Genomic DNA, 57,671 nt, shown 5'->3' on the forward strand with positions numbered 1-57,671 from the left:
CCTCGCCGATGCCTCCGGGCACTGCGGCCAGGTAGTCCTTATCCCCGGGACGGCCCTGGGCGGGTGTGGGCTCAACCAGCGGATCTGCACCCAGTACACGTTCGTTGGTGGTGATGGTCTCGGTGGCTGACATGGCCACATTGGCGCTGTTGACGCCTGCGGCAGCCCAGAGCCCCTGATTGTGCAAAGCATCGGGCACCGAGGTATAGCGCATGGGATCGTCGGGCAGATCTATCTCCAGGTGGCTGATCACACTGTGGTAGTGCCGCGGCTGCTGGTCAGGAGCGACTAATACGAAGCGCTTGGGACGAAACTCTCCGTTGGACGAATCCTCATCCCGTGCGATGATGGTGGATCCGTCGTAACTGGCATTCTTGCCTATCAGAAGCGTGGTGCAGGGCATATAAGCGTCTTCCTTTGTCTGGTCGTGGTCAACTGTCATCACCAGTCCGGAAGTCGGGGGATGCCTTTACACCCGACTGCGTGGGCAGGCAGGGATGACGGCTGTCTGCGCACTTGGGGCATGGCCTCACTCTAGTGCTTGACCGTCCCAACCGGGTCAGGCATCAGCTGGCAGCCAGGCCTGAGCTGCTGCAACCACCGGCTGAGCGGAATGGATGGCATGGGCCAGGGCATTGAGCCAGAACCCCTCCTCCAGGCCGGGCAAGACCTCTTGTGTGGCCCAGACCGACAGCACATAGTCATGAACCCTGTCCGGAGGCGTGGGGCCGTTGTAACGCATAAGCACGGCGGAGTCGTCGGCAATCTCCTCCTCCATAACCAGGGGCGAGGCTGCCGAGGTGCGCCCTTGGGGCACACCGGGAATCAGATCAGACAGATTTCTGGAGAAGTCCTCAGGAATCGCCAGTACGGAGCTTCCGGTCCCCTCAGGCTGCAAGGAACGCAAAGCCTCGATGGGCAGGTTGGCCAGGGACCAGTGAATCCAGGGGAAGCCACACACGGGCACGGAATCAGGATCCACCAGCATCCAGTGCAGGTAGCGGGCCTCCTGGGGCACATCCTCGAGCCGGAAGGGGAAGGAGACTACAGGACGTCCCTTGCGGGTAAGGGACTGAGGGGCGCGCTTGGCGTACCGATCGGGAATAGTGCCGAAATCAGTGATAATCCTCATGATTCGATTCTCGCCCGCCCAGTCGACGAGGTCAAGTTCTTCCGTGAAACCGGCCGCAAACAGCACCCCGCACGATAAATTCCACTACCCTGCGCAAAAAGCGCAAGAGCCGCCCGGATCCTTCCACATGGAAACGATCCGGGCGACTCTAAATCGGACTAGGAGAAAGGAATCAGCAAGACCTTTCTCCCGGCGCTTATACGGCGAGATTGTGCATGCCTATTCGGCCTTTGCGGCCTTGGCCTGTGCACGAGCGGCCTTGGCGGCTGCACGAGCCTGAGCCTTGGCCTCCTTCTCTTCAGCCTCGACGCTGGCGATGAACTCAGCATGCTTGGCGGCAGGCAGCCATCCGGTGTTGACCACCTTGACCTGCCAGACCCAGGCCAGGGCGAAGATCACCACTGCCAGAATCACCAGGACCACGGCCCCAACAGGGATGCCCAGCTGGGACAGCTTGCCAACCACAGTGCCGTACCAGGCGAAGTCGGCATCGCCGAAGGTGGCGTTGGACAGGCCGAAGCTGCCCAGAACCGTCATCAGGATGGCCGGCAGGAAGGTGATCAACAGACCATTGATGAAGCCGCCGACCACAGCCCCGATGCGGCCGCCGGTCGCGTTGCCGAAGACACCGGCACCGCCGCCATCGAAGAAGTGGGGCACCATGCCCGGCAGAATCAGGGCCAGACCCCAGACGGGCCCGAGCCAGACGGCGATGATGACCAGGGCCACCAGACCACCGGCAAAGGAGGCCAGGAAGCCAATCAGGGATGCGTTGGCACCGTAGGGGAAGACGATGGGGATGTCCAGAGCGGGACGGGCGCCGGGGACTACCTTGTTGGCGATGCCCTGGAAGGCAGGCACCAGCTCACCCAGGATGATACGGACGCCGTAGAGGATGATGCTCACGCCGATACCGAACTGCAGGGCCTGGGCGAAGGCGGCCATGAAGAAGGATCCCCAGTTGGCCGGATGGGAGGGGAAGACGGCGAAGGCGGCCTTGGCCGGCACCACAAAGGCGGTCCAGACGGCGAAGACCAGGTAGAGGACGACCATGAGCAGGGTGGTGGAGACCATGGAATCACGCAGGAAACTCAGCCCCTTGGGGAAGTCGATATCCTCGGTGGAACGCGACTTCTTGCCCACGGCGCTGCCGACCGCGCCCGAAACCACGTAGCCCAAGGTGTTGAAGTGGCCGATGGACAGCTTGTCGCTGCCCGTCACCCGGTTCATGTACGGCTGGGCGAAAGCGGGCATGGCCACCATGATCACGCCCATGAGCAGGGAGCCAATCAGCACGATGAGCAGGTTGTTGCCCTTGCCGAACCCGATCGAAAGAACCAGGGCCAGCAGGGTTGACATGAAGACCATATGGTGGCCGGTCAGGAAGACGTACTTGAGCGGGGTGAACCGTGCCAGCAGGATCATGACGATGAAGCTGAGCACGATGATGTAGGCGGAGGCTGCGCCGAACTGGCTGGAGGCCTGGGCCACAATCACCTCGTTGGTGGGGACGACTCCGTGGGCGCCAGTGGCCTTGAAGACCAGTTTGCCGAAGGGATCCAAGGCGTTGGTCACCACGGTGGCGCCGGCGCCCAGAATCAGATAGCCCATGGCCGCCTTGAGGGCGCCCGAAATGACCTGGCCCGCGCTCCGTTTCAGGGCGATCAGGCCGATGGCCGCCACAATGCCAATCAGATAGGCGGGCACATTCAGAATCTCCTGGCTGATGAAGTTCAGCACCGCAAGGAAGACATTCATTGTTTGTCCTTACTATTTCTCTCTTGTTGTCAAGTTAAAGAGCGGGTATTCCATCGGCCTGGCGATGATGAATGTCCGCCGGACACATCAGTCGGCGTACTGCTCCAGGATGCCCTTGATCTCGTCCTTGTCCATGAAGTTCTGGACGGTCTCGACCGGAGTGGTGGTCCCCTCCAGCTCGGGCGCCAGCTGAGGCGAAGTCAGCACCAGGTCGTTCATGTTGGCCGTGCCCTTGGCGCTGCCCGCGTCGGAGGTGGTCACAGTCACATCCATGCCCAGCTCCGATGCCACCTGCTCGACGTTGACCTTGAGCAGAACCGAAGTGCCGATGCCGTTGCCACATACACAGAGAATATCCATGAGTTGCTCCTTTGTTCCTTGTTTGCTTCTACTGCTTCTTGTATTTGCCATGCTGGGATCCGCAAAAGCGGGTCCTCCTCACGATTCGAGAATGGCGCGAACCTCGTCAGGTGTGCCTGCCTTGGCCAGCTGCTCGGTCTTCTTCGCGTCGGTCAGAGCACCGGCGATGGCGGACATCACCTGCAGGTGCTCCTGCTCATCCCGTCCGGCCAGGCCGATTACCAGGGAGACCGGATCGTTGGCCTTGTTGCCAAACTCAACAGGTGTGGACAGCCTTACCCAGCTCAGGCCAGTTCCCAGGACCGCTTCGCTGGGCCGGGAATGAGCCAGAGCCAAACCGGGGGCGATGACGATGTAGGGACCCATCTTCTCGACGGTCTCGATCATCTGGTCCGTGTAGGCATCTGTGGTGAACCCGGATGCCACCAGCCTGTCGCCTGCCTTGCGGATGGCATCCCGCCAGTCAGATGCCGGTACATCCAGGGCGAAGGATGTGTCGGGAAGGAAGGCTTGGAAATCCGTCATGTCTGCTCCTTGCTCGTGCTGTTTGACTTGATCGACTGCACCGGATCCGATGGATTTGCACAAATCCGGCCGGCTGCTCACCACCCCTGGGGATGGTAGAACTCTCCGTCCAGAGCCTTGGCGGCGAGCGCCTTGGCTTCCTCCATGGTGTGCTTGGCCAGTTCGGCGCGAACGTCATCCAGGGCGACCGGGGTCATGGACAGGCTGGTCACGCCGATGCCTGCCAAAACCACGGCCAGGTCAGGATCGGCAGCCGCCTCGCCGCAGACTCCGACAGGCATGTTATTGGCCTGACCGGCATCAGCGATGAGCTTGATGGCCCTGAGGACGGCAGGATGCCAGGCGGTCTGGTAGGAGGCGACCGAACCCAAGGTGCGATCGGCGGCCAGCGTGTACTGGGTCAGATCGTTGGTGCCGATGCTGACGAAATCGGCCACCTTGGCCACCTTGTCGGCCATCAGTGCAATCGAAGGAACCTCGGCCATGACACCCACGCGCTTGAGCCCCTTGCTCTTGCCCAAACGGACGAAATAGTCAGCCTCATGTTCGTCGGCGACCATTGGCGCCATGACCCATAGGTCGGCATTGGTCTCGGCATCGGCCCGGGCAAGGGCCTCCAGCTGATCCTCCAGAACCTGGCTGTGGACCTTGAGCGTGCGCAGACCACGCAACCCCAAGGCAGGATTAGGCTCGTCGGCCTGCGTCAGGAAGGGCAGCGGCTTGTCAGCACCGGCATCCAACAGGCGGATGACCACCTTGCGACCAGGGAAGCGTTCAAGAAGAGCGCGATAGGCCTCGGCCTGCTCCTCGACGCCGGGCGCCTGCTCGTTGCCCAGGAAGAGAAACTCCGAGCGGAAGAGTCCAACCCCTTCGGCTCCATACTCCAGGGCAGGATCGGCATCCGCAGGCTTGCCGACATTGGCCAGGAGGGGAATCCATGTTCCGTCCTTGAGCTGGCCTGGGCGGCCCCGCAAAGCCTTGGCCTGATCCGCTTCGCGACGGGCCTGCTCAGCTTTCTCAATCTGTTCTTGGGTAGGATCAGCCGTCACCTTGCCGGCAGCGGCATCAACGATGACCGTTTGTCCGTCGGACAGCCCGGCTGCGTCCTGAGCGCCCACGACGGCGACGATTCCCCTGGACCGGGCCAGAATGGCGGTATGACTGGTCGGACCGCCCTCAATGGTGACAATGGCCAGAACCTTGGTCATATCCAAGCTGGAGGTGTCGGCCGGAGACAGGTCAGGGGCGACCAGGACGAATGGCTTGTCGCTTTCTGGCACGCCCGGTGCCGGGACACCGAGCAGATGGGCGATGACACGCTGGCCAACATCATGCAGATCGTTGGCCCGCTCCCCCATGTAGCCGCCGATTGCCTGGAGTTTTTCCTCGAAGTCGGCAAAGGCTTCATAGACGGAACGCTCGGCGGTCTTGCCACCGTCAAGCAAAGATCGAATCGAGGTCTTCAGAGCCGGGTCCTGGGCCATCTGGGCCAGGGCTGTCAGAATCGGAGCAGCGTCCTTGGCCCCCTGCCCATCTTGGGCGGCCTTGGCGCGCGCGAGCAGGTCCTTGTTGACCGATGCCAGAGCGGATTCGACCCTGCCGAATTCAGCATCCGCCGTCAGGTTCTCAGGTCTCGCCTCATCGCCGGGCACGTCCAGTCCGGCCGCCATATGGATAACCGGGCCAACGGCGACGCCGCGGCCAATGCCCACGCCTTGGATCTCCATGTCGCACTCCTTAGTGCCTGGCCACTGCACGCGAGCCGCCCCTGAGGCGGACTGAACATCGGCAGTGGAAACGTTCTTCATGCAACGATGTTCAGTATACACATATTCATTCGTTTTTCAACGGTAATCGTTTTCTGCAATTTCCCTTCTGCAGTGGTAGGATATCCAGCGTATCCACCACTAGACATGCCGGTTCGACAAGATCGGCCATATATTCAGGAGAGATGATCACCATGGCAACAGCGCAACGTTCCACTGTCATCACCGACCCGGTCGGCATTCATGCCAGGCCTGCTTCGGAATTCTCGCAGGCCGCCGCATCCAGCGGTTGCAAGGTCACCATAGCCAAGGGCGAGGGCAATCCCGTAGACGCCGGCAGCATTCTGATGGTCATGAGCCTGGGCATCGCTAAGGGCGACAAGGTCACTGTGACTGTCGAGGGCGACGAAGCCGAGTCCGTAGCCGACTCCCTGGTCACTAAGCTGACCCAGGCCGAGTGACCCGCCGCTAGCTGTAGTCGACATCGACGGAAAGAGCCTTCGAGGGAAACGATGGGACACACGGCGGACAATAAGCCTTCCATTGCCAACGTCGCAGCCCTGGCCGGAGTTTCGACGGCGACCGTGTCCCGCGTCCTTTCCGGTCATAGACGCAAGAACGACGACATCAGCCGCAGGGTCAGAGCTGCTGCCGAAAAGCTCAACTACTCGGCCAACTTCGCTGCCAGCACCCTCCGATCAGACCGCAGCAGAACCATAGGGCTGATCCTGTGCGGCACTTCCACGGGCATAGACGGGTCCATCCTGGATCTGCTCAGCAGGAGGCTGACAGAACAGGGCCGCTATTTGCTGGTCATATCCGTCAGGAGCGATCAGGAACGAGAGGCGGCCATCAGGTCCATGGCAGCCCGACAAGTCGAAGGAATCATCATCGTTCCTTCGCTGGACGACGATCCGGTCGGTATGCCCGTCGACCTGCCGTCCGGACTGCCCATCGTCCAGGTCGGTGGCAGACCGCTCTCCTACCACACCAGCTGGGTCGGCATGGACCAGGCGGCCTCCATGCGGCTGATCATCGCCCACCTGGCCGAGCAGAACGCGCATTCGGTGGCCTATCTAAGCCGAGAACTGAACACCAGTGCGGCCACTGAGCTCTTCACGACCTTCTCCACTCTGACCAACACCCTAGGGATGACGCCTCAGCCGGACTGGATCCAGTTCGGCCCCTGCAGCATGCGCCGCGGCCATGATGCCGTCATGACCATGCTCGCTGAGGGAAACGACCGTCCCGATGCCATCATCTGCGGGGACGACTCGCTGGCCCTGGGCGCTCTGGTGGCCTGTGACCAACTGGGGTTCCAGGTTCCCGACCAAGTCAAGGTGGCCACCTTCGTGGACAGCCCAGCCTGTCTGATCAGCAGTCCGACCTTGACCGCAGTCAAGGCTCCCCTGAACGACATTGTCCAGGAGGCACTGCGGCTGGTTGACGTCAAGGGACAGTCCATTCTGCCCTCCCACGTGGCTCTGCCGCCAGCGCTTGAATGCAGGGAATCGACCTGGTCGCCAAGAATTGGCAGCAGCGACATGACCTCGCCGGGCACTTTCGCCTGATAAACAGTTAGGTTCGTACTCAGACCAGCAGGGTGCAGAAGAGCGCCTCGAAGACCAGGAGCGGCGAACCGTTGGCAGCCAGCCTCCTGCGAGCTCGGGCAATCAGCTGAATACGGTCAATGGCCCCCTGTCTGGAGAGTCTGACGGACAGATCAGCAATAGCCGCCCGATTCTCCAAATTGACCAAGCCAGCCTTCTCTTCGGCACCGTTCTGCAGGACACCCACATCCCGGTAAACGCTGGCCAGGGTACTCAGGTTGCGGTCCAGCACGTCCCGGGTCAGTCTGGTAACCCGTCGGCGGACCTGATCCTTGCCCCCCAATGCATGGTAGGCTCCACGCAACTGCCGGGGAATGCGTTCCTTGTCTCTGAGACCGTTGATCTGCCGAAACTCCCGCTCGTCCTTGGCCACCTCATCGTCCACGGTGGCGGTGGCTTGATCCCGGGCCGCATCAACCACCCGACCAGCCAGAATCACAGCATCCGAAGCGCGCCGCAGCCCCAGCAGGCCCACCACCAGCTCATCACGGTCAGCCAGGACCTGATCCCTGGTGGCATAGAGACGAGCGATGCCGATGTGTCCCTGAGCCAGACGAGCGGCCTTGGCGGCCAGAGGCCGGTCCACCCCCACCTGATCAGTCAGGAAATCCGCCACTGCGGTGTTGGATGGCACCGCTAGGTTGAGCACCCTCGTCCGTGAGCGGATGGTGGGCAGCACATCCTGGGCGCTGGGTGCGCACAGAAGCCAGATGGTATGCTCGGCCGGCTCCTCGATCTCCTTGAGCAACACATTGGTAGTTCGCTCCAGCATCCGGTCCACATCTTCAATGATGATGACCCGCCAGCGTGAGGTTGAGGGCATCTGCTCCGAGGTCATGATCAGATCCCTGACCTCGTTGATACCGATGGTGACTTTATTGGTTGATAGTACGGTCACATCCGGATGGGTTCCGGCCAAGACCTGCTGAGTGACGCGGGTGGGCTGGTCACTCAATCCCTGGTCAGGACTGATCAGGGCCGCCGCGAAAGCTCGGGCCAGATTGGATCGCCCTGATCCTGGAGGACCACAAATCAGCCAGGATTGCGCAACCTCGTCATGCCCCTGCGCCTGAGCGGCCACCGTCCGCTTGAGCAAATCGACCGTGGGCTGCTGACCCACAATGGCATCCCAGACGCTCATCGGGTCTTCCGCAAGAGCCGGGGCCGGAGCAACCAGCGAGCGCGGGAGCCCACAGGGGCCGAATCGTCGTCAGCATCCCCGCCGGCTGTTCCTGCCTCCATGGACTGGTCATCCTGATCAGACGTATCCGCAGACTCAGTCCAATCCGTCTCGGTAGCCTGCTCATCGTCCTCATATCCTGCAGCCGATTCATCCTTGTCGGCATCGTCCTGAGCACCAGTGTCATCATTCTCATCATCGACATCTGGAAGATCATCGTCGACCTGCGGCAGATCTGGCTCGCGCCCTTCGACTAACTTGTCCAAATCGTCTTGGATGATCTGCCAGACCTGCTCGATGGACTGGGTGGCGTCGATAACCAGGAACCGGTCGGGTTCCCTCTGCGCCAATTGCAGGAATGCCTGACGCACATGCTGTTGAAAGTCGTCGCCAGCCGATTCCAACCGATCGGGCTCATGATCCAGACGCGACTTGGACTGTGACGGATCCGCGTCCAGCAGGTAGGTGCGCTTGGGCAGAAGGTCCTGACTGGCCCACAGGCTCAACCGACGAATCACATCCACTGACAGATCACGGCCTCCGGCCTGATAAGCCAATGAGGAATCCAAGTAACGGTCGCAGAGCACAATGTCTCCGCGTTCCAGAGCCGGACGCACCACCTGGGCTACATGCTCAGCCCGGTCCGCCGCATAGAGCAGGGCCTCGGTCCTGGGGGCAAGATCGTCGGAGGCGTCAACCACATCGGTACCTCCGGTCACGGCAACCGAGGGGAAGGCGGCCAATCCATGCAGAACGAGTTCCCGTATGGTCAATCCGACGGGGGTGCCGCCTGGCTCGCGGGTGACCAGAGATCGCAAGCCACGCTCCTGCAGATAGTTGTGTGCTTGTTGGACCTGGGTGGTTTTGCCTACACCATCCACGCCCTCGAAGGAAATGAACAAACCATCGCTCATGCCTGACGCTCCGTAGTTTTGGAAGTCTTGGAAGTCTTTGTCTTCTTTGTGGTTTTGCGAGCGCGGGTAGCCGACTTGCCAGCCGTAGTTTTGCTGGACGCCGACTTTCGTGCAGTCGACTTGCGGGTGGTCCTGCCACGCCTCTTGGTGGGTCCGGCCGCGCGCTTCTCTGCCAGTAGACGGAAGGCCACCTCCGGCTCGATGGACTGGGCCGTGTACTGCTTGGGCAGGGTCCTGTTGGTCTGCCCGTCGGTAATGTAGACACCGTAGAACCCATCCTTGATGGTGACGGGTTTGCCGCTGTCAGGGTCCGTACCCAGCTCACGGAGAGGAGGCTTGGCAGCGCTCCGGGAACGTCGTCCGTACTTAGGCTGGTCGAAGAGGACCTTGGCCCCGGCCTGGTCGATAGTAAAAATCTGCCCCTCGTCGGTCAGCGAACGCGTCTCGGTGCCACCGTCGGCCTTAGTGGCCGTCAGATAGGGGCCGTAACGGCCGTTGCTGGCCGTGACGGTGGCTTGGCTGGTTTCTCCCGTCTTGGCATCGGTCAGTTCGATGCTGCCCACCGTCCTAGGCAGGCTGAGCAGCTTCAGAGCATCCTCCAGGGTGACCGTGTCTGGATCCATGGTCTTGAATAGCGAGGCCATCTTGGGCTTAGGACCAGTCTGCTTGGCCGTCCGTGCAGTCTTGCCAGTCGGCTTTTTCTGCTCTGCTGCTTCCTCTTCAGGGCTGATCAGAGCCACATAGGGACCGAATCTACCTTTGCGCACCTCGACCCGACCGCCGGTCTGCGGATCCTTTCCCAGCTGACGGGGACCGCCGGCATTTGCGGCAATCAGCTCATGACCCGCCGCCACTGTCAGCTCATCCGGAGCCATGGTGGGCGGCAACGAGGCTCGCTTGGGGTTTCCGTCGGCATCCAGGTCGGCCGTATCCTCAAGATAGGGACCGTAGCGACCGACCCTCACCTGCAGGCCATCACCGATCTCGATGGTATTGATTTTGCGGGCGTCGATGTCCCCTAGCTGGGCCACCTGCTCCTGTAGGCCCTGATGGGCCTGGTCAGCGTTTTGGGCAGCGCCCGGGCCCGAACCGAAGTAGAACCGGGTCAGCCAGTCCTTGCCTCGTTCCTTGCCATGGGCGATCATATCCAGGCCGTTCTCCATCTGCGCCGTGAACTGGTAATCCACGTACTTGGGGAAATTGGTCTCCAACAATCTGACTACCGAAAAGGCCAACCAGGAGGGAATCAGTGCACGGCCACGCTCGTAGACGTATCCGCGGTCGATGATGGTCGAAATGATGCTGGCATAGGTGGAAGGCCTGCCAATCTCCTTGGCCTCCAGGGTCTTGACCAGAGAGGCCTCAGTGTAACGCGCAGGTGGTTGGGTCTCATGGCCCTCGGGATCGACAGAGGCAGCACGAAGCACGTCACCCTGCTGGACCGGAGGCAGGGAAGAGTCCTCATCGTTCTGCTCAGAGCCTGCACCGCCACCCATGGCCTTGAGGAACCCGGGGAACTTGATGACAGTACCTGAAGCCTGGAAGAGGGCCATACCCTCCTTGCCAGCCTGCGCCGACAGGTGGATAGTGGCTGTGGACCCGGTGGCGTCGGCCATCTGCGAAGCCAGGGTGCGCCGCCAGATCAGGGTGTAGAGCTTGAGCTGGTCAGGGGCCAGACGGTCGGCAAGATCCTGAGGCCTGTGGAAGGTGGAACCGGCGGGCCGAATGCACTCGTGGGCCTCCTGGGCGCCAGCAGTCTTGGTCACATACTGTTTGGACTCGTCCGAAAGGTATTCGGCCCCATACTCACGCTCGACTCCCTTGCGGGCAGCAGCGATGGCCTCCTGGGAGAGAGTGACCGAATCGGTACGCATGTAGGTGATGAACCCGTTCTCATAGAGCCCCTGGGCAGCCCGCATGGTGGCTCGTGAACTCATACCTAACCGATTGCCGGCCGTCTGCTGCAGGGTAGACGTGGTGAAGGGGGGCTGAGGACGCCGACGGTAAGGCTTGGTCTCCATACCCGTCACTGTGAAGTCCTGATCCTTCAGCGTTTCAGCCAGGCTTCGAGCATGCTGCTCATCCAGCTGCAGGACCTGCTCCTTGGCGGCCGCTTCCGTCAGTCGACCCTTGGAGGTGAAATCCTTGGAAACCGCCAGCCGCTGCTCCCCGAGGCTGATCATTCGGGCGTGAAAACCACCTGGCGACGCCGATTCCCCGGCATCCTCCTGCACCAGACGCGCCAGCAGATCCCAGTAGGAGGCCTTGACGAAGGCCATGCGCTCACGCTCGCGCTCCACAATCAGCCGAGTCGCCACAGACTGCACACGCCCTGCACTCAGTCCCGGACCCACCTTGCGCCAGAGCACCGGTGAAAGCTCGTAGCCATAGAGGCGATCCAGCACCCTGCGGGTCTCCTGGGCATCGACCATGTGGGCATCCACGTCCCTGGTGTGCTTGAGCGAATTCTTGATGGCCTCTGGGGTGATCTCGTGAAAGACCATGCGCTTTACCGGAACCTTGGGTTTAAGGGTCTGGACCAGATGCCAGGCGATGGCCTCCCCCTCCCGATCCTCATCAGTGGCCAGATAAAGCTCGTCGGCGTTCTTCAGCGCCTTCTTGAGCTCGGAGACCGTGTGTTTCTTTTTATCGTCCACGATGTAGTAGGGCTTGAAGCCATCATTCACGTCTACGCCGAACTTGCCGTAGGCCTTCTTCTGGGAGGCCGGGATCTGCGATGGTTGGGCCAGGTCGCGGATATGGCCCACCGAGGCCATGACCGTGTAGCCCTTGCCCAGGTACCCGCCGATCTTCTTTGCCTTGGTTGGCGACTCAACAATGACGAGCTTATTGCCGGATGCCATGGCCTCTCCTTATATTGTTGTCTTTCGCACGCCATCTTACTCACGGGGTTCCGTAACCATGCAAATCAAGGGGTCATGTGCACGGGCGTGGATCCCTAGGCCCGATGGTGGATGAATCAGAGACGTTCAGTACGCCCAGAGTTCGACCTCAGTCATTTTTAGGCGGAGCCGGGGGCCGACCGACAAGGCCCATCCTGGTCAGAGGCGAGGCCGTAATCTGCCTCATCGCTAGAACCAGACCCAGGGTCAGAGACAGAACCGAGGCCATCAGTATGACCGCTGAGCAGTGAACCCCATAGGCCGTCCACCGGACACCGATCTCCAGACCAGGGCTGACCTGCCAGATGACATAGCAGGCGTAAATAATCCCTAGGAACCCAGCTACCAGCATCATCGTGGAGACGATCTGAATCGAAGCCGAGGACATTCTGGTCCCAGGAACATCCATACCGGTCCCCCGAGTGGCAGCCAGTGCAATAAGGCAGAGACCGGTAGGAATGAGAATACCCATGACCACGTCTGAGGGACGGTGCCAGCCACCCTGCACCAGCGAGCAGCCCACGGACAGGTCAAAGGCGAATCCCACCAAGGCAACAAAGGCCCTCCAAACCCGGGGCACCACACAGAGCAGGGCCAGGACCACCGCCAGAGCGAGGATGGTGTGTCCCGAGGGGGCTGAATTGGCAACGGAAGCCTGAGCATGGATCAGCACAGGGCGAGGCAGGTAACGTTTGAGAATGCGTGCCGCCCCGTAGACCACCAGTGCATAAACAGCAACCTGGCCAAGCAGCCACCACCGGCGTCGCACTAGAACCACCACCAGGGCGACAAGGCCCAGCACTACGCAGATCGCCACAGTCACAAAAGGAATGGTGAACAGTCCCAGATAAGCCTTGACAAGTGGTGCCTGGTCAAGGAAGCCACGAAAGTTGGTCAGGGCCATGTCGTCATAGGTCTGCCCGGGAACAGTCCAGACAGCCGCCCACCAGACCAAAGCCGCCAGACCCAGGCAGGCCAGGCCGGCGACCAGGCACAAAACCAAGGCTGAGATCCTGGGGCGAGACATCAAGGGATCCTGGTCAACATGACTGCTGGCCGCTTCGGTCTGCTCATTCGGGTCCCGGTACCAGGCTTGCTGTACTTCGCCCTGCTTGCGCTTGTTGGTCATACCTCTAGACTCTATCCAACCCCTGGGTCGACATCCGACACTCCGTCCGACGAATGCGCTCCCTTCACGACTCCAACCGGTTCAGTCAGGACGAATATGGAAAACTCCCACGCACCCGCCAGAGGCCACTTACCCTTGCTGCATTCCTGCCCTGGGGGGATTGGGTGACATAACGCCACGTGAGAGCAAGTCACCATGATAGCAGACAGGCTCCACTTGTCCACTGACAAGCGCCGACCCATCGACACCAGGTGCGTATTCAGTCGATATTGCTGCCCGCCGCTTCCCTGACCAGATCTGTCCGCTAGCATGTAGGCAACAGGATCACCGTACTCCAGCGGTTGATCACGGATCGTGCCGGACCCTGGCGGTAGACAGTAGAGAGCCCGGCATCACAGCGACAAGGGATGGATGGCTGAAGACGAATGGCTGACATGGATGCTGATTTGGTGATTGTGGGCGCTGGCTTGTTCGGTCTGACTGTGGCCCAGCAGGCGGTCGAGCACAGCGGGGCCCGGGTACGGATCATCGACGTGCGCGACCACATCGGGGGCAATGCTTACTCCTATATGGACGAGGAGACCGGGGCCGAAATCCACAAGTATGGGGCCCACCTCTTCCACACCTCCAATCGCAAGGTCTGGGAGTACGTCAATCGCTTCACCGAATTCACCGACTACACCCACCGGGTCTACACCACCCACAAGGGTGAGGTCTACCCCCTGCCCATCAACCTGGGCACCATCAACCAGTTCTTCCACGCCCACTACACGCCCCAGCAGGCCCGTGAACTGATCCGCGAACAGGCTGGTGAACTGGCCGGGACCGACCCGGGCAACCTGAACGACCAAGGCATCTCCCTGATTGGCCGACCCCTGTACGAGGCCTTCATCAAGAACTACACGGCCAAGCAGTGGCAGACCGACCCCTCCCAGCTGCCCGCCTCGATCATCAAGCGGCTGCCGGTGCGATTCAACTACGACAACCACTACTTCAAGGACACCTGGGAGGGTCTACCCAAGGACGGCTACACGGCCTGGTTCGAGCGGATGATCGACGACCCGCGCATCCAGGTGAGCCTGAAGACCGACTTCTTCGACAACTCCCAGCCCTGGAACCGGGATGCTTTGGTGGGCCAGGTCCCCGTGGTCTACACCGGCCCGGTCGACCGCTACTTCGACTACCGTCTGGGCGAGCTCAAGTGGCGGACCGTGGACTTCAAGGAGCGCCGCTACGACGAGGACGACCACTTCGGCTGCCCGGTCATGAACTTCTCCGATCCTGACGTCCCCTACACCCGTGCCATCGAGTTCAAGAACTTCAACCCTGAGCGTTACGACCAGCAGAACCATGAGCGCACCGTGGTCTGGGAGGAGTACAGCCGCTTCGCCGGCAAGGGCGACGAACCCTACTACCCCATCAATACAGGCGACGACCGGGCCCTCTATACCCAGTACAAGCAGCTGGCAGTCCAACAGCCGAAGGTCGTCTTCGGCGGTCGCCTGGGCACCTATGCCTACTACGACATGCACCAGGTCATCAACTCGGCCCTGGACGCCTGGGACAGGCGAATCGCCCCCCTGGTAGGCCACGCCAAGGACTGAAACCGGAACCTGATTCCTAACGCCCTTCCAAGGTAATCCTTAAAGGGGGGCATGAGACTGAAGTTCCCAGCATCAGGCGAAGTTAGCTAATCCGAACTGCTATTTCAATCCGAATACGAGAAGGCCGGCCACTCACGAAAGCGGCCGGCCTTTTTAGACCAAGCATCTGCCATTCATACCTCCGGGACACCCTTCGAAGAGGCGCCTCAGAAATCAAACAGGCAGGATCTGCAGGCTCAGGCGTGCCAGACGTCCTTGCCGTTCTCCTTGGCAGCCTTGACATCGGCATCCAGGGCGCTCTCGTCGCCCTCCACCTTGCCGGCGATATAATCCTCGACCAGCTGGCGGGCCTCGTTGTCCTCATGCTGGACAGCAGGGGACTTCATGAAGTAGGAGCTGGGTGCCAGCACCGGGCCGGCCAGGTGGCGGTCCAGGGCAATCTTGGCGGCACGCAGGGCGTCGATGACGATGCCGGCCGAGTTGGGCGAATCCCAGACCTCCAGCTTGTACTCCAGGTTCAGCGGGACATCACCGAAGGTGGTGCCTTCCAGACGCACGAAGGCGAACTTGCGGTCATCCAGCCAGGCCACATAGTCGGAGGGACCGATGTGGACGTTGTGGGGATCCATGTCGTGAGGAACGATGGAGGTGACTGCACGGGTCTTGGAAACCTTCTTGGACTCCAGACGAGTGCGCTGCAGCATGTTCATGAAGTCCATGTTGCCGCCCACGTTCAGCTGGTAGGTGCGGTCCAGACGCACGCCGCGATCCTCGAAGAGGCGGGCCATGACCCTGTGGGTAATGGTGGCGCCCACCTGGCTCTTGATGTCGTCACCCACGATGGGCAGGCCGGCATCGCGGAACTTCTGGGCCCACTCGGGGTCGGAGGCGATGAAGACGGGAAGGCAGTTGACGAAGGCGCAACCGGCCTCGATGGCGGCGGTGGCGTAGGCCTTGTCGGCCTGCTCAGAGCCGACGGGCAGGTAGGAGACCAGCACATCGACCTTCTTGTCGCGCAGGACCTGGGCCACATCCACAGGCTCGGCATCCGACTCGGTGATCATCTTCTTGTAGTACTCGCCCAGCCCGTCACCAGTCGGCCCGCGCAGGACTTCCACGCCCTTGTTGGGGACATCGCAGAACTTGTAGGTGTTGTTTTGCGAGGCAAAGATGGCCTCGCTCAGGTCCTTGCCGACCTTAAGTGAATCCACATCGAAGGCGGTCACGAACTCCACGTCACGAATGCGGTAGCCGCCGAAGTTGGCGTGCATGATGCCAGGGATCTTGTCATCATCCTTGGCGTCCTTGTAATACTCGACTCCCTGTACCAGCGAGGAAGCGCAGTTGCCCACGCCCGCTATAGCTACACGGATGCTCATACAAACTCCTCTGATTTACTGAGTTATTCCAACCTAAGCATACCTTCTCCCGGTAGATAGCATGATGGAATGGGCCTCATATGCGCGCCCGCCGACAGTACAGACCTCCAAGGATGGCGCAAACGTACGAAAATGATGAACGTTCAGCCTTAGGTCGAACAGTTTTCAGCCCTGCCGGATAGCGTGGTTGGCATGGCCAATCAGACTCGTTCAGTCAGTTCGACCTCGCCCACCCGCAGGGTCCGGTCCGGGTCACGCGGTGGCAGCAATCGCGCCGACAGACTCACCTCGCGACATGCCGACCGCAATCCCCGGGGCGGCGGACCTCGTCGCAGGCGGCGCCGCAAGTCGCATCGTCTGCTCAAGTGGACCCTGGGTCTGCTGGGACTGGTGCTTGTTGTCGGGGCAGCAGCTTTCGCCTACCTATACCTGACTACTGAGATCATCCCGCCGGAGAAGCAGGCCCTGGCACAAAAGACCACGGTCTACTATGCTGACGGCTCCACCCCTATCGGCACTTACGCCGACCAGAACCGGGAGATCATCGACTGCGCAGTCCTGCCCAAGTATGTAGGAAACGCGGTCATCTCCTCAGAGAACCGCTCCTTCTATAAGGATAACGGCATCGACCTCAAGGGCATCGGCCGGGCCCTGCTCAACAACGTGACCAAGGGCACCCGGCAGGGCGGATCAACCATCACCCAGCAGTACGCCGAGCGCTACTATCTGGGTGAGACCACCACCTACAAAGGCAAGCTGCGCGAGGCCATCCTCTCTTTGAAGATCTCCAGGACCGAGAGCAAGGAAACAGTCCTGTGCAACTATATGAACACCATCTACTTCGGCCGCGGAGCCTACGGGATCCAGGCCGCCGCGCAGAACTACTTTGGCAAGGACGCCAAGGATCTGACCATGCCCGAGTCGGCCATGCTGGCCGGCATCATCCCCGCCCCGGCCTCCTGGGATCCGGCTATTAACCCCAAGCAGGCCGAGTCGCGCTTCCACCGGGTGCTGGGCATCATGGAGGAGGACCACTACATCAGCCACAAGGACCGGGTCGGCGCCCAGATGCCCCAGACCATCAAATACTCGCCGCAGAACGTCTATCAGGGGCCCAACGGCTACCTGCTGCGCATGGTCCGCAACGAGCTGTCCACCGGCAAAAAGGCCCCCTTTACCGCGGACGACCTGGATACTGGCGGATACCGAATCATCACCACCATCCAAAAGGACAAGCAGGATCTGATGTTCCAGGTGGCGAGCCCTTCTACAGGCAACAAGCGTCAGCCACCCACCCTGCAGACCGGTGGGCTCTCGGTCGATCCCAAGACCGGGGCCATCATCTCCCTGTATGCCGGTGACGACTACCTGACCCACCCGCTCAACAACGTGGATCAGGCGACCTACCAGGTGGGTTCGACCATGAAGGCCTACACGCTTCTGGCCGCCATCCAGGATGGAGTCAACCTGAACACAGTCTTCAACGGCAATTCGCCGCGCACCTTCTCCAGCGTGGGCAAGTCCGTCGCCAACGACGGAAACGTCAGCTACGGATACATCAATCTCTATTCGGCCTTCGCCAGATCGGTCAACACGGTCTTCATGGACCTGGGCGAACACGTGACCTCACAAAAAATCGCCCAGGTGGCCCACACTGCTGGCATCACCGGCAAAATCGACGACACGACCACCTTCGACACCCTGGGCCTGGATGCCCTCTCGGTCTATGACGTGACACAGGGGTATGCCACGCTGGCCAATGGCGGCAAGCGGCCCAAGCTGCATCTGGTGGCACAGGTCAAGGATGCCAAGGATCAGGAGCTCTACACGGCCGCGATCCAGTCGGATCAGGTCTTCAATGCCGACCAGGTGGCCCTGCTACAGAAAGCCATGAGCACCACAGTTCAATACGGCACCGCCACCTATGCGCGTTCCCTAGGCAGGCCCATCGCCAGCAAGACAGGCACGGCCAACGACCAGACAGCCATCTCCTTCATCGGATTCACCCCCTCGGTTCTGACCACCTTCGCTGTCTGGAACCAAGGACAGGACGGCAGTGCACTCAAGGTGCCCGAGGTCTATCAGAATGAGTTTTTACCGGTCCCGCTGTTCACCCAGTACATGAAGTCCGCCTTGGGCGACAGCCCAGTGGAGCGCTTCCCTGCGGCCGAAGACCATGGCAAGATCGGCGGCCCGGATGGCAGCTGGGGCACCGGATATAGACGGAGCTACTCCTATACGCCCAGGCGCAGCTACAACTATGAATATGTGCCTCAGCGACGCACCCAACAGCAGACAACTCCTCAGGAGGAGTCAGGAGCCAGCAGTGGTTCGGGTTCAGGCAACGGAGACGAGGCCGAGAGCAGCAACAGCACAACCACTGAGGGCAACTCCGAGTCAGAGCAATCCCAGTAGTAAACCAGCGTGGACAACCTGGCCCGATCCGAACCAATCAGCTGCGTTCGGATTGGGCCGTGAGGCTGACGACAGTTGCTGCCTCTCTATGACTTCTAGCCGCGCTGGAAGCGGTTGAGCGCCGAAATAATGGCCTTGAGGGAGCTGGTGGAGATGGACGAATCGATGCCCACGCCCCAAATCACGCGGGACCTGGCCGGTTCGCCCACCTGGCATTCCACGTAGGAAGCCGCCAGAGCATCCGTGCCGGCGGTCATGGCATGCTCGGCGTAATCCAGAACCGAGACGGTCTGATCCAGGGACTTGAGCGCGTCCAGGAAGGCTGCGATTGGGCCATTTCCATGTCCCTGAACACGCCGCCTCACCTCAGGATCGCCCGGGGCAAGCCCCCGGTCCAGCAGGGTGGCATCCAGGACGGTGTCGGATCCGTCCTCGCCGGAGGTGACTGCAACATTCAGCAGCTTGAAGCGTCCCCACTGGCGCAGGGTCTCATCGCGCTGATCAGCCATGGACTCTCCGCCGACCACGCTCCCGCCAGCCTCCACGGGCAGATACTCGTCCTTGAAGAGCCGCCAGATGTCGGCATCCTTGACCTCGCGCTTGGTCCTGTCGGCATAGCTCTGGACCAGCCGTTCGAACTCCACCTGGAGGCGCTTGGGCAGGTCCAGATGATGGTTGGCCTTGAGCAGGTAAGCCATGCCACCCTTGCCCGACTGGGAGTTGACCCGGATGATGGCCTCGTAGTTGCCACCCACATCCTTGGGATCGATGGGCAGATAGGGAACCAGCCAAAGGAAGTCGTCAGGGTTGGCATTGGCGCGCAGTGCCGCCTGCTGCCGAGCGTCCAGACCCTTCTTGATGGCATCCTGATGGGAGCCGGAGAAGGCCGTAAAGACGAAGTTGCCGACGTAGGGGTGCCGCTCGGAGACGGCGATCTGGTTGCAGTACTCCACCGTCCGACGGATGCCGGGCATGTCGGAGAAGTCCAGCTGGGGATCGATCCCCTGGACCAGCAGGTTCAGCCCCACCGTGCAAATGTCGACGTTGCCGGTGCGCTCACCATTGCCCAGCAGACAACCCTCCACCCGGTCAGCCCCGGCCAGCAGACTGAGCTCGGTGGCAGCCACGGCCATACCCTCGTCGTTGTGGGGGTGCAGGGAGAGCACCACCGCATCCCGGTCCTTGAGGTTGGTGGATATGTACTCCACCTCGTCGGCGAAGACGTTGGGGGTGGTCATCTCCACGGTGTTGGGCAGGTTGATGATCATGGGATGCTCAGGCGTAGGCCGGATCACGTCGATGACCGCATTGCAGACCTCCAGCGAATACTCAGGCTCGGCACCGGAGAAGGACTCAGGCGAGTATTCATAGGAGAGATCAGTACCCCCGGCATCGGCCTCCAGAGAGCGGCAGAGTTCAGCTGCGTCGGTGGCCAGCTTCTTGATCCCGGCCTTGTCCTTATGGAAGACGACCTCCCTCTGCAGAACTGAGACCGAGTTATAGAAGTGGACCACGGCCCTCTTGGCTCCACGCAGGGCCTCGTAGGTGCGACGGATCAGATGTTCGCGAGCCTGGGTCAGGACCACGATAGTCACATCGTCGGGAATCAGCTCGCGCTCTATCAGGAGGCGGATGAAGTCGTAATCAGTCTCGGAGGCCGAGGGGAAGCCCACCTCAATCTCCTTGAATCCCATGGATATCAGCAGATTCCAGAATCTCAGCTTGCGCTCGGAATCCATAGGGTCGACCAGGGCCTGGTTGCCGTCGCGAAGATCCACCGAACACCAACGAGGCGCCCGCTTCAGGGTCTTGCCCGGCCAGGTGCGCTGCGGATAGTCGAAAGGCACCTGCTTGTTATAGGCCACATACTTGTTGTAGGGCATGGCACTGGGCTTCTGCGGCGAACCCACAAACCTGGGGGGAGGCAGCAGCAGGTCGTTGTTCCCTCCATTGGACGCCGCGGCCTGGGCCGCAAGATCAAACACGGATGCACGATCCTGATCCATCTCTCCTCCTTCTTTCGTTCGTCGGAAACCGCAATATCACCCGGCCATGGGTGTTCGGACAGGCCGAAACCGTGTCGGGGGTGCCATTATTTTACCGGAGGAGAGCCAGGACATGCGGTCCGGGTCCGCATTACGACGCAGAGGAAGGCGAGGGCACAAAGTCTTGCGTAATTCGCAAGGTTATCCAAGCTGCAAACTCCAGACTAGGCAAGCACTTACAGAGTGCTCGCTGCATAAGATTCAGTTGAAGAGCCTCACTGGAAGAGTGAGACACCACGACGGCCCTCGCAGTAGGCGTTGCCCAGCCAGGTGTGGCGCGAGTTAGGCCAGACGGAACCCAGACGGGGGGCGTTCTGGCTCATCCAGATGCTGGGCACGCGTCCATCGGCGCTGTGAGAACCCAGCAGGTTGAAACCGTTCTTGACCGCCAGCCAGTCGGGATGCTGGGTGGCGATGGCCAGACCCTCCTCCAAGGTCAGAGGGAGACGGTCGTCTGAGTCGATCAGCTTGCGGGCCACGTCCGGCTCGCGGTTGGTGTAGCAGGTCCCGGTGTGCGGTTCCAGGACGATGTAAAAGGGCCCCTCGGGGGGCTCGAACCCGTTCTGCGGTAGGAAGCTGGCAATGTCGCGCGGAGGCATAGTGGTAAAGCCAGCCATGCGATTGATGCTGGTCCGGGCGATCAGCGACTCAGGCGAAACCAGCTCCCTGGTGGGGATGAGCAGGATCTGCTCGCCCAGCTCAGTGGACTCCAGTGCAGAGATCAGGGGCTGGGCCAAGGCTCTGAAAGCGGCGGCGCTGATGTCCGCCACATCCGGATAACCCAAGGCCACGATCCGATCCAGTTGCCGCTTCACTTCTTGGGAAGATCTGGTCATGGCCTCCAGTCTAATCGGTGCCCCGCAGGCGGACCGATCATCTCAAATCCTGTCAGCAAAGTGCTTGCGGGCGATCAGCTCGGCGATCTGCACGGCGTTGAGGGCGGCTCCCTTGCGCAGGTTGTCATTGGCCACGAACATGGACAATCCCCTCTTGCCTTCCACGGCCTGGTCCTGGCGGATGCGGCCCACGAAGCTGGGGTCCTTGCCAGCTGCGTCCAGAGGAGTGGGTATTTCCGCCAGACTTACCCCGGGGGCCTTGGACAGCAGGTCGCGGGCCTGATCAGGAGTGACATCGCGATCAAACTCAGCATTGATGCTCATGCCGTGGGCAGTGAAGACTCCTACCCGCACGCAGGTGCAGGAGGCGGCCAGATTAGGCAGGTGGAGAATCTTGCGACTCTCATTGCGCAGCTTCTGCTCCTCGTCGGTCTCCCCGCTGCCGTCATCGACCAAGTCGCCTATAAAAGGAACGGCGTTGAAGGCTATAGTGCGCACCACCTTGGTGGGCGGGGGAAACTCAATGGCCGATCCGTCGAAGACCAAACGATCAGCACCCTGCTCCACGGCTGTTTTGGCCTCGTCGCGCAGCTGGAGGACACCGGCACGACCAGCCCCCGACACAGCCTGGTAGGAGGAGACGATCAGGCGGCGCAGACCGTATGTCTTGGCCAAGGGACTCAGCACGGGCATGCAGGCCATGGTGGTGCAATTGGGATTGGCCACGATCCTCCGGGGGATAAGATCCAGGTCTTCGGGGTTGACCTCAGACACCACCAGGGGAACCTCGGGATCCATCCGCCAATGGGAGGAGTTGTCGACCACGTAGGCTCCGGCCTCGGCAAAGCGTGGGGCCCAAGTTCCTGAGGTCGAACCGCCGGCGGAGAAGATGGCCAGATCGATTCCGCTCAGGTCGGCCTGCTCCACATCCTCGACCGTGATAGTCCTGTCACGCCAGCGCAACTGTTCGCCGGCAGACCGGGATGAGGCCATGAAGCGCAGGTCAGCTACAGGGAAGTCCCGTTCGTCCAGCATGCGGCGCATGACCATGCCTACCTGGCCGGTGGCGCCCAGAACGGCTACATTGATGCCACGGCGACCATTGTTCGCCAAATCAGCCTTATCAGTCATTGCTCTTTCCTCTCCGCTCAGCGACCTGTGCCGCCATAAACGACCGCCTCGACCTGATCGGCATCCAAATGGAAGGCCGTATGGATGGCCCGTACCGCCTCGTCCAAGTTCTGAATGGGCACCAGGGCGGAGATACGAATCTCGGAGGTCGAAATCATGAGCACGTTGATATGCCGGTCGCTCAAGGCCCGGAAGAAGGTGGCGGTAATGCCCGAGTGGGTCTTCATGCCGACCCCTACCAGGGTCACCTTGCCCACCTCAGGGTTGATGTCGACCGAGTGGAACCCCAGTTGCTCACGGGAGTCATCCAGCATGGGAACCACCTGATCAGCCTGAGCAGACGGCAACGTGAAAGAGATGTCCACGGTTCCGGTGGCCGCCCCAGCCTGGACAATCATATCTATGTTGATGCCGCCCTCGGCAAGGATAGTGAAGAGCTGTGCGGCTACGCCGGGTCGATCCGGCACGGCCCGCAGGCTGACCTGGGTCTCGCTGCGGTCGTGGGCAACCCCTGAGATGATCGGTGACTCGGGGCCGTTCAGGTCCGGGAACAAGTCGCCCATGGATTCGCCGTTGGTCATGACCTTCCTTCCGTCATATCCCGTTGCCTGTCGGTGTGTGCAGCGGGGCGGTCCGGCAACTGGCCGGTCTCCAGATTGGGAATCTTGTCGACATCGACATCGTCGGGCATGATCAGCGTGCCAGGACGATGGGAAAAGGAACTGCGCACATGAATGGGCATGCGGAAGCGCTGGGCATACTCCACGCAGCGCAGTGCCAGCACCTTGGATCCGCCGGCCGCCATCTCCAGCATCTCCTCGTATGAGATGCGGGCAATTCTTCGGGCGGTGGGCACAATGCGCGGGTCGGCAGTAAAAACGCCATCCACGTCAGTATAAATCTCGCAGACATCCGCATTGAGCGCCACAGCCAGGGCCACAGCCGAGGTGTCCGAGCCGCCGCGGCCCAAGGTGGTGGCATCGCCGTCGGAGTTGACCCCCTGGAAGCCTGCCACAATTCCCACTTCGCCCCGGTCCAGGGCCTTCATGACTCGCTGGGGTCGAACATGGCGGATGTGGGCTGCCCCGTAGCGTGCATCAGTCATAAATCCCGCCTGCGAACCGGTGAAGGAATGGGCATGCTCGCCTTGTGCATGGATACTCATGGCCAGCAGGCTCATGGAAATGCGCTCCCCCGCAGTCATGAGCATGTCCATCTCGCGGGCCGGAGGATTGGAGTCCACATCCATGGCCTGATCGATCAGATCGTCAGTGGTGTCACCCATGGCGGAAACCACCACTGCGATGTCATTGCCAGCGCGCTTGGTATCAATGATGCGCTTGGCCACACGCTTGATGGAGTCCGAGTCTGCCACCGAGGACCCGCCATATTTCTGAACGATAAGTGCCACTGCTGTTCCATCCCGCGACGGTTAAGCCACTAGACCATCATCTGCAACATGTTGATTACATGGATTATACGAACGACACCGTTCTATCAGACCCCCTCCACCAATATGCGAAACAATGACGGCAACCGGGGAAGCCGTGAATCAGTGACTACGTGCCTTACAGATCCCGACGGCCGGAAATCGCCCGGCCGAGGGTGATCTCGTCAGCATATTCCAGATCACTACCGACAGGCAGGCCGCTGGCCAGCCTGGTGACCCGAAGATCTAGAGGACCCAGCAGCCGTCCCAGGTAGGTGGTGGTTGCCTCGCCTTCAATGTTGGGATCAAGGGCCAGCATGACCTCCTTGACCTGATCCGTGCCCAACCGCTTCAAGAGCTCGGGAATGCGCAGATCACCAGGCCCGACGTTGGACATGGGGTCGATGGCCCCACCCAGCACATGATATAAACCCCGGTATTCTCCGGTACGCTCGATGCTCATGACATCCTTGGGCTCTTCGACTACGCAGATGATGCTACGGTCACGACGTGGATCCTGGCAGATGGGACATGGACTGGTCTCGCAAACATTGCCACAGATCTCGCAAAACCGAACCTTCTCCTTGGCGGTAACAATGGCATCAGCCAGGTCCTGAGCACTGCGCCGATCGGCTCCCAGAATATAGAAGGCGATACGCTGCGCCCCCTTGGGGCCAATGCCCGGCAGCTGGGCAAAAGCATCAATCAGCTCTTGAATGGCTCCATCATAGGTAGCAGCCATCATTCACCTCCCTGTCGCTGCGCCTGTTCCTGCCGGCGCTTTTGGACGTTAATCGGATTCTGGGGGTCGTCAGCAGCAAAATCCTCCACCTTAGTCACGTCAAACATTTTGGTCAGTTCATCCTGGTTCATGGCATTGTCCGCCCCGAGCCGGGCATCGTCCATGGAATAGACATCGTCCTCGGGATCCACGGAAGGCCCCGAATCCTGGGAGGCAGCCACAGCGGATGAAGCATCCTGACCGAGACCACTGGAGGCCGAGCTAGCGAAGCCTGCTGGCATCCTCCTGTCCTCAGATCCGGATGCCTTTGTCATTGCTCGGGAATCATCCGAGCCGCCTGCGGTACCCGAACCGCGATCGTCGCTCTGCATATCCGGCGAGGTTGGGATGCCAGTCGCCATGGTCCCTTCGTCAGCAACCGATCCGGTCCCCAATGTCGGAGCCGAGGTTGCACCCGAGGCGCTTCCCTGACCCGACGAATCAACCGATTTCGAAACTCCAGGCCCGTGGTCTGAAGCTTCATGGCTTTGACTGTTGGAGGACTCCGTAGAAACTGCAGCGGTGATTCCGGAATCGGGCAGGGCCCAAGGATCCGTGTCATCGCTCATGTCCGGCAGAGCAACTTTTTTGGACTCGTGGTCTTTCTGAATAGTGGTCCCGTCGCTGCCATCACCAGGCTGCCGGGTCTTTTGCGGCGCATGAGTCGCTGGAATGGGGTGAGCCCAGGGATCGTCGTCCGGCAACACCGTTGAAGCGGTTGAGCCGAAGCCTGCAGCCGGCAACGGTTCCGGAGACGAATGGACCGGGCCGCCGACCGGGTGGTGAGCGTCGTCGGAGTTTCCGTCGCCTGCAGCTTCTCCAGAGGTGGACCTTCCGTCCGACGTCGATGCTCCGGTCTCACCCTGGTGACCCGCCGAGGCCGTCATCTCCCTAGGGGCATGCCCTTGCTCCGTGGCCGCATGAGGCATGACCGCCGCTCCAAGGTTCATGGTGGCCAAGCCAGCCCGAGCCAGAGCCACCTCCTTCTTGACCTCTGCCCGACGCTGGGGGGACATCTTGTTGACGGACTCTACCGTCTCGCCGTTAGCAGCCGTCCCTGATGGGGCGATCATAGTGTCCTGCCCGAACTCCTGGCGAGCGCGAACCATGACAATACGTGGAACTTTGGTCTCCCCGTCAACCGACTGCGCAGCCACGGCCATGGCGAAGGCATGCTGGCTGAGTGGACGGTCGAAGGTCATAGACAGTCGTTTGCGGCCGGAGGGGTCTGCTTTCATGTCCACGGCAGGCACCCGGTCCCGCACCACATATTGGCGGACCTCCTCCGGCAGGGCAGCCACCAGAGCATCCCAGCGCTTATTCAGCTCTGTGCCGGTTGGAATCTCTGTTCCCTGTCCTCGCGTAGCCTCCGGTTGTACAGACTGCGGCGGTTCCGTAGACCGGGCAGGCCCGGAAGGATTGGTTGATTCGGTCTGCCCAGTTGGCGAGGAAGGGGCTTGCTTGCGCTCGGGTTGGGCAGAGCCTGAGCCGGAATGGGTGGGCAGTCCTTCGCCCTTTTGCCGTCCGCCAGCAGAGGAATCGGAATGAGAGCCTGCCATCCTCTGCGGCCCGGCAAAGGAGACAGGCGCTGCTGCAGACGATGATCCTGCTCTGCCAGGTTGTTCAGAGCGATCAGCCTCGTCAGCACGCCCAGACCGGGATGCTCTGGCCGGCCGACCGTTCTGCTGTGATCTGTCAGCGCCGATGAACCCGCTACGGGCGGGTGCCGGGGCCATGCCACCGGCGGAAGTTGCCCCTGGGGCCGGTGCCTGCTCCATAGGCTCGCAACCAATTGCCAGTAGCCTGGCAGCCAGCAGCTCCAAGCGCATCCTGGGCGAGGTGGCTCCGTTCATACCCGCCAGTGCATCATTGATGATGTCAGCCATTCTGGTCAGGACCTGCAGATCCAGAGCATTCGCCTGCCGATGCAGATCAGCCACCTGGTCGTCGTCGGCGTCCTCGCTCAGCACGCTCTCAGCACGCTCTCCCGCCAGTTTGAGAACCAGCAGGTCGCGGACATGGGCTAGCAGATCCTCAACGAAGCGCTGAGGCTCGAACCCGCCGACGACCACCTTTTGAATGACCCCGTAGAGGCCAGCCCCATCGTGGGCGATCAACGCATCCACAGCTTCGCTGATGAGTGCGGCAGGAGTGAACCCCAGCAGCGCTACAGCCGCATCATAGGTAATGGTGTGCTCGTCAGCGCCTACCATGAGCTGGTCCAGCACGGAAAGAGTGTCGCGCACCGATCCGCCTCCAGCCCGCATGGCCAGCTTGAGCACACCAGGCTCGGCCTTGATGTTCTCCTTTTCACAAATGCCCTCCAAGTAAGGCCCCATGACTTCCTGGGGCACCAGACGGAAGGGGTAATGGTGGGTGCGGGAACGGATGGTGCCGATCACTTTCTCCGGCTCTGTGGTGGCGAAGATGAACATAACATGTTCCGGCGGCTCCTCGACGATCTTCAGCAGGGCATTGAATCCTTGCTGGGTGACCATATGAGCCTCGTCCAAAATGAAGATCTTGTAGCGGTCACGCACAGGGGCGAAACCTGCCCGCTCCCTAAGCTCCCTAGCATCGTCGACCCCATTGTGGCTGGCGGCGTCAATCTCCACCACATCGATGGAACCGGGGCCTCCTGTGGCCAGATCCCTGCAGCTGTCGCATTCGCCACAGGGATGGCTGGTCGGCCCCTTGGCGCAGTTGACGCAGCGGGCGAAAATCCTGGCACTGCTGGTTTTTCCGCATCCCCTGGGACCGGAGAAGAGGTAGGCGTGGGTCAGCCGGTTCTCATCCAGAGCTCGGGTGAGAGGGACCGTGACCTGCTTCTGACCGATTATGCCGTCAAAAGTGTCAGGCCGATACCGCCGATAGAGTGCTAGTGCCATGGTTCAAGGCTATCCATTTCTTTAGACACGCTCGCTTACCTTCCTAAGGCTTTCGCCCCGCTTCCTTCCCTCATCCACAGGGCTCGGGGCCTGCCCGGGCAGACTGGACCAAACGGGGCATCATCGGGACTCCGGTGTCTACGCCTACCGAGACCCTCACATCACCTCCATCCACCTGACAATCCGTCAGGACGCCACGGTTGAGACGGGCGACCCGGGAGGCCAGATTACATGGCTGAGCCTGTCCTTCGTCCAGGGCAGAAGCTGCAGCAAGAGCCGAAACATCGGCACCGGTACGTGCACGCGTCCGGCAGATCATGAGATTGCCCAGAAGCGCCGCCAGAACCAGACCCAGGCCGACCAGAGTCATCAGCATGATGCCCAGAACCGTGCCGGAACCCGGATCCGAACCCCTTATCCATGAACCGGAACGCTTCAGGCGCGTCTTTCTGGCATGTCCAGGCATGACTCATTCCTCCCAGATGGCCACGGCAATGCCATGGACCTGTGCAGGCAGCACGCCCATTGGGCCGGCAACCACTGGACATGACACACTGACTGTCGTCTGTCCGGCTGATGGGCTCAGCCTCACCTGGGCATGCGGCCCAGCCATCCGGTGCACCAACTCTTGGGAATCGCTCTTGCCGCGAGTGATGATCAGGTCTCTGGCAGCCGCGTTGGCCGCATCCTGACAGACCATGCCAATCCTGATCGTCTGGGTCAGCGTTAGCAGTATGAGAGCCAGGACCATGACAGCAGGAAGAATGATGGCGAACTCGGCCGTTACCGTGCCATTATCGGATTGCCACCCTCGTCTCCGTCCATACCGTCTTTCAGCCGACGGCACTGAGCGCCTTCTTCACCAGCCCCATCAGCAAAGTGCGTGTGGAAGGGGATTTGACAATTGCCAGCAATACACCGGCCAGCGTAGCGGCCGCCACCATGATCACGGCGTATTCAGCAGTGATGGCCCCGGATTCAGGCCTAGCCAGAACCACGCTCAGCCGCACATGCAGGGCACGCACTCCAGAATCCATAGCCTGGCTGATGCGGACGTACAAAGCCGTCATGAACCGGTTGGAACGTTGCCTTATTCTTTGCAACCATTGTGATCCGGCACTTGCAGCAGACCATGTCGTAGCCGACACCAATTGGCCTCCTGCCTGCCTTGTCTGCAGATGGAAGACCGTTGCAACCTCTTGTGGATATGTCATCGTTCTCACCTTTGTCTTTCCTCGTCTTCCCCACCCCGGCGAATAGCCATTCCTCAAAGAATCGGCATCCGATATCTTTCACTGTGCCCGTTCCAGCACGTCTCTGTCGCCTTGTCGGATGCATGTGGACGAGTGGACCTGCATCGGCAACCTGTGGACAACTGTGCCCGTGAGAGCTCCACACCATCAGGACATCCCACCCGCAAAGGCCGCAATGCAAGGGATGACTCCGATCAGCACGAAGGCCGGCAGAATACACAGCCCGGTCGGCACCAGCAGCCTGACCGCGATCGTCGCCGTGGTCTGGGCCAGCGCGCTGCGGGCATGGTGATCCAGTTGACGGATGGTTGTCTCGATACGCGTCAGAGGCGATGATCCCAAACGCCAGGACGGCTCCAAACAGTCAGCCAGGACCTGCATGAACTGCCCGTAATCAGAATCGCCGATCGCCCCCGACCAGGACAGATCCCATCCGTTACCGCGTTCGAGCAGGTGAGCCACTTGAACCATCCGAAGCCCGTAAGGGCCTGGCAACAGCCCGCCAATAACCCCCAGAGCTCTGGGCAGAGAAGCCCCCTGACGAACAGCGACCCCCAGCAAGGCTAATACCAGGCTCAAAGGCGGAGTTGATACCTGCTCATCGGCTAATCGCTCACCAAAGCCGTCGAATTCCATGAGCAGAAAGGCCAGTATGGTCGACACAGCGGCAATCAGCGGTTTCAAATCCATAGATCCTCCCTGCCCAGCTCGTTCATCAGCTGATGTATCCAAACCAGACCAACAACATAGAAGGCCGCTCCAAGAATCAGACATATGGTTCCCGGGCCCGGGCGACATAGGAAGGTCAACGGTCGCGCACCCATGAACTCTCCCATGATGATTGTCAACACCGGCAAGGTCGACAGGAGCCGGATCGTGGCCCTGGGCACAGCAAAGGCTTTTTCCCGGGCCTCATCCAGCGCCGCCCGCCGCCTCTGCATAACCGCCACGGTCCGCAGTCCATCAGAAGCCCGGCAACCCATGATGGCGCTGAGCCCATAACAGGCCATCAGAGCCTGGGCCATAATTGTCAGAGTCGGCCCCCGTTCCTGAGGCAGGCATCGGTTCTCCAACATGGCCATGACACGTTCCCGCGTGACCTCTTGGGTGGCGAACCGCCGCCCGGATGCCTCCTCGAAAGCCTCTATCAGACCGCCTCCATTGTCGACAAAGGCAAGCAGGGAAGTGATCAGCACCGCCAGGCCGGGCCGATCCGACTGTGCAGAGGGCTTGACTGACATGGCCTTGAGCCTTGCGGCCACGTCGCCTCTATGCGGAAGCAGGGCCAAACAGGCAACAGACGTTATCATCGCAGCCAACCAAGCTGCAGTCTCGCCATTCATAATCCACCTCAACTACGCAGCGTTCGCCGAGGCGCTGGTCACAATGCCCCACCGCCTGGCAAATTTCGACCAGGCCGTTCCATATGTAGCTGCACCTCGGCCCGGCCAGGTACAGACAGCCTCCCCCAAAAGCCGACCGTCAACGGTCGTCGTCAGTCGGCCAATCTGAGCGATATGTCTATGACCACCGGTTCGTTCCAGGTGGATAACAACGTCAAATGCCCCTTGAGCTAGAGCCGCCAAGGCCCTCGGCTCCAGCCCCGCCAGCAACCCCAAGGCCGCCAACCTGGCAGGAACGCGTTCTACATTGTCGGCATGCAGAGTGGCCATGCCACCCCGATGACCAGAATTGAAAGCTCGCAGCAGATCCGCTATCTCCTCTCCCCGGCATTCACCCAGAATGATCCGATCGGGCCGCATGCGCAGTGTGGCCTTAACCAAATCGACTAGCCCCACACCCCCTGCCCCTTCAATGTTGGATTCTCTGGCAGCCAGGGAAACCAAGTTCCTATGACCGGCAATACGGCCCAGCTCACGGACTTCCTCTACGACAACCAGCCGCTGCTCCTGTGGACACATGCCCAGCAGGGCCCGTAGAAGTGTGGTCTTGCCGGCACCCGTGCCACCAGTCACCAGAATGGTCGCCCGATTGACCACTAGCGCCCGAAGGATAAAGAGCCAACTGACGGGACACAGCCCGCCAGCAACCAGCTTTTCCAGACCGGGCGGGTTTCTGTTGGGCAGTCTGATGGAAATGGCAGCGCCTTCGGGAACGAGCGGGGCCAGCACGGCGTGAACCCTGATCCCCTCCCTGCTGGAGGCATCGGCCATGGGCCGAGCATCATCCAGGCGACGTCCCAGCTGAGCGCATAACTGCACAGCAAAGTCCCTTACTGCCCGAGGGCCTGCAAACCCAGGCCGAAGCAGAACCTCCTCCATGCCCGCACCTCGGTCGATCCAGACATCGCCCTGTCCGGTCACTGCGATGTCAGTCACAGCAGGATCGCTCACCAACCCATCCAAGTACCCGAAAGTGGGCGGCTGGGCGAAATCATCATCAGAGAATGAACCTTCGATGCTTTCCCCGCTTCTCTCGATCATTGGACAGCCTTAGACCGAGTCAGTTCGCGAGAAGAGACCCGCTCTTCCCTTCTTTCGCCGACGATCATTCCTGCAATCCGCTCCACCAGGGGATGAAGAGCCCGAGCGTAAGCACGCGGCACCCGTTCCAGACCACGTCCATCCAAGACGGATGCAGACAGTTTCGGTTGCGGATTGAGAACCACGTCCACCGATCGGCCCAGAAACTCTTCCGCCTGCTCCGGGTCGACGCCATGACTGACCCGGTGCTGAGTGGGCATCATCCCAATCAGAGCCATGGGGGGCCTACACGAAATCAATGGACCGTCTTGAGCTTGGTCGCCCGCACCTCTGCGGCTGTTCAGAGCATGGAGCAGTGCCTTCGCCCGTGCAAGGCCCAGCACGGTCATATCCACCATCAACAACGAAGGCAGACCCTTCAGCGAGCGCAGATTACCCAGACCACGGCCCCGACCGGCATCGATCACCAGGAGATCAGCAAATCCAGCCATTGCGTTGACAGCTGCATCCACGTCCCACCAACCCTGTGACGGAGCACTCCAAGGATCGTTGCTGAGCAACGGGATGCCATCCCAGACCGGCAGCTCTTCACGGAGGGCCTGAGGATCCACCCGGCCCAGGGGAGCACGGATTCCTCCCAACCGCATACCAGGCGCCCCCTCGATGCCGACCAAGACATCCATCCCTCCGCCGTCCAGGTCCAGATCCACCAGAGCGCATGACAGGACCGTGTCCCGAAGCTGCTTGGCCATCAAAGCTGTCATGGTTGTCAGCCCAATGCCTCCTGAGGCGGAAAGAAAGACCAATCCGGCCACAGCGGACCCATATTTGGCCTCCGGGTCGCTCCGCCCGATGCCGGTATCCTCGCCCGCCCCCCTGCCTGGTTGGTGCTCCGAGGACAACCCGACCGATTTAAAGGAGTGCAGAGTCCTTTCAGGCTCCCACCCTTTCATGCAGTCTTTTATAACTTTCGGCCGTCTGCCTATGCTCATTCCAGTCATGGCTACCAGTACATCCGCCCTCTGGCATCAGCACCAGTCCCCGGAGCTGATGTGGTCGAATGACCTCATGTCTCCACACCGCTTCGCCCTCTTTGTGTATAAATGCATCAAGACCGCGACACGCCTGAAATTGCAGTGTTTTTGAGTCCAAGTCCATGAAATGCCACAGATGATCACACGGAAGCAACAGATTCCTCCAAACCTGGTATATTTGGCCTGCCTCAATGCACGCAATCGCACAAAAGACCAAGTCGGCAGCCTTCCCCCGCCCCAGCCGATGGACAGGCTTGCCATCGGCCTCAAAACTGGCATAATAGCTTATACAAGGACGGTTCAAGAGCACGGAAGCCCACAAAGTGTATGGCCACTAGGACCGATACGTTGGACGGGTGTATAAGACTTGACCGTTGCAACGATGATGTTGTGCAGAGATTCCATCTGGACCGACCTTGTGGGAACGGCCTCCTGCGGGGGGCCGTTCCTATTTATCCACAAGCTTTATCAATGATTGCAGAGGACGGCACCTGCGAATAGAGTGCTATGGTATGGTTCAGAAATTTGACGCACCCTCCAAGGCCTTGCTACGGAGCCAGATTGCGGAGCATATTGCCGAGACCGATGGCCAGGCACGGCATGTATCCAAGCACTCGGATCACCCGGTCTCGCCCTTGCCTGAGGACCGCTATTTCGACCGGGAACTGAGCTGGCTCAAGTTCAACAAACGCGTACTTGAGCTGGCCGAGGATGAGAGCGTGCCCCTGCTGGAGCGCGCCAACTTCGCCGCCATCTTCGCCAGCAATCTCGATGAGTTCTTCATGGTCCGCGTGGCGGGTCTGAAGCGTCGCGTAGACACCGGCATCGCTGTAACGGCTGCCAGCGGGATGAGCCCCCGTCAGCAGCTGAGGGCCATCTCCGAGCAGGCCCACAAGCTTCAGGATGAGCATGCCCACTATGTAATCGACCACATCCTGCCGGATCTGGCCGCCGAAAGCATCATCCTGCTGAGCTGGACACAACTGAGCAGCCAGGAGCAGGAACGGCTCACCAACTTCTTCCGGAACCAGGTCTTCCCGGTCCTGACCCCGCTGGCCGTCGACCCGGCCCATCCCTTCCCCTATATCTCAGGCAACTCACTGAACCTGGCGGTCCTGGTGGAGAACCCCACCTCGGGCAAGACCCACTTCGCCCGCGTTAAGATTCCCGACAATCTCTCACGTCTGATTCCTGTGGACGATCTGACCGACGAAGAGGGCAAGGAGGAGCGCTACGGGTTCATCACCATGGAGAATCTGATCATCGCCCACCTGGAATACCTCTTCCCCGGCATGATCATCAAGGAGGCCCGCTCCTTCCGCGTCACCCGCAATGAGGATATTGACGTCGAGGAGGATGACGCAGAGAACCTGCTCAACGCCATGGAGAAGGAGCTTCTGCAGCGAAGGTTCGGACCGCCCATCCGCCTGGAGATTTCCGACTCCGCCTCTCCCTTCCTCTCCCAGCTGCTGGCCAGCAAGCTGCGAGTCAACCAGGAAGAAGTCTATCGGCTGCCTGCTCCCTTGGACTGGACGGTCCTGTTCGAGTTGCAGTCCATCGACCGGGCCGACCTCAAGTTCCGCCCCTTCATTCCCACCACCAACCGGCAGATCGCCGAAGTGGAATCCAGCCAGGCCCAGGACATCTTCGCCGCCATCCGTGAGCATGACATCCTCCTCCACCACCCCTATGACTCCTTCTCCACCTCGGTTCAGGCCTTCCTGGAGCAAGCGGCGGCCGATCCGCGAGTGCTGGCCATCAAGCAGACCCTCTACCGGACCTCAGGCAACTCGCCCATCATCAATGCCCTGGTGGATGCCGCGCACGCCGGCAAGCAGGTCCTGGCCCTGGTCGAGATCAAGGCCCGGTTTGACGAGGAGGCCAACATCGCCTGGGCTCGCCAGCTGGAACGGGCCGGCGTCCATGTGGTCTACGGAATCGTGGGGCTGAAGACCCACTGCAAACTTTCTCTGGTGGTTCGTCAGGAGCAGGACGGCCTACGTCGTTACTGCCACGTGGGCACCGGCAACTACAACCCAAAGACCGCCCGCCAGTATACCGACCTGGGTCTGCTCACCTGCGATCCAGTAGTGGGACAAGACCTGACCAGGCTCTTCAATCAGCTGTCAGGCTATGCGCCCAAGTCCTCCTTCCACCGCCTGCTGGTAGCCCCACGCACGGTCCGCTCCGGGCTCCTGCAACGGATCGCCCGCGAGGAAGAGACCGCCTTGAACGGCAAGCCCGCGTGGATACGAATCAAGGTCAACTCCTTGGTGGATGAAAAGATCATCGACGCTCTCTACCGGGCCAGCCAGGCCGGAGTTCGCATAGACATCGTGGAGCGTGGCATCTGTGCCCTGAAGCCAGGCGTGCCCGGGCTGAGCGAGAATATCCGAGTCCACTCCATCCTGGGACGGTTCCTGGAGCACAGCCGCATCTTCGCCTTCGCCAACTCTCAGGGCCCCCAGATCGGCGAGGGTCCCTTGGCCGGGCCAGAAGTCTGGATAGGCTCTGCTGACCTGATGCACCGCAACCTGGACCGCCGTGTGGAAGCGCTGGTTCGCATCACCGCACCCGAGCAGGTGCAGGGTCTGATCGACTACGTGGATCTGCAGATGGCCGATACCACCAGCTCCTGGCACATGCAGCCTGACGGCACTTACGTGCGCCATAGCCGGGATGATCAGGGCCGGCCTCTGGTCGACTCGCAGGAGTACCTGATCGACCGTCACTCCCGAACCCCCAGGGCCAGGCGATGATGATACGCCTCCAAGCCGGCAGGCCCGCCGCAGAGGCGGACGATCGGGATGGCATCCGGCCATGAGCAGGACGGTTGAGGCAGCCGGAGCCATCCTCTACCGGTGGCGCACAACCTTCCAGGGATGGATGAAATTCAGCGACGACGGCCGAGCAGCCCCAGGAAGCAGCCCCCGATCCGACCTTGATGAGCTGGAGCTTTGCCTGGTCCATCGCCCCAAGTACGACGACTGGAGCTGGCCCAAGGGCAAGCTGGAGAATCGTGAGACCCACATGCGGGCGGCTGTGCGCGAGGTCGGCGAGGAGACAGGCTGTCTTGTCCGGCTGGGGCCGTACCTGGGGGATGCCGAATATCCCCTGAACAACGAGGGCCGACGCCGGGGCGGCAAGGGCGGCAGACTCAAACATATCTGCTACTGGATGGCTACTCCGACCGATTCGGAACACGCCGCCGGTCAGGGCGCACTGCTGGGACCCATCCACCGGCCTGATTCCAGGGAAGTCGACCAGATGCGATGGGTTGGAGCCTCCGAAGCCCGCAAACTATTGACCCACCCCAGCGACAGAACCATACTGGATGCCTTTGTGGACCGGGTGGAGCAGGGCGGTATCCGGGCTCGTCAGTTGATCATCGTCCGCCACGGTAAGGCAGTGTCCCGAAAGGAATGGACAGGCAAGGACGCGAATCGTCCCCTGACCCCCAAGGGCGCCGGCACCTGCTACGCCCTGGCTCGGGAGCTGGCCTGCTTTGCTCCCGACCGCCTCCTGTCCTCCCCCTGGATCCGCTGTGTGCAGACACTGCGTCCCTACGCCGACGAGGTAGGCCTGCCCATAGAGATGGTGGCCTGCCTGACGGAGTCCTCCTATCACCGACACCCAGACCAGGCCCACAACTGGCTGGACGGGCAGATGGCCGACCTGCTGAAAGGTAACAGAACCATCATGATCTGCATGCATCGACCTGTCCTGGGAGGAGTCTTCGAGAAGCTGCGTGGGCTATGCTCCAGCGGATCGCTGTCCAAACGGCTGCCAGACGACTCCCCCTTCATGCCCACCGGCAACGCTGTCGTCCTCAGTTTGACCGGCGACCCCAATCATCCGACCATCATCGACATACAGAAGGTGACTCCCATTGTCTACTGACAGCAACTCCAGAATCGGCTCATCCTCAATCCGCTCCTCCCGTACGGGATTCGTGGCCTCTGGTACCGGAGCATCCCGGCCCTCACGCCCTGGCCAGCTGGATCCAGCCATCGCTGACCAGCTCTCCGGAGGCATGGATCCGCAGCAGATCAGCGAGATGAGCCATGTATCAGCAGCCTCCCTGCTGGACCGGGTCCACCACAGCGCCGACCCGGCCATCGTAAAACGGGTTCTGACCCTGGTAGACCGTGAGGGTGTGGATGTCGTGGCCGAGCTCTGGAGTGACAGCGACCCCGACTCTCTGCCCGGCATTCTTTGGCGCCTCTACATGCTTCGCAGCTGGATGCGTCGGGACGCTGATGGAATCAGTCGTCTCTGGAGGCTGGGCGAACCCACCGACACCGCTGCATCAGCAATCGCCGGCGTGGACCAAGCCCCGGAGGCCGACGACATCATCCGAACCGCCGACTCCATCCTCTCCGGAGCTTTCACGGGCGACTTCGCCATAGCCCTGGAACGGGCCGGAGCCTTCTGCGACGTGATCGCCCGCGGCATCAAGACCACCATCCGGGACGCCCAGAGCCGGCAGCTGGACGGTCAGGAGGCCAAGGAGGTCGACGCAGCACAGCGCACCGTCAACTCCCTCAATCAGACGGCACGTGACTTCATGAGGGGCGCATCACTCTGGCGGCGAGGACGGCTGGAGTAGGTTCCGCCACCCTTTCAAGCCGGAAGCGTAAGCGCGTCATGAGCACAGATCAGGACCCGGCATGCCCTACAATGGAGATTGCGTCGGACCATGGCTAAGCCCCGGGCTCCGTTTGTTGCCGCTGCGAGCGGCGTTTGCGCCGACAGGCGCTTGCATGGTTCGGCGTTTTCATTTCCACTCCTAAATCGAAGGCAGCATGGCTTGCCGGTCGCTACCAGAAGCCGACCCGCTGAGCTACGCTGAGAGGTATGGAACTTCACGTACTGGAACACCCGCTGATCGAGCACAAGCTGACCGTACTGCGGGACAAAAACACCCCTTCCAACACCTTCCGCGAGCTGATCAGCGAACTGGTCATGCTTGAGGCCTACGAGGCCACCCGCAACCTGGACATCGAAGATCACCCCATCGAGACCCCTGTCGCTCCCATGGTGGGCAAGAAGCTCTGCTCCCCACGCCCCATGGTGGTTCCCATCCTGCGCGCCGGACTGGGCATGCTTGACGGCATGACCCGGCTGCTGCCAACCGCCGAGGTCGGATTCCTTGGTCTCAAGCGCGACGAGAACACTCTGGACATCATCACCTACGCCAACCGCCTGCCGGAGGACCTCTCCGGGCGTCAGTGCTTCCTGCTGGATCCCATGCTGGCCACCGGCGGCACCCTGATCGCCGCCACCAAATACCTTGCCGAGCGCGGCGCCAAGGACGTGACCTCCATCAACATCCTGGCCGCTCCCGAGGGCCTGAACCGCCTCAAGGAGGAGATGGACCCCTCCATCAACCTCAAGGTGGTGGTCTGCGCAGTCGATCAGAAGCTGAACGAGCACGCCTACATCGTGCCCGGCCTGGGCGATGCCGGCGACCGCCTTTACGGCGTCATCGACTGATCCAACGAACTGACAGGGCACGAACCCCATACCTGACAAGGACCCGAATCCTGCACGATTCGGGTCCTTTTTTCAACGGTGCTCGATGGCCGCCCCGGCAGATGCTGTGCAAAATGGACTAGGCTTCCCTCCCCTACCCCGTCAGCGAGGATAGGTTCGCTATGAAGTCGTCGCTATAGAAACTGCCGGCTCCGCAATGCCATGGAGCTTAGCGAACCAGTCATCATGTCTGTAATCCTCCCAACATCTATTCTCCCAACCGTCTATCCCTCGACTTCTACCCTCTCGTACAAGAGCGCTTAATCGCTGATCGCCACCCTGGTTCTCCCCCTGGTCTGACCCTGAAAACACCCTGAGTGGGCCTTCACCCGGTGTTGCAATAAGAACAGCAGCATTCAAGGGCGAGAAAGGAGCACACCATGGAGGGCAAGTCCCTTTCCCTAGGTAGATCGCTGGCAGGAACCGGGACCTCAGGACCGATGGGCGGGGGCGGCTCGCAAACCGCAGTTCGAACCAAGGCACGCACTCCTGGCCTGGCCTCCCTGGTGCGATCCTTTCTGCATGAGCATCGGTCCTCCTACACGGTCATGGTCTTGGCGGTCATGGCCGCTTCGGTCCTTACCAGCGCCTGGGCCCAGGTAGCCATTGCCGCTCGGAAGGGCGACGGGATGCCAGATACTCGCGCAATGAATTCCTACGACCGCGCTATGACCCTGTTATTACAAGACGGCGCTTCACTGATATCCATAATGTACGCCTGCATATGCGGGTTCGTCTCCATCTTCCTCGTCATCACTTCTGTGGGGTTCCTGATCGAGCGCCGTCGTCGCGAGTATGCCATGATGCGGCTTTCAGGCGCCTCTCCCAGGACCGTGAGATTCATCTCCCTACTGGAATTCATGATTCCGGTAGGTTTGGCCGCCCTCCTGGGCAGTTTGGCGGGATGCCTGCTGGTGCCCGCATTCGCCAAGTCCCTAATCAACTCAGGCTTTGAAGCGCTGGAAATGACCGCGCATCCCCACCCCACGGGAATTTTCTTCACTTTCGTAGGGATACTCCTGGCAGGCCTCTTGGGAACCTGGTTCGCTGCCAGGAGGATTACCGCGATCTCTCCCATCGAGGCCCTGCAGGACTCGGGAAATCGGTCAGGGACCAAGTCAATCGGTCCTCTTCGCCTGATAATCGCCCTGGCCGGCCTGGCTGGAGGACTGGCCATGGTCTATCATCGCTTCAAGGGCATGGACATTGAAATCCAGATCATGGCCTCGACCGGCTGTCTGCTCGTCATCATCGGCGCCCTGGCCCCTGTCCTGGTTCCGGCCTGTGCCAACCTGATCGGCATCCCCTTCCAACTGGCCTTCCGAGGCGCCGGTCTCCTGGCGCGGCAAAGGGCGCGGAAGGAAAACCGGAGCTCCACCGCCGTAGCAGTGCCGATCATACTGATGCTGGTCATCGTAACCGGATTTATAGCCCTGGGACGATCCGGCTGGGCACAAGAAGCCATAAGCCGGTATAAGCCGATCGCTGCCGAAACCATGATCAACGCAGAGACCAATGATCCAAGAGACCTGGATCGCCGACTTCGGTCCATTGCAGACATCGAATCCGCAGTCACCTATAGCGAGGGATCCTGGACAACTGCGGACAAGGAAGATAATGGCGGCAATGACGAACCTTCCGTCATGGCTATGCACGTCAACAAAGCAGGCAAGAGCGTCAATACAATTAGCCCAATCTTCATCAAGGGCTCCGCTGCTGACCTGGGGCCGGGCAAGATCGCCGTTATTGCAAGTGGCCGCACCCAGGAGAAAAACCCTATTGGTCGCAAGCTGACTCTGATCGACAGGTACGACAAAGGCCATACGCTGACCATCACCGCCGTAGTCGATATGACCCCGACAGGGCAGACGGGCGAATACCTGATGACGGATGCAGACCTGTCGCAACTGGCGCCCGACAACAGTGGATCGACCACCCTGGCCAGGACCGCCCCAGGAGTTCGGACAGACAATCTGATCAGTCAACTCAATGCTTCATGGGACAGGAAGGGCATCAAGGCCTGCACCAAGAAGGAGTACATTCGTTCCAACATCCAAAGGTCACAGAAGGTGCAGCGGGCCATGCCCCAGATAGCGAACGGGGCCATCGTCCTGACGGCCATCTTCCTGATCCAGGCATGCGCCATCGCAGTCAATGAGCGCCGCCAGGAGAACCGAAGGATGCAGGCTGCCGGTGTTTCACGTGGAACATTGGTCTGCTCCTCGATTGTGGAGTCAGTAATCGATGCCCTTTCGGCCATCCTTCTTTCGGCCCTGGCCATGGCGGGGGTACTGGCCGTCATCTTTCACCAGTTGTCCGACCAGATAGACATGAGCGTCGTGCCTCTCCCCTACGGCTACTTCCTAATCATGGCCCTGTGGGCGATAGGCCTGGCCGCTGCGGCCTCAGGCCTGTATAGCTGGTTCAGCTCTCGGGCAGATACGACTCGAAGATAATCCCATCAAAGTCCGGACTGGCCTCCTCCTGCGCATGCTCGGAGCGGACGGTCCAGGCGATGGGCGTTCCACCTAGGAACCGATAGAGACGCATGGGCAGTGAGTGCCCGTTGTGCCACTCGCAGGCCACGAAGTCCGGCCGCCCCAGCCAGTTGAAGAGGAGGGACCCGGCCATCCAGCGCAGGGCCGATGAGCGGGAGTCCACCCGGCCATGGTAGGGGGCGACCAGTTGCCCCCTGGTGACGCCTGGGTGGTGAACCCGATACCAGGCAAGGGCCAGGACGTTGAAGGACTCAATTACATAGGGGCCCTGGTACCTGGACAGGAGGGCATCGGTCCGACGCATGAGCTCCCGATCCAAGCCCCTGTCCATCTTGATCTCGACGACCAAGGGCACCCGGCCATCCACCAGAGCGAGCACCTCGGACAGAAGAGGCACATGCTGCGCCTCGAGATCGTTGAGGCCCCCGTCCCCGCCCTCCGTTTCGGGACCGCCATCGTGGTCGGCAGAGCCAGGAATTCCTTCCCCGGACTCAAGAGCCTGGGCAGGGCTTGGGCACAGTGGAATCCTCTGCAGCTGCTCATAGGTCAGGTCCGCCACTGCCCGGTTGACGCCAGCCATCCGCTGCAGGTCTCCATCGTGGATGACCACCACCTGGCCGTCCCGGCTGAGATGAACATCCAGCTCAATCCCGTAGCCGGCCCTGCAGGCCGCCTCGAAGGCAGCCAGAGAATTTTCAGGCGCCACTACCCGAGGGGACTTGGCTTGGGCCGAGGCGTGCCTGCCTGAGGGACGATCGGATTCAACCTTCAGGCAGTCATGGATACGATGCAGGTAGGCGGTCTGTCCAGGGTTGGGATTGGTCGTCTCCATCCCCGAGCCAGAGTCGTGCAGGCCCCTATGGGCGTAGGGATGCAAGGACAGACCGACGGGCTTTCTCCGGCCCGCAACCACTGAAAGGCCAGGGGCCAGGGCCCAGCACCAGCCTCCCAAAACACCGAATCCCAGACCCAGTGCGACCTTGCCGGCCAATCGTGCTTTGGACCCCATCATCGCCTCCAGCCATCAGTACTTCATTATCCACGCTAGCATCGCAGGAGGCTGGACGCGCTTTGCCGGCTTGACTTCAAGCTGCTTCAAGGCCTTATCCTTGAACATGCAGATCAGAGAGGCATGCCCCGCCTTTAATCAACTCCGTCGAGCAATCTGCCAAGAAAGAAGCACGATACCATGCAGAATGATTCATCCACCTCCGTCCCGTCCGTCAAGCTCAACAACGGCGTCCTCATGCCCATGGAAGGTTTCGGCGTCTACCAGATCGCCGACCTGGACGAGTGCCGCCGCTCAGTCCTGGATGCCCTGGAGACCGGGTACCGGGCCATCGACACAGCCCAGGCCTATGGAAACGAGCAAGCCGTCGGAGATGCCCTGGCCCAGAGTGGCCTCGACCGCGACCAGGTCTTCCTGACCACCAAGGTCTGGATTACCAACTACGGGTACGACAAGACCAAGGCCTCAGTCGAGGAGTCCTTGAAGAAGCTGGGTACTGACCACCTGGACCTGGTCCTCCTCCACCAGCCCTTCAACGACTACTACGCAGCCTGGCACGCCCTTGAGGACCTCTATGACCAGGGGGTCCTGCGGGCCATCGGTGTCTCGAACTTCTATGCCGACCGCTATGTGGACCTGGTCAAGTTCAACAGAATCGTCCCGGCCGTCAACCAGCTGGAGACCCACGTCTTCCACCAGCGTCCCCAGGAGCGCACCTATATGGACAAATACGGCACCCGTATTGAATCCTGGGGACCCTTCGCCGAAGGCCGCCAGGGGATGTTCACCAACCCGACCCTGACCGAGATCGGGCAGGCGCACGGCCGGACCGCAGCCCAGGTAGCCCTACGCTTCCTGGTCCAGGACGGGGTCATCGTCATCCCCAAGAGCACCCACCGCGAGCGCATGCGCGAGAACCTCGACATCTGGGACTTCCAGCTCACTGACCAGGAGATGGACCGACTGCGGGCCATGGACACCGGCAAATCCGCCTTCATGGACCATGAGGACCCTGAAACCGTGGAGGACTTCGCTGGCTGATTCAGCATCAGACAGTATCTATACCCATATATGATGAAGGGGCTCTCAGCCTAGGCTTCGCCGTTGCGTCGCCGACGCTTGAGGGCCCGGTGCTTGATCAGGATGTCCAGGACTATCCAGACCGAAAGAATGAAGGCCACCACGTATCCCAGCATGCTGACCACCGGGATGCCGAAGACCACTGGCTTGATGCGGGCGAAGTAGACGATTGAGGAACCCACATAGAGGCCGACGACAATCAGGGCCATGGTCAGCCTGTTGACCATGTCAGACAGCTGCTGCAGGGGTTCCTCGGAGCCTACCAGCTGCACATTGGCGCGCAGCTGGCCCCGGGTCAACATCTTGGCTGCGGTCTGGGACTCGGCCAGGGCGCCCAAAAGCCCATGCAGGGCCAGATCACCCTGGATGCCCAGCTTCCGGGTCTCCTCCTTGAGGATGGATCCTGTGCCCTGGCTATAAACAACATGATCGGTGATGATCTGCACGATGTTGGCCTCGGGCAGGAACTCGTCCAAGAGCCCTTCAAGCGTGACCAGGCAGCGCGCCACCATGGTGACCGACCCCGGCACCTTGATGCCATGTCGGGCGGCCAGCTTCATAACGGCATTGACGTATTCGGCGATATCCAAATCGGCCAGATCCAGCTTGCCGAACCGCTGGACGACCGCATCCAGGTCGGCCAAAAGATAGGGGTAGTCCTCGGCCCTGGCCTCGCCTGTGCCAGCGAAGCGGAGCAGTCCCTGGGCCAGTGCCGGTGAATCCTCACGTCCTACTGCAAAAATCATGTCCTTCAAGGCCGATTTGGTCACCTTATCCAGGCGGCCGACCATCCCAAGGTCGATCAGCACTATGCAACCATCACGGATGATGATGTTGCCGGGGTGCGGATCAGCGTGAAAGAAGCCCCGGTCCATGATCTGGGTGGCATAGTTGTCGACCAGCTTGATGCCGATCTCCTTCAGGTCATAGCCCTGGGCCACCAGCTGGGCGGGCCGTGAGAGGGATATCCCGTCGATGTACTCCATCACCACCACATGCCTGGTGCAAAGAGCAGGATAGGGCTTCGGACAGTCGATGTAGGCGTAAGAGTCACAGAAATCCTTGAATTCAGCCAGATTGGCGGCCTCCTGCTGGAAGTCGACCTCGGACTGGAAGGTCTCCCAGAGCTCCTCGACAACCCCACGGATGTCAATCACCTGGGTACTGCGGACGAACCGGGAGGCCCACTTGACCATGCTGCGCAGAATGTCGATGTCCTGGGCCATGGTCTCTTGAATCCCTGGGCGCTGGACCTTGACGGCCACGTCCTCCCCGCTGATCAGGCGGGCCCGATGCACCTGCGCCAGGGAAGCCGACCCCAGGGGAACAGGATCTATGGAGGAGAAGATCTGGTCAAGCGGACGGCCGTACTCGGCGGCCAGTGTGCTGATCACCACGGAATACGGGATGGGATCCGCGTCGGCGCGCAACTTGGAGAGCTCACGGCAGAAGGCCTCCGGCAGGATCTCCGAACGCATGGAGAGAATCTGGCCCACCTTGACGAAAGTGGGCCCGAGCGCCTCGAACAATCGGCGCATGGTGACCGGGGTCAGACCATGGATGATGTCGAACCGGTTGGCAATGCGAATCATCTCGGCCAGTCGACGGGCCCTGCCACGCCTGTGCCGGATTCTTACTGCCGCCCCCTGCCGCTCTCCCGTACCGACCCCGAAGAGGCCGATGGTCTGCACAGGGGCATCATGCCCGTTCATGGCATCCATACTCACCACTCACCTGCGTCCTTTATCCGCATGGCCGACCAGCGGCAGACATTCCGGCGCAGACGACCGACGCTGACAGTAATCGACCGCCTTCAGCCCTGCTGACCCGCAATGGGATCATTGGATGTGATGGGGATGGACCCGGACCGACGATTCGGCATTGGCGCCAGGGGCTCGTGGTCGGGACGGCGGGAATCAGGAGCAACATGAGTCGCAGGCCTGGGCGCTCCAGCGGCAGGGGCCGGTGCAGCCGGTGCAGGTGCAGGAGCGGGAGGGTTCTTCCTGTTCCGCTTTAACTCAGTATTAAGAATCTTCCCCTGCTCGACTGTCAGCTCACCCTTCTTGACCAGGTTGTCAATGACCTCCTGGCCCTTCTCCACGCCTGTGGCCAAGGCTCCGATGCCAGCCAGAAGCACCTTGTGCAATCCGTCACCGATATGCAAATCCGACATGATATGCCTCCCAGCATTCATACGCCCTTGAAGTACCGGGCTCTTTTGACCGCCAAGAGACGAGCGGCCGTCTCTCTTTATAGTCTAGCTGGTTATCATTGACCGATCCGATTCAACACCATGGCGAGAGGGACCACAGCGCCTTGCCCCTCGGCACAACCCTTTTCCTGATGATCAACATCTGCGCAGGAACCGCAGGCTCTCCTTCATCTGGGCCTGGATGCTGCGATACGACTGGCCTGATCAGCCAAGGAGTCCAGACGCTCCAACTCGTTCCTGCTCTTCTGGTCCATGGCCTCCTTCATCTGGGCGAAGGTGCCCTGGCCGTACCGCCTTTCGGCTGCGCCAGCGATAAGAAAGTCCGTAATGGCCGGGTTCTTCGGCAGTAGCGACCCATGCATATAGGTGCCGATGACCTTCTTCCGTCTGGCCCCCTCGGTGTGGTCCTTGCCGTTGTTGCCTCGGCCATCCTCGGTCACCATGCCCAGGGGTTCGGCCCCCTCCCCCAGGTAGGTCAGACCCGAGTGGTTCTCATAACCGACCACCCTGCCGAAGTCCTCTGCCTGCTCCACCAGGTTGCCGATCATCCGCTCGGACTTGGCAATGGTATACACGTCAAGGATGCCGACCCCCTCCAGGCGCTCATGGTCTGAGGTCTCAAAATAATGGCCGAAGAGCTGGTAGAGCCCGCAGATCATCAGCATGGGCACATCCTGGTCGGCCAGATCGTGCAGAAGTCCACCCCGCTTCCGCAGGTCGTCGATGATCCGTTCCTGGCCATGGTCCTGGCCGCCGCCGCCCAGAATCATATCGATCCGCTCCGGCCAGGCATCACCGGGATCGTAATAGCGGACCACGGGACTGAACCCATACAGATCAGCCCTGCGGGTCACGCTGAGTATGTTCCCTGAATCCCCGTAGATGTTCATGTCACGGTGGTAGAGGGAGAGGATCAGCAGCGGCGGATGGGTCCCAGCGGCCTTTGCCTTATCCTGCGACTGCGGCATTCCTGCGCTCCTTTTGGTTTGCTCGCTCATGCGCCCACCCCGGCATCATCCACGCTCGTGATCCTGCCGAGGGCGGACCGGAGCCGGAGCATTGACGTGTAAGTGCAGTAGATTCGCTTGGGTCGGCCTGGATGCACCTCCAGGAAGGCTGCCAGCGCCCGATCCAGGTCGGTCTCGATCGCCTCGGTGGGCACCTGGTCATAAGCCAGGCGCAGGGCCATGTCATAGGCCCGGGTGCCGGAAACCATAGCCACGCCGGTATCCCTGAGCGAGGTGAAGTCCACATCCCAGAGCCAGCTCATGTCACGTCCGTCCGCATACTCGTCGCGGATGGCGATCATGGTGTCCTGTCCGGCAGGGTCGAAGGAGGACAGGGCCAGGCGGAAGCCCATGGGGTTCTTGACCAGGACCAGCTCAACCGGCGCGCCCTGGTAGGTGATGACCTCTCCGCGGCCGAAGGCGGGCGTCACCTTGGACAGGGCATCCATGAGCGCTGCATCATCAGGCTCCCTGTCTTCCAGAACGATTCTCACCAGCGCCAGGGCAGCGGCCGCATTGTAGAGGTTGTAGACGCCCTCCAAACGCAGATCGGTCTCCAGGATCCGACCGTCCAGGCGGAAGGCAGCCCTGTGGTCCATGACCCGTTCCAGGGTCACCTCGGCTGGCAGCCGGTGACCATGGCGGACCGGACGGGGAGCGCTGCCCGCACTGCCAACGTCAGCACCCCGGTCCGAGGCATGCATGTCGTCATCGGTAGGGAAATAGGTCAGCAGATCGTCTGACAGACCGAAGTAGGCCACACCGGTCTGGGCCGGTGTCTGGGCGGCCAGGCTGGCAATGCGCGGATCCTCACGGTTGAGAACCACCGTGCCCGTGGTGGCCTGAGCCACCTGACCCAGCAGCCGGGCTGTAGTGTCGATTTCCCCAAACCGGTCCAGCTGGTCGCGCATGACATTGAGCAGAAGGGCGTAACGGGGCTTGACCTGTCGCACAAAGTGGACCGCATAGGCCTCGTCCAGCTCCAGGACGGCAATGTCGGCATGAAGACGGCCGGAGAGCCCCAATGTAGAGACCAAGGCCGAAACAACGCCGCGGGTGAAGTTGGATCCGGTCGGATTGGTGAAGACCTTAAGGCCCAGGGATTCCAGCATGGAGGCCACCATCCGGGTGGTGGTGGTCTTGCCATTGGTCCCCGAGACCAGAACCACACCACGAGGCAGCCCCGACAGGGTCCTGGCCAGGAAGCCTGGGTCGATGTGCTCCACCACCTTGCCAGGCAAAGCCGAACCGCCATGATGGGACAGCCGCGAAACGAGGCGTACCGCCTTTCCGACCATAAGGGCCAGGAGCGAACGCCAAGGCCGACGGGGACGACCAGGCTGATCGGCAGGCTGCGCCTTGGAAGTCGTGGGCCGCATGATCAGACCCCTCCCTGCTGATAGTCCTGGGGCATGTCCTTGAACTTGGACTTCTCGCCCAGGAAGGCCAGCTTGAAGGTATCGGTGGGCCCGTTGCGGTGCTTGGCCAGAATGATGTCGGCCTCGCCAGGACGGTCCTCCTTGTCGTAGAAGTCCGGCCGGTGGACCAGGAAGACCACGTCGGCATCCTGCTCGATTGAGCCGGACTCGCGCAGGTCGGAGAGCATGGGTTTCTTGTCGTTGCGCATCTCGGGACCGCGGTTGAGCTGGCTCAGCGCCACCACCGGAACCTCCAGCTCCTTGGCCAGCAGCTTCAGGGCGCGTGAGAAGTCGGAGACCTCCTGCTGGCGGGATTCGACCCGCTTGCCCGAGGTCATCAGCTGCAGGTAATCGATGACCACCAGCTTCAGGTCGTTGGTCTGCTTGAGCCGGCGGCACTTGGCGCGGATCTCCATCAGGCTCATGTTGGGCGAATCGTCCAGGAAGAGCGGGGCGTCCTGGAGTCTGCTCCAGAAGGTGTTCAGGGTGTTCCAGCGCTCAGGGGTGATGTCGTCCGCCCGGCGCAGGGCCACCAGAGGAATGTCGGTCTCGGCCGAAATGATGCGCTGGGCCAGCTCGGTCTTGCTCATCTCCAGGGAGAAAACCACCGTGGTCATATTGTTATGGAGGGCTGCGGCGCGGGCGAAGTCGATACCCAGGGTGGACTTGCCCATGGCCGGGCGGCCGGCCACCACGATCATCTGCCCGGGCTGCAGGCCCTGGGTCACATCGTCGATGCTCTTGAAGCCGGTGGGTACACCCCGCTCCATTTCGCCGTTCTGCAGCTTGTCCAGCTGGTCCAGGGTGTCATGGACGACCGGCCCGATGGCCTCGTAATCCTGGCGGACCCTGCCCACGCTCATCTCGTAGACCTCAGCCTGGGCAAGATTGACGATGTCCTCGGCCTGGGAGCCCTCGGCCGAGTAGCCCAGCTGGGCGATCTTGGTGCCAGCCGCGATCACATTTCGCAGGATGGCCCGCTGGTGGACGATTTCGGCATAGTAGGTGGCGTTGGCGGCTGTTGGGACCGAGGCCACCAGGGAGTGCAGATAGTCGGTGCCCCCCACTTTCTCCAGGTCGCCGGACTTGAGCAGTTCGTTGGCCACCAGGACCGCATCCACCGGCTGGGAGGCCGAGAAGAGGGTGACGATGGCCTCGTAGATGGTCTGGTGCTTGGGCTGGTAGAAGTCGGATATCTCGATCATCTGGCTGACCTCGCCGATGGCATCCTTGCTCATGAGCATGCCGCCCAGCACGGCCATCTCCGCATCGTCGTCATGCGGGGGCACCCGGTCGAAAAGCATGTCACGGCCGGTCTGGGCATGATCGGTGGGACGCTGTTCGGGATGGGTGTAGTCGGTGTAGTCGTCGGAAGCCATAGCCACGATTCTACGAAGAGGACCGTCCTTGACAGCCCTAAGAGACGGATTTCACCCAAGGCATTCACCAGGACGCGCCGACCGTACTGGACGGGCACAGGGCTGCTCCTGCATGTGTACAGAAAAATAAGTTATCCACATTCAAGGCGTGTCCTAGAGGACATGTGTGCAACTTATCCACCTCATGGGTATAACTCTGTGCAAAACTTGGGGACAGCCTTCCACATCATCAATCCAGCTTGCACTCAGGGCTGTTTGGTGATACGTGATCTGCCGGCAGGGCGTCCACGGACGGGCTTCCAGGGGTTGCGTCTTCAGGCCCGAGCACTAGCATGACGTCCATGCACAGCCACAGGAACATCCCTGAAACCGAGACCGGATCAATCACGCCGGAAGAGCGGCGGGCGACCTACCGGACCATCGCCGGACTGGCCATACCCACCTTCGGCCAGCTGATCGCCTCCCCGCTCTTCGTCATGATCGACACCGCCATCGTGGGCCACATCAGCGACTCGGCCCTGGCCGGGCTCTCCGTCGGATCCACTGTGGTGCTGACCACCGTGGGGCTCTGCATCTTCCTGGCCTACGGGACCACCTCCCAGGTAGCCCGACTCATGGGTGCAGGCCGCCGTAGGGAGGGCATGCAGGCCGGCGTGGACGGCATGTGGCTGGCCTTCGTCATCGGCCTGGTCGTCTGCGCCCTGCTCCTGGCTCTGAGCCGGCCCATCTGCAGCCTGATGGGAGCCCGCGGGCCGGTCCTGCAGGCAGCGCAGACCTACCTGAGTGCCCTGGTCTTCGGTCTTCCGGCCATGCTTATGGTCTATGCGGCCAACGGCATCTTCCGGGGACTGCAAAAGGTAAAGATCACCCTGGTGGCCGCTGTATCAGGCGCCATCCTCAACACCGCCTTGGAGGTCCTTCTGGTCTTCGGCCTGCACATGGACATTCTGGGCTCAGGCCTGGCCACGCTGATTGCCGAGTGGGCCATGGGGCTCTTTTTGACCATCCCCGCCCTGGTCTGGGCCCGTCAGGAAGGCGCCCAGCTGCGGCCCCGACTCTCAGGCATGGCGGCCAGCATGGGCGACGGTTTCCCGCTCTTCCTGCGGACCCTGGCCCTGCGGATCTGCCTGTTCATGACCGTGGTGGCTGCAGCCCACCTGGGCGAGCAGGTATTGGCTGCCTACCAGGGGGTCAACTCGGCCTGGAACTTCGGACTGAACATGCTGGATGCCGTGGGCATCGCCGGTCAGTCACTGGTGGCCACCGAGCTGGGCGCCAGACAGCGGGCGCGAGCGCGGGTCATGACCGACCTGTCAGCCAAGGCCGGCATGACCATGGGAGTGCTGGTCGGGCTGGTCATGATCGCTTTGGGCCTCTTCGCTGCTCCGTTGTTCAGCCCAACGCCGGCCATCAGATCTCTGATCACCGTGGGCATGATCGTCCAAGGGGTCTTCATGCCCGTCGCTGGATGGATGTGGGCCTTGGACGGAATCCTGATCGGAGCCGGGGATTATCGCTACCTGGCAGCCACCTGCTCCCTGACAGCCGTGATCTATGTAATCGGACTACTGGGCATGACGGCTCTGGCCATGAACTGGACACCCACCTGGCGGATAGCCATGCTCTGGGCCGTTCTCAATGTCCTCTTCATCGGCGTCAGGGCCATCTGCAATGGCTTGAGAACGCGCACCGATGTCTGGATGGGGACAATCGACCAGACCAGCCAAGCGTGAAGAGCCATTCTCAACGACTCAGACAAGGAAATCCCAGACATAGAAAAAGCAGGATCCCGACAGCCAGACCATGAAATTGGCCACAGCGACGAGATCCTGCAAAACTGGTCAGCACAGGAAAACGACCATACAGACGGCAGCAGGTAGCTGCCTCAGATGGCGTCGACGCCGGTCTCCCCGGTACGGACCCTGACCACCGAGTCCAGGGTCTGCACCCAGACCTTGCCGTCGCCTACGGTGTTGGTGGCGGCGGCCTGGACGATAGCGTTGACCAGCTCGTCGACCCGGCGATCCTCGGTCAGCACCTCCAAGCGCACCTTGGGAACCAGGTCCACCTTGACAGTGCTGCCCCGGTAGACCTCCTTATGGCCGCCCTGCCGGCCATAGCCCTGGGCTGACGAGACGGTCATACCGTGCACGCCGACCTCGGTCAGGGCCTGTTTAACCTGATCCAGCCGTCCGGGCTGAATGATGGCGGTAATGAGTTTCATGCTGCCTTCCTTTCTGATCAGTTCAGAATGGACCCGAAGTCGTAGGCGCTCTCACCCTGATCGCTCTGATCGACGCCGATGACCTCCTGATCCTTGCTGACCCGCCAACCAATGGTCTTCTCCAGCGCAAAAGCGATCACGCCAGTTACTGCAGCCGCGTAGATGATCGCAATCAGCGCCACCAGGAACTGAACCAGCAGCTGCCGGAAATTGCCGCCGGCCAGGAAGCCCGTGCCGGTACCAAAGAAGCCTATCAGCAGAGTGCCCAAGAGACCACCCACACCGTGGATGCCTACCACATCCAAGGAGTCGTCATAGGCGAAACGGAACTTGAGCCCACAGGCCAGGCAGCAGACGAAACCAGCCAGGAGGCCGATGACCATGGCCCAGAGGGGTGAAACCACGTCGGCCGCTGGGGTGATGGCCACCAGACCGGCAACCATGCCGGATGCGGCACCCATGGCGGTGTAATGCCCGGTGCGGACCCGTTCAGTAAAGAGCCAGCCCAGGGTGGCGCCGCTGGCGGCTATGGTCGTGGAAACCCAGGCATATCCGGCTGTGCCATTGGCTGCGAAGGCAGACCCGGCATTGAAGCCGAACCAGCCGAACCAGAGCAGGAAGGCGCCCAGCATGACCATGGGCACATTGTGGGGACGCATGGATTCCTTGGGGAAGCCGATTCGCCTGCCGATGATGAGCACAATGATCAGGGCTGCCACTGCCGCGTTGATGTGGATGACCGTACCGCCTGCGAAGTCGTGCGCCTGAGCTCCGATGGCGTTGGAGATGGGTCCATCGGCAGCCAGCAGTCCGTGATTCCAGACCATGTGGGCCATGGGCGCGTAATCCAAGGTGATCCAGAGGGCCACGAAGATCATCCAGGTGCTGATTCTGACTCGCTCTGCAAGGGCTCCCGAGATCAGGGCCACGCAGATCATGGCGAAGGCGGCCTGGAAGGCGATGTCCACCGTGTGCGGGTAGGCAGCGTTTGCGGAATCAAGCGAGGTGAAGACCCCATTCTTGGCTGTGACCGTATCCTTGAGCAGGAAGCCGGTGATGGGGTCGCCGAAGACGCCTCCGATGTCCTTGCCCGCAAAGGAAATCGACCATCCCCAAAAGGTCCAGATAATCCCGGTCACGGCGATGGCCAGGGTGGACATCATCATCATGTTGAGCACAGCCTTGGCGCGGACCATACCCCCATAGAAGAAAGCCACCGCCGGAGTCATCAGGAAAACCATGGATGCCGCTACCAGCATCCAGGCAGCATTTCCAGAATCCATGCCTACACCTCTCTTTTCCCCATCCGAGCGAGCAGTCCCAATAAAGAGGACTTCCCTCCGGACAGCCTACGTCAGAATCTCTTCCACTTCCCGATTCATCAAACAGGAAGCGGATGACGGTCAGGTCACCGCCGCATTACCTGCGGGTGACTATTGGATGACCACCTTATGACCGACTAGCCGACCGACTGGCCGGACTACTCGTCTCCCAGAATGCCGTCGACAAAGGATTCGGGATCGAAGACAGCCAGATCGTCGGGACCCTCGCCCAGCCCGACCAGCTTGACAGGCACGCCCAGCTCCCGCTGGACAGAAACGACGATGCCGCCCTTGGCCGAGCCGTCCAGCTTGGTCAGGACAATGCCTGTGACCCCAATGGCCTGGGCGAAGACCTGGGCCTGGATCATCCCGTTCTGCCCGGTGGTGGCATCCAGGACCAGCAGAACCTCGTCCACGGGCAGGTTCTTCTCGATCACCCGCCGGATCTTGCCCAGCTGATCCATCAGGTTGGCCTTGTTCTGCAGGCGTCCGGCTGTGTCCACGATGAGAACATCTGCATGTTCGTTTTTGGCCCGTTCCGCGGCTTCGAAGGCCACCGAGGCCGGGTCGGCACCGTCGCGGTCGCTACGGACCACGGGCACGCCCACCTTGCCGCCCCAGGTCTCCAACTGGTCAGCGGCGGCGGCACGGAAGGTGTCGGCAGCACCCATGACCACCGACTTGCCATCGGCCACGAAGAGTCTGGCCAGCTTGCCCGCGGTGGTGGTCTTGCCCGTACCATTGACGCCCACCATGATGATGACCGACGGCCTGTTGGCCTGGGGTCGGGCAGCCGCCAGAGTTCGGTCCATGTTGGGGTCGACCAGATCGATCAGGCGTTGACGAAGGCCACGACGCACTGCTGCTGGGTCCTTCTGCCCGGTGATCCGGGCATCGTCGCGCAACTGCTTCACCAGCTGTTCGCTGGCCTCGGCACCCACATCCGCCATGAGTAGGGTGTCTTCCACATCCTCCCAGTCGGACTCGCTCAGATGATCCTTGGTCAGAATGGCAAAGAGGGCCTTGCCGAAGGGGTTGGGGCTCTTGGCCAGCCTGGCCTTGAGCCTGGTCATACGGGATGCGGATGCCTCCGGGTGAGCCAGCTCCTCCTGTGCCGACGGTGCTGCTTGATCGGCTGAGGACGATTGACTGGATGCCTCTGAAGCGACTGAGCCTGCTGAACCTTTAGGTGCGTCCAAATTGGGGGACACATCCGATACAGGCGAGGCAGAGTGGACTGCCCGGTCACCCGACGAAGCTGCTGGGGAGGCATCAGGTCGGCCTTCAGCTTGGCTATTTTCTGCAGAGGTCGCCGACTCCGGAGGCAAAGAAGAGCGGCCATCACCAGGCTCTTCCGTCCTGCCGGGACGGGTGGAATCCCCCTGGGACCGGCGTTTGCGGACCGCCACCAGAATACCGACCACCGCCAGCACCAGGACGATCAACACCGCGATAAGAATAAGGAGCTGCTGTGTTGTCATAGGTACCAGCCTAAGGGCGAAAAGGGACACGGACGGTTATCACCAGCGGTCACTTTCCGCCTGGGTGGCTCTTTTCCGTCTGCGAACCGCTCTTGACTGCAGGCATGACGTCGGAGGTGGTGGTCTGAGGCTCCCTCCGCTGTGGACGCGAAGGCTCGGGGCTGGATGATCGTGGGGCGGAGTTCCTGGGAGCTGGAGGCCCAGAGGTCGCAGAGACCGACGGTACAGCATTCTTCTTTTGTCTCGGGCTGACCGACGATGTGGAATCGCTGCTCGGTGGCGGGGGCAGATTTAACTCGTCCGTGGAATCGGAGGCCAGCAGACCCCGAACCTCCACCACGGAGGAGGAATTGACATAGACCGGATAGGGATGTTCACCGTCTTCAGCTGTTGATACGTCCTCGCCCGAGCCAGGGGAGAACGACAGGTGCCCGCCTGCTATCCGCGGCAGCTTATTCTCTCGTTCCTGCTGACGGCGTGCAGCCCGGCGCACACGCTCATCGAGAGACTGGGAGAAGGCACGGTCCTGGGACTCACCAAGCGCCAAGCGCATGACAAATACAACGAATGCCACCACCACCAGCACCCATACCAGGACAATCAGCCAGACCATACATGCCATTCTCTCAGAAGAACCCCGCAGACGCGCTACGACACGAGGAATCTATTGGTCTCTTTCACACTGGTTCACGCGGACGCGTTCTTTGGTCGGCTCGCTTCGGCATGCAAATCAATCCAATATCGTTCTACTGGCTGACCAAAGCTGCTGAGGAGCACATTCTCCAGTTGCCCGCCACGCGAGAGGATGGTCCGGCGGCTGGCCAGATTCGACGGGGAGCAGGTGATCAGGACCCGGCTCATGCCAAGAGCGGCCGCCCGTCGCAGGCAATCATCCAGCATCAGCCCGGCATAACCCCGCCGACGAGAATCAGGGCGAACTGAATAGCCGATGTTGCCGCCCGAGCGTAGAAGCGCCTCTGTAAGCTGCAGCCTCAACTGAATCATCCCCACCAGTTTGCCGCTGGGATCCATGGCTGCGAACTGCAGGGCGGGCACAAACCCCGACGGCAGATCATCGCCGCGCGCCTGACGAGCCACCTCCGGCAGGCCTGACTGACGAACCTCATCCAGGCTGCGGCAGTCCTCCAGGGGGCCGAGCCCGGCCGCTTCATCCTCAGGCCGAGCACGACAGGACTGCAGATATTCCCAGATCGCTTCGGCATTTACCGCCCCCGGGTGATCCATCCTCACCAGACGGATTCCCATAGTTCCCCTCCTCTGTCGAATGCTTGGCCACCCCTTTGTGCTTTGTGCTTTGTGCTTCAGCTTACTTAAACAGCATCCAACGGAACTGAAGATCCATCGTTCTTTCTGCTTTTTTCCTTCCAGTGCCTGGAACGGCTGGTCATGAATCGTCAGTCAGACATTCCGGCCTGAAACCATGTGATGACGATTTGTGTACGGTCTCGCAGGCCGGTCTTGTCGAGTATGCGACTTACGTAGCGCCGGACAGAGGTAATTTCGAGAGTGAGGCGCTGGGCTATTTCCTGATTGGATAGCCCTTGAGCGATGAGCCCGGCTATCTCGTACTCCCTGGGGGTCAACTTATCCAGCTGCTGCCTGGCCTGCGGATCACTGACCTTATGCCGAGCATAGGCTCTGTCGCGTTTGATGAGCTCTGCTGTGATACGGGGGGTAAGCACTGCGTCCCCATCAGCCACTGCGTGAATGGCTCGGTGCAGGTCTCTAATGGATACATCCTTGAGCAGAAAGCCATAGGCGCCTGCATGCAGACCGGTGAAGGCGTAATCGTCTTCGTCATAGGTGGTCAGGATCAGCGTGCGAATGTCGGGGAACTCCTTGGAAATGACCGCAGTGGCGCTGATGCCGTCCATCACCGGCATCCGAACGTCCATAAGGATCACCCGAGGAAGTGGCTGCGCGGCTGCTTTCATCTCACGAAGCATGGTCACTGCCTCCTGACCGTTGGAGGCTTGTCTGACGATCTGCAAATCGTGGTCGGCCTCAATCATGCGTACCAACCCCTTGCGGAGGAGCGCAAGGTCATCGACCAGCATCAGGTCAATCATGGGCGTTGCACCCTTTCTCGCTGGTGCCAGGCAGGATGGCTTCTACCGCCCATCCCCCGTTCTCGCTCGGTCCGCAACTCAGGCTCCCTCCCATCAGTCGGCATTGCTCGCTGATTTGTTTGAGGCCCACTCCTTGATGATCATGAATGGCCGGTTGCTGATCGCCCAAGACTTGCCCATGCTCATTCCCGTGCCCATCATCGTGAATGCTGATGCGGAGGGTACCGCCCTGCTCATAGTCACGGGAGATGACGATGGTGCTCGGGTCTGAGGCGTGCCGGAGCGTGTTGGTGATTGCCTCCCTGCTGATGATGAAGCAGAGGTTATCCTGTCTGGGATCGTGCCGCTGATGCCCTGTTTCGGTAGACACGACAGCCAGACCAGCCGCGCGGGCATGGGCAATTACGGTGTCGAGTTCGTCGAGCGTGTGCAGCCTGGAACCAAACCTGTGCCCATCATCATCGGACCCTTCCGGTAGCGCCTCATGCTCTTGAACAAGGGTACGGACGGCTTGTCGGGTGTCGGCCAACCCATCCCTGGCCACCTGATTGATGTCCTTAAGCACCTCCTGCAGCTCCTCGGTCTCAACCGAGTCAGCGAATCCCTGGGTCAGGGCGATAATCGTGGTGAGGTCATGGCCCACGCTGTCGTGCAACTCCCCTGCCACCTGGGCTCGTGATATAGCCAGATCCCTTTGTCTGGCAAGCATCTCAGAGCGGATGCGCTCCCGCTCCTCACGCTGCTGCGTCTCGCGTCGAATCCGGTAGGACCTGACAGCTATGGCAGCGGCTACGACAGCCATGATGACAGCCATCCTGGCCGACCATTCCAGAAAGAGCATGTGCCCGGCATGCATGCTGAAGGTGACCAGACTGACGGCCGCGACTGCCTCACCCACGCCTGCCGCAATCTTGGGTACCGGTGATAAACAGACGCAGAAATAGAGAGCGCCCACCAGGGGTATCAGGAAGCTATCGTCCGAAGTGGCAAATGACAGACCGATGTATATCAGGGTCTCCATGATCGTGATGAGCAGGGAAAGCTGCCTGCTCCAATACAGCAGGCAGGAACACAGGAATCCGATCAGGCCGATGACCGTCTTCCAAACGGGCAAAGGAATGTTCTCGGCCCAGACTGGAGGAAACATGGGGGCGCTGACATAGAGAAGCGTATACACCAGGCTCAGCACAGGCATGACAAATCTGGTCAAGCGTTGATTGCTCAACAGCTCGAAGAGGTTGGTTGCTATGCCCTTCATCGTGCCCCCTCACGCCGCATGCCGAGGATGCCCAGGTTCATTCGCCAGTGTACTGTGCTACCACACCGGCAGGGGAACGACCTGCTGATTTGTGCACCGTGGCCCACGAAGCCAGTGATGCCGCCGAAGTCAGCAGCAGGTACACCAGCGCCCAGTGAGTCCAAGGTATGCCGATGCTGGCAGCGCCGAAGACCTTATGGAATCCGACTGCATAGGCAAAGACTGGCAGAAGGCTGGAGGTGAGGGATATCAGTACGGCGGTGGTTGCCATGATGAGCCCTTCGAGAGCGGACATGATTTCAAGTTGGTTCGGATCCGCGCCAGCGATCGAGATGAGGGACAGATCCAGGCTTCGACCATGGGCTGAGATCAGGTATCCTGCGCATACTCCAGCCAGCGTGACGACCAGCGCGGGACCCAGGAGCGTAATGAGCATGGAGAAGTCGGAGCTGCTGACATCCAGGTTGGGAGGCAGCAAGCGACTAGATTCGGCGCTGGTCTGGTAGAAGGAATCCGTCATCATCAGCAATGAAACCCCCACAACCAGCGGTATGACCGTGGAGCTGAGGCTACGCATGCGGGTACCGGCTTGCCGGCAAGCAACCAGCCACGAGGGCTTGCGGAGAACGATGAGCCTGGTCC

48 protein-coding genes, 1 other RNA gene and 2 pseudogenes (2 of these 51 only partly in view) are annotated in these 57,671 nt (G+C 61.0%); 11 read left to right on the forward strand and 40 right to left on the reverse strand.

Features of this window, described 5'->3' with window-relative positions; genetic code table 11:
- The 6 genes from ACVWNW_RS03890 to ptsP all read right to left on the reverse strand — a co-directional run.
- Positions 1-403 carry the 5' end (the start) of a C69 family dipeptidase gene (locus tag ACVWNW_RS03890; protein WP_198191268.1) on the reverse strand. The gene continues 1,124 nt to the left of window position 1, outside the view, so the window shows 403 of its 1,527 coding nt (coding positions 1-403); its start codon is at positions 401-403; its stop codon lies off the left edge, out of view.
- A 156-nt stretch (positions 404-559) separates the two neighbouring features.
- Entirely contained in the window at positions 560-1,132 is a 573-nt protein-coding gene (locus ACVWNW_RS03895; protein WP_454483143.1) for a YbhB/YbcL family Raf kinase inhibitor-like protein, read from the reverse strand.
- A gap of 219 nt (positions 1,133-1,351) precedes the next feature.
- Positions 1,352-2,890 (reverse strand): PTS ascorbate transporter subunit IIC, encoded by a 1,539-nt coding sequence (locus ACVWNW_RS03900; protein WP_121912909.1) that lies wholly within the window; start codon positions 2,888-2,890, stop codon positions 1,352-1,354.
- Positions 2,891-2,977: 87 nt separating this feature from the next.
- On the reverse strand, positions 2,978-3,250 hold the full coding sequence (locus ACVWNW_RS03905; RefSeq protein ID WP_024626949.1) for a PTS sugar transporter subunit IIB: 273 nt from the start codon (positions 3,248-3,250) through the stop codon (positions 2,978-2,980).
- Between the two features lie 78 nt (positions 3,251-3,328).
- Positions 3,329-3,775, reverse strand: a complete 447-nt coding sequence (locus tag ACVWNW_RS03910) for a PTS sugar transporter subunit IIA (protein WP_046323446.1) — start codon at positions 3,773-3,775, stop codon at positions 3,329-3,331.
- Positions 3,776-3,852: 77 nt separating this feature from the next.
- On the reverse strand, positions 3,853-5,502 hold the full coding sequence (gene ptsP, locus ACVWNW_RS03915) for a phosphoenolpyruvate--protein phosphotransferase (RefSeq protein WP_198208235.1): 1,650 nt from the start codon (positions 5,500-5,502) through the stop codon (positions 3,853-3,855).
- Positions 5,503-5,735: 233 nt separating this feature from the next.
- Here ptsP and ACVWNW_RS03920 point away from each other — a divergent pair, with 233 nt between their 5' ends.
- Positions 5,736-6,002 carry an HPr family phosphocarrier protein gene (locus ACVWNW_RS03920; RefSeq protein ID WP_121912993.1) on the forward strand — a complete coding sequence of 89 codons (267 nt, stop codon included), beginning with the start codon at positions 5,736-5,738 and terminating at the stop codon, positions 6,000-6,002.
- Positions 6,003-6,053: 51 nt separating this feature from the next.
- Positions 6,054-7,112 carry a LacI family DNA-binding transcriptional regulator gene (locus ACVWNW_RS03925; protein ID WP_198208009.1) on the forward strand — a complete coding sequence of 353 codons (1,059 nt, stop codon included), beginning with the start codon at positions 6,054-6,056 and terminating at the stop codon, positions 7,110-7,112.
- 19 nt (positions 7,113-7,131) lie between these two features.
- Here the strand turns inward: ACVWNW_RS03925 and ACVWNW_RS03930 are convergent, their stop codons facing one another.
- The 5 genes and pseudogenes from ACVWNW_RS03930 to ffs form a co-directional block, all read right to left on the reverse strand.
- Entirely contained in the window at positions 7,132-8,292 is a 1,161-nt protein-coding gene (locus ACVWNW_RS03930; RefSeq protein WP_110425876.1) for a DNA polymerase III subunit delta', read from the reverse strand.
- A gap of 299 nt (positions 8,293-8,591) precedes the next feature.
- Positions 8,592-9,245, reverse strand: a pseudogene (gene tmk / locus ACVWNW_RS03935) (dTMP kinase); the annotation flags it as partial.
- Positions 9,242-12,109: a type I DNA topoisomerase gene (topA, locus tag ACVWNW_RS03940; RefSeq protein ID WP_454483147.1), complete on the reverse strand. Its 2,868-nt coding sequence runs from the start codon at positions 12,107-12,109 to the stop codon at positions 9,242-9,244. The gene topA and the pseudogene tmk, both read right to left, overlap by 4 nt.
- Positions 12,110-12,257: 148 nt before the next feature.
- Entirely contained in the window at positions 12,258-13,277 is a 1,020-nt protein-coding gene (locus tag ACVWNW_RS03945; RefSeq protein ID WP_454483149.1) for a phosphatase PAP2 family protein, read from the reverse strand.
- 98 nt (positions 13,278-13,375) lie between these two features.
- An RNA gene (gene ffs / locus ACVWNW_RS03950) (signal recognition particle sRNA small type) lies at positions 13,376-13,466 on the reverse strand.
- Positions 13,467-13,702: 236 nt separating this feature from the next.
- On the opposite strand from ffs, the gene glf reads away from it, so the two are divergent.
- On the forward strand, positions 13,703-14,881 hold the full coding sequence (gene glf, locus ACVWNW_RS03955; RefSeq protein WP_454483151.1) for a UDP-galactopyranose mutase: 1,179 nt from the start codon (positions 13,703-13,705) through the stop codon (positions 14,879-14,881).
- Positions 14,882-15,117: 236 nt separating this feature from the next.
- On the opposite strand, the gene ACVWNW_RS03960 is transcribed toward glf, so the two are convergent.
- Entirely contained in the window at positions 15,118-16,260 is a 1,143-nt protein-coding gene (locus ACVWNW_RS03960; RefSeq protein WP_029678243.1) for an inositol-3-phosphate synthase, read from the reverse strand.
- Positions 16,261-16,452: 192 nt separating this feature from the next.
- On the opposite strand from ACVWNW_RS03960, the gene ACVWNW_RS03965 reads away from it, so the two are divergent.
- On the forward strand, positions 16,453-18,675 hold the full coding sequence (locus ACVWNW_RS03965; protein WP_454483153.1) for a transglycosylase domain-containing protein: 2,223 nt from the start codon (positions 16,453-16,455) through the stop codon (positions 18,673-18,675).
- A 95-nt stretch (positions 18,676-18,770) separates the two neighbouring features.
- Here the strand turns inward: ACVWNW_RS03965 and leuA are convergent, their stop codons facing one another.
- The 14 genes from leuA to ACVWNW_RS04035 all read right to left on the reverse strand — a co-directional run bounded on the left by leuA (position 18,771) and on the right by ACVWNW_RS04035 (position 32,435).
- Complete coding sequence (gene leuA, locus ACVWNW_RS03970) at positions 18,771-20,681, reverse strand: 2-isopropylmalate synthase (protein ID WP_046323453.1); 1,911 nt, start codon at positions 20,679-20,681, stop codon at positions 18,771-18,773.
- Between the two features lie 254 nt (positions 20,682-20,935).
- Positions 20,936-21,556 (reverse strand): DUF5701 family protein, encoded by a 621-nt coding sequence (locus ACVWNW_RS03975; protein WP_046323454.1) that lies wholly within the window; start codon positions 21,554-21,556, stop codon positions 20,936-20,938.
- Positions 21,557-21,598: 42 nt separating this feature from the next.
- The gene (locus ACVWNW_RS03980) at positions 21,599-22,687 is read right to left on the reverse strand and encodes an aspartate-semialdehyde dehydrogenase (RefSeq protein WP_198229745.1); all 1,089 of its coding nucleotides are present in this window, start codon (positions 22,685-22,687) and stop codon (positions 21,599-21,601) included.
- 17 nt (positions 22,688-22,704) lie between these two features.
- Positions 22,705-23,268 carry an ACT domain-containing protein gene (locus tag ACVWNW_RS03985; RefSeq protein WP_046323462.1) on the reverse strand — a complete coding sequence of 188 codons (564 nt, stop codon included), beginning with the start codon at positions 23,266-23,268 and terminating at the stop codon, positions 22,705-22,707.
- Positions 23,265-24,098 carry an aspartate kinase gene (locus ACVWNW_RS03990; RefSeq protein ID WP_110413526.1) on the reverse strand — a complete coding sequence of 278 codons (834 nt, stop codon included), beginning with the start codon at positions 24,096-24,098 and terminating at the stop codon, positions 23,265-23,267. Before ACVWNW_RS03990 ends, ACVWNW_RS03985 begins: the two co-directional genes overlap by 4 nt.
- A gap of 157 nt (positions 24,099-24,255) precedes the next feature.
- A complete protein-coding gene (gene recR / locus ACVWNW_RS03995; RefSeq protein WP_046323913.1) occupies positions 24,256-24,858 on the reverse strand; it encodes a recombination mediator RecR in 603 nt (200 codons plus the stop codon).
- The gene (gene dnaX, locus ACVWNW_RS04000) at positions 24,858-27,785 is read right to left on the reverse strand and encodes a DNA polymerase III subunit gamma/tau (RefSeq protein ID WP_454483157.1); all 2,928 of its coding nucleotides are present in this window, start codon (positions 27,783-27,785) and stop codon (positions 24,858-24,860) included. The genes recR and dnaX overlap by 1 nt, the downstream gene beginning before the upstream one ends.
- 70 nt (positions 27,786-27,855) lie before the next feature.
- Positions 27,856-28,251 (reverse strand): Rv3654c family TadE-like protein, encoded by a 396-nt coding sequence (locus tag ACVWNW_RS04005; RefSeq protein WP_110425887.1) that lies wholly within the window; start codon positions 28,249-28,251, stop codon positions 27,856-27,858.
- A gap of 3 nt (positions 28,252-28,254) precedes the next feature.
- Entirely contained in the window at positions 28,255-28,632 is a 378-nt protein-coding gene (locus tag ACVWNW_RS04010; protein ID WP_198229748.1) for a TadE/TadG family type IV pilus assembly protein, read from the reverse strand.
- Positions 28,619-28,933 carry a DUF4244 domain-containing protein gene (locus ACVWNW_RS04015; protein ID WP_461196320.1) on the reverse strand — a complete coding sequence of 105 codons (315 nt, stop codon included), beginning with the start codon at positions 28,931-28,933 and terminating at the stop codon, positions 28,619-28,621. Before ACVWNW_RS04015 ends, ACVWNW_RS04010 begins: the two co-directional genes overlap by 14 nt.
- Before the next feature lie 252 nt (positions 28,934-29,185).
- Positions 29,186-29,728 (reverse strand): type II secretion system F family protein, encoded by a 543-nt coding sequence (locus ACVWNW_RS04020; RefSeq protein WP_198229750.1) that lies wholly within the window; start codon positions 29,726-29,728, stop codon positions 29,186-29,188.
- Positions 29,719-30,348 (reverse strand): Flp pilus assembly protein TadB, encoded by a 630-nt coding sequence (locus ACVWNW_RS04025; RefSeq protein ID WP_461196321.1) that lies wholly within the window; start codon positions 30,346-30,348, stop codon positions 29,719-29,721. Before ACVWNW_RS04025 ends, ACVWNW_RS04020 begins: the two co-directional genes overlap by 10 nt.
- Positions 30,349-30,393: 45 nt before the next feature.
- Entirely contained in the window at positions 30,394-31,482 is a 1,089-nt protein-coding gene (locus ACVWNW_RS04030; RefSeq protein ID WP_198229752.1) for a CpaF family protein, read from the reverse strand.
- Positions 31,479-32,435 (reverse strand): CpaE-like family protein, encoded by a 957-nt coding sequence (locus ACVWNW_RS04035; RefSeq protein ID WP_198229753.1) that lies wholly within the window; start codon positions 32,433-32,435, stop codon positions 31,479-31,481. Before ACVWNW_RS04035 ends, ACVWNW_RS04030 begins: the two co-directional genes overlap by 4 nt.
- Before the next feature lie 593 nt (positions 32,436-33,028).
- Between ACVWNW_RS04035 and ACVWNW_RS04040 the strand changes: the two genes are divergently transcribed.
- The 5 genes from ACVWNW_RS04040 (at position 33,029) to ACVWNW_RS04060 (ending at position 40,507) form a co-directional block, all read left to right on the forward strand.
- On the forward strand, positions 33,029-35,275 hold the full coding sequence (locus ACVWNW_RS04040; protein ID WP_110425893.1) for an RNA degradosome polyphosphate kinase: 2,247 nt from the start codon (positions 33,029-33,031) through the stop codon (positions 35,273-35,275).
- Positions 35,276-35,336: 61 nt separating this feature from the next.
- A complete protein-coding gene (locus ACVWNW_RS04045) occupies positions 35,337-36,416 on the forward strand; it encodes an NUDIX hydrolase (RefSeq protein ID WP_198191252.1) in 1,080 nt (359 codons plus the stop codon).
- A gap of 13 nt (positions 36,417-36,429) precedes the next feature.
- Positions 36,430-37,125, forward strand: a complete 696-nt coding sequence (locus ACVWNW_RS04050; RefSeq protein WP_181415198.1) for a thymidine phosphorylase — start codon at positions 36,430-36,432, stop codon at positions 37,123-37,125.
- 248 nt (positions 37,126-37,373) lie between these two features.
- The gene (gene upp / locus ACVWNW_RS04055) at positions 37,374-38,012 is read left to right on the forward strand and encodes a uracil phosphoribosyltransferase (protein WP_015022561.1); all 639 of its coding nucleotides are present in this window, start codon (positions 37,374-37,376) and stop codon (positions 38,010-38,012) included.
- 419 nt (positions 38,013-38,431) lie between these two features.
- Positions 38,432-40,507: an ABC transporter permease gene (locus tag ACVWNW_RS04060; protein ID WP_454483162.1), complete on the forward strand. Its 2,076-nt coding sequence runs from the start codon at positions 38,432-38,434 to the stop codon at positions 40,505-40,507.
- On the opposite strand, the gene ACVWNW_RS04065 is transcribed toward ACVWNW_RS04060, so the two are convergent.
- Complete coding sequence (locus tag ACVWNW_RS04065) at positions 40,476-41,561, reverse strand: glycerophosphodiester phosphodiesterase family protein (protein ID WP_454483164.1); 1,086 nt, start codon at positions 41,559-41,561, stop codon at positions 40,476-40,478. The two genes, ACVWNW_RS04060 and ACVWNW_RS04065, sit on opposite strands and share 32 nt — an antisense overlap.
- 177 nt (positions 41,562-41,738) lie before the next feature.
- Here ACVWNW_RS04065 and ACVWNW_RS04070 point away from each other — a divergent pair, with 177 nt between their 5' ends.
- Positions 41,739-42,599 (forward strand): aldo/keto reductase, encoded by an 861-nt coding sequence (locus ACVWNW_RS04070; RefSeq protein ID WP_198191249.1) that lies wholly within the window; start codon positions 41,739-41,741, stop codon positions 42,597-42,599.
- A gap of 50 nt (positions 42,600-42,649) precedes the next feature.
- On the opposite strand, the gene ACVWNW_RS04075 is transcribed toward ACVWNW_RS04070, so the two are convergent.
- From ACVWNW_RS04075 to dnaB, 5 genes and pseudogenes are all read right to left on the reverse strand, one after another.
- The gene (locus tag ACVWNW_RS04075; RefSeq protein WP_454483369.1) at positions 42,650-44,359 is read right to left on the reverse strand and encodes an ABC1 kinase family protein; all 1,710 of its coding nucleotides are present in this window, start codon (positions 44,357-44,359) and stop codon (positions 42,650-42,652) included.
- Between the two features lie 287 nt (positions 44,360-44,646).
- Positions 44,647-44,811, reverse strand: a pseudogene (locus ACVWNW_RS04080) (phasin family protein); the annotation flags it as partial.
- A 206-nt stretch (positions 44,812-45,017) separates the two neighbouring features.
- A complete protein-coding gene (locus ACVWNW_RS04085) occupies positions 45,018-45,818 on the reverse strand; it encodes a type 1 glutamine amidotransferase (protein WP_454483166.1) in 801 nt (266 codons plus the stop codon).
- A 26-nt stretch (positions 45,819-45,844) separates the two neighbouring features.
- Positions 45,845-47,155, reverse strand: coding sequence for a DUF1727 domain-containing protein (locus ACVWNW_RS04090; protein WP_454483371.1), 1,311 nt, complete (start codon positions 47,153-47,155; stop codon positions 45,845-45,847).
- A gap of 83 nt (positions 47,156-47,238) precedes the next feature.
- Positions 47,239-48,579: a replicative DNA helicase gene (gene dnaB, locus ACVWNW_RS04095; protein ID WP_046323917.1), complete on the reverse strand. Its 1,341-nt coding sequence runs from the start codon at positions 48,577-48,579 to the stop codon at positions 47,239-47,241.
- Between the two features lie 416 nt (positions 48,580-48,995).
- Between dnaB and ACVWNW_RS04100 the strand changes: the two genes are divergently transcribed.
- A complete protein-coding gene (locus ACVWNW_RS04100; protein WP_454483373.1) occupies positions 48,996-50,387 on the forward strand; it encodes an MATE family efflux transporter in 1,392 nt (463 codons plus the stop codon).
- Between the two features lie 152 nt (positions 50,388-50,539).
- Here ACVWNW_RS04100 and ACVWNW_RS04105 read toward each other — a convergent pair whose 3' ends face one another.
- The 8 genes from ACVWNW_RS04105 to ACVWNW_RS04140 form a co-directional block, all read right to left on the reverse strand.
- Complete coding sequence (locus tag ACVWNW_RS04105) at positions 50,540-50,878, reverse strand: P-II family nitrogen regulator (protein ID WP_144177796.1); 339 nt, start codon at positions 50,876-50,878, stop codon at positions 50,540-50,542.
- Between the two features lie 17 nt (positions 50,879-50,895).
- The gene (locus ACVWNW_RS04110; protein ID WP_454483169.1) at positions 50,896-52,161 is read right to left on the reverse strand and encodes an ammonium transporter; all 1,266 of its coding nucleotides are present in this window, start codon (positions 52,159-52,161) and stop codon (positions 50,896-50,898) included.
- A gap of 197 nt (positions 52,162-52,358) precedes the next feature.
- Positions 52,359-53,681, reverse strand: coding sequence for a signal recognition particle-docking protein FtsY (gene ftsY, locus ACVWNW_RS04115; protein ID WP_186363938.1), 1,323 nt, complete (start codon positions 53,679-53,681; stop codon positions 52,359-52,361).
- 49 nt (positions 53,682-53,730) lie between these two features.
- Positions 53,731-54,294, reverse strand: a complete 564-nt coding sequence (locus tag ACVWNW_RS04120) for a hypothetical protein (protein ID WP_454483171.1) — start codon at positions 54,292-54,294, stop codon at positions 53,731-53,733.
- 74 nt (positions 54,295-54,368) lie between these two features.
- Positions 54,369-54,947: a GNAT family N-acetyltransferase gene (locus ACVWNW_RS04125; protein ID WP_454483173.1), complete on the reverse strand. Its 579-nt coding sequence runs from the start codon at positions 54,945-54,947 to the stop codon at positions 54,369-54,371.
- A 149-nt stretch (positions 54,948-55,096) separates the two neighbouring features.
- Complete coding sequence (locus tag ACVWNW_RS04130; protein ID WP_454483175.1) at positions 55,097-55,771, reverse strand: response regulator; 675 nt, start codon at positions 55,769-55,771, stop codon at positions 55,097-55,099.
- Entirely contained in the window at positions 55,764-57,029 is a 1,266-nt protein-coding gene (locus ACVWNW_RS04135) for a sensor histidine kinase (RefSeq protein ID WP_454483177.1), read from the reverse strand. The genes ACVWNW_RS04130 and ACVWNW_RS04135 overlap by 8 nt, the downstream gene beginning before the upstream one ends.
- Positions 57,030-57,066: 37 nt before the next feature.
- On the reverse strand, positions 57,067-57,671 hold the end of the coding sequence (locus ACVWNW_RS04140) for an FtsX-like permease family protein (protein ID WP_461196322.1). The gene runs 763 nt beyond the window's last position; the window shows 605 of its 1,368 coding nt (coding positions 764-1,368); the start codon falls outside the window, past its right edge; it ends in the stop codon at positions 57,067-57,069.

It is taken from the genome of Bifidobacterium sp. JNUCC 75, assembly GCF_054819865.1.

What these genes read in the sequence shown, in the direction of transcription:
- ACVWNW_RS04085 (WP_454483166.1), bottom strand. Translation starts at nt 45,818, where the DNA reads ATGCCGCAGTCGCAGGATAAGGCAAAGGCCGCTGGGACCCATCCGCCG.
- ACVWNW_RS04035 (WP_198229753.1), bottom strand. Translation starts at nt 32,435, where the DNA reads ATGAAAGGGTGGGAGCCTGAAAGGACTCTGCACTCCTTTAAATCGGTC.
- upp (WP_015022561.1), top strand. Translation starts at nt 37,374, where the DNA reads ATGGAACTTCACGTACTGGAACACCCGCTGATCGAGCACAAGCTGACC.
- ACVWNW_RS04040 (WP_110425893.1), top strand. Translation starts at nt 33,029, where the DNA reads ATGGTTCAGAAATTTGACGCACCCTCCAAGGCCTTGCTACGGAGCCAG.
- ACVWNW_RS04005 (WP_110425887.1), bottom strand. Translation starts at nt 28,251, where the DNA reads ATGCCTGGACATGCCAGAAAGACGCGCCTGAAGCGTTCCGGTTCATGG.
- leuA (WP_046323453.1), bottom strand. Translation starts at nt 20,681, where the DNA reads ATGGATCAGGATCGTGCATCCGTGTTTGATCTTGCGGCCCAGGCCGCG.
- topA (WP_454483147.1), bottom strand. Translation starts at nt 12,109, where the DNA reads ATGGCATCCGGCAATAAGCTCGTCATTGTTGAGTCGCCAACCAAGGCA.
- ACVWNW_RS03925 (WP_198208009.1), top strand. Translation starts at nt 6,054, where the DNA reads ATGGGACACACGGCGGACAATAAGCCTTCCATTGCCAACGTCGCAGCC.
- ACVWNW_RS04125 (WP_454483173.1), bottom strand. Translation starts at nt 54,947, where the DNA reads ATGGGAATCCGTCTGGTGAGGATGGATCACCCGGGGGCGGTAAATGCC.
- ACVWNW_RS04135 (WP_454483177.1), bottom strand. Translation starts at nt 57,029, where the DNA reads ATGAAGGGCATAGCAACCAACCTCTTCGAGCTGTTGAGCAATCAACGC.
- ACVWNW_RS04090 (WP_454483371.1), bottom strand. Translation starts at nt 47,155, where the DNA reads ATGGTCGGAAAGGCGGTACGCCTCGTTTCGCGGCTGTCCCATCATGGC.
- ACVWNW_RS03905 (WP_024626949.1), bottom strand. Translation starts at nt 3,250, where the DNA reads ATGGATATTCTCTGTGTATGTGGCAACGGCATCGGCACTTCGGTTCTG.
- ACVWNW_RS03965 (WP_454483153.1), top strand. Translation starts at nt 16,453, where the DNA reads ATGGCCAATCAGACTCGTTCAGTCAGTTCGACCTCGCCCACCCGCAGG.
- ACVWNW_RS04070 (WP_198191249.1), top strand. Translation starts at nt 41,739, where the DNA reads ATGCAGAATGATTCATCCACCTCCGTCCCGTCCGTCAAGCTCAACAAC.
- ACVWNW_RS04020 (WP_198229750.1), bottom strand. Translation starts at nt 29,728, where the DNA reads ATGGATTTGAAACCGCTGATTGCCGCTGTGTCGACCATACTGGCCTTT.
- ACVWNW_RS03960 (WP_029678243.1), bottom strand. Translation starts at nt 16,260, where the DNA reads ATGAGCATCCGTGTAGCTATAGCGGGCGTGGGCAACTGCGCTTCCTCG.
- ACVWNW_RS03910 (WP_046323446.1), bottom strand. Translation starts at nt 3,775, where the DNA reads ATGACGGATTTCCAAGCCTTCCTTCCCGACACATCCTTCGCCCTGGAT.
- ACVWNW_RS03920 (WP_121912993.1), top strand. Translation starts at nt 5,736, where the DNA reads ATGGCAACAGCGCAACGTTCCACTGTCATCACCGACCCGGTCGGCATT.
- ACVWNW_RS04060 (WP_454483162.1), top strand. Translation starts at nt 38,432, where the DNA reads ATGGAGGGCAAGTCCCTTTCCCTAGGTAGATCGCTGGCAGGAACCGGG.
- ACVWNW_RS03945 (WP_454483149.1), bottom strand. Translation starts at nt 13,277, where the DNA reads ATGACCAACAAGCGCAAGCAGGGCGAAGTACAGCAAGCCTGGTACCGG.
- dnaB (WP_046323917.1), bottom strand. Translation starts at nt 48,579, where the DNA reads ATGCTTTTCGACCGGGTGCCCCCGCATGACGACGATGCGGAGATGGCC.
- ACVWNW_RS04120 (WP_454483171.1), bottom strand. Translation starts at nt 54,294, where the DNA reads ATGGTCTGGCTGATTGTCCTGGTATGGGTGCTGGTGGTGGTGGCATTC.
- ACVWNW_RS04105 (WP_144177796.1), bottom strand. Translation starts at nt 50,878, where the DNA reads ATGAAACTCATTACCGCCATCATTCAGCCCGGACGGCTGGATCAGGTT.
- ACVWNW_RS04100 (WP_454483373.1), top strand. Translation starts at nt 48,996, where the DNA reads ATGCACAGCCACAGGAACATCCCTGAAACCGAGACCGGATCAATCACG.
- ACVWNW_RS04030 (WP_198229752.1), bottom strand. Translation starts at nt 31,482, where the DNA reads ATGATCGAGAGAAGCGGGGAAAGCATCGAAGGTTCATTCTCTGATGAT.
- ACVWNW_RS04025 (WP_461196321.1), bottom strand. Translation starts at nt 30,348, where the DNA reads ATGATAACGTCTGTTGCCTGTTTGGCCCTGCTTCCGCATAGAGGCGAC.
- ACVWNW_RS03895 (WP_454483143.1), bottom strand. Translation starts at nt 1,132, where the DNA reads ATGAGGATTATCACTGATTTCGGCACTATTCCCGATCGGTACGCCAAG.
- ACVWNW_RS03900 (WP_121912909.1), bottom strand. Translation starts at nt 2,890, where the DNA reads ATGAATGTCTTCCTTGCGGTGCTGAACTTCATCAGCCAGGAGATTCTG.
- ACVWNW_RS03975 (WP_046323454.1), bottom strand. Translation starts at nt 21,556, where the DNA reads ATGACCAGATCTTCCCAAGAAGTGAAGCGGCAACTGGATCGGATCGTG.
- dnaX (WP_454483157.1), bottom strand. Translation starts at nt 27,785, where the DNA reads ATGGCACTAGCACTCTATCGGCGGTATCGGCCTGACACTTTTGACGGC.
- ACVWNW_RS03930 (WP_110425876.1), bottom strand. Translation starts at nt 8,292, where the DNA reads ATGAGCGTCTGGGATGCCATTGTGGGTCAGCAGCCCACGGTCGATTTG.
- ACVWNW_RS04130 (WP_454483175.1), bottom strand. Translation starts at nt 55,771, where the DNA reads ATGATTGACCTGATGCTGGTCGATGACCTTGCGCTCCTCCGCAAGGGG.
- ACVWNW_RS04075 (WP_454483369.1), bottom strand. Translation starts at nt 44,359, where the DNA reads ATGGATGCCATGAACGGGCATGATGCCCCTGTGCAGACCATCGGCCTC.
- ACVWNW_RS04065 (WP_454483164.1), bottom strand. Translation starts at nt 41,561, where the DNA reads ATGATGGGGTCCAAAGCACGATTGGCCGGCAAGGTCGCACTGGGTCTG.
- glf (WP_454483151.1), top strand. Translation starts at nt 13,703, where the DNA reads ATGGCTGACATGGATGCTGATTTGGTGATTGTGGGCGCTGGCTTGTTC.
- recR (WP_046323913.1), bottom strand. Translation starts at nt 24,858, where the DNA reads ATGGCTGCTACCTATGATGGAGCCATTCAAGAGCTGATTGATGCTTTT.
- ACVWNW_RS04045 (WP_198191252.1), top strand. Translation starts at nt 35,337, where the DNA reads ATGAGCAGGACGGTTGAGGCAGCCGGAGCCATCCTCTACCGGTGGCGC.
- ACVWNW_RS03985 (WP_046323462.1), bottom strand. Translation starts at nt 23,268, where the DNA reads ATGACCAACGGCGAATCCATGGGCGACTTGTTCCCGGACCTGAACGGC.
- ptsP (WP_198208235.1), bottom strand. Translation starts at nt 5,502, where the DNA reads ATGGAGATCCAAGGCGTGGGCATTGGCCGCGGCGTCGCCGTTGGCCCG.
- ftsY (WP_186363938.1), bottom strand. Translation starts at nt 53,681, where the DNA reads ATGACAACACAGCAGCTCCTTATTCTTATCGCGGTGTTGATCGTCCTG.
- ACVWNW_RS03980 (WP_198229745.1), bottom strand. Translation starts at nt 22,687, where the DNA reads ATGACTGATAAGGCTGATTTGGCGAACAATGGTCGCCGTGGCATCAAT.
- ACVWNW_RS04110 (WP_454483169.1), bottom strand. Translation starts at nt 52,161, where the DNA reads ATGGATTCTGGAAATGCTGCCTGGATGCTGGTAGCGGCATCCATGGTT.